52 protein-coding genes and 1 pseudogene are annotated in these 53,354 nt (G+C 58.0%); 14 read left to right on the forward strand and 39 right to left on the reverse strand.

Going from position 1 to position 53,354, the window contains the following annotated elements:
* Positions 1-112 precede the first annotated feature (112 nt).
* Positions 113-565, reverse strand: a complete 453-nt coding sequence (locus AB6803_RS31475; protein WP_371112533.1) for a 4-oxalocrotonate tautomerase family protein — start codon at positions 563-565, stop codon at positions 113-115.
* 123 nt (positions 566-688) lie between these two features.
* Between AB6803_RS31475 and AB6803_RS31480 the strand changes: the two genes are divergently transcribed.
* Complete coding sequence (locus tag AB6803_RS31480; RefSeq protein ID WP_371112534.1) at positions 689-1,294, forward strand: TetR/AcrR family transcriptional regulator; 606 nt, start codon at positions 689-691, stop codon at positions 1,292-1,294.
* Positions 1,295-1,364: 70 nt separating this feature from the next.
* On the opposite strand, the gene AB6803_RS31485 is transcribed toward AB6803_RS31480, so the two are convergent.
* The 5 genes from AB6803_RS31485 to AB6803_RS31505 form a co-directional block, all read right to left on the reverse strand.
* Positions 1,365-2,369, reverse strand: coding sequence for an ABC transporter ATP-binding protein (locus AB6803_RS31485; RefSeq protein WP_371112535.1), 1,005 nt, complete (start codon positions 2,367-2,369; stop codon positions 1,365-1,367).
* Positions 2,370-2,381: 12 nt separating this feature from the next.
* Positions 2,382-3,446, reverse strand: a complete 1,065-nt coding sequence (locus tag AB6803_RS31490; RefSeq protein ID WP_371112536.1) for a Gfo/Idh/MocA family protein — start codon at positions 3,444-3,446, stop codon at positions 2,382-2,384.
* Positions 3,443-4,282 carry a carbohydrate ABC transporter permease gene (locus AB6803_RS31495; protein ID WP_371112537.1) on the reverse strand — a complete coding sequence of 280 codons (840 nt, stop codon included), beginning with the start codon at positions 4,280-4,282 and terminating at the stop codon, positions 3,443-3,445. The genes AB6803_RS31490 and AB6803_RS31495 overlap by 4 nt, the downstream gene beginning before the upstream one ends.
* A gap of 12 nt (positions 4,283-4,294) precedes the next feature.
* On the reverse strand, positions 4,295-5,248 hold the full coding sequence (locus tag AB6803_RS31500; RefSeq protein ID WP_371112538.1) for a carbohydrate ABC transporter permease: 954 nt from the start codon (positions 5,246-5,248) through the stop codon (positions 4,295-4,297).
* A 216-nt stretch (positions 5,249-5,464) separates the two neighbouring features.
* Positions 5,465-6,724, reverse strand: coding sequence for an ABC transporter substrate-binding protein (locus tag AB6803_RS31505; protein WP_371112539.1), 1,260 nt, complete (start codon positions 6,722-6,724; stop codon positions 5,465-5,467).
* A 544-nt stretch (positions 6,725-7,268) separates the two neighbouring features.
* Here AB6803_RS31505 and AB6803_RS31510 point away from each other — a divergent pair.
* Complete coding sequence (locus AB6803_RS31510) at positions 7,269-8,153, forward strand: BadF/BadG/BcrA/BcrD ATPase family protein (protein WP_371112540.1); 885 nt, start codon at positions 7,269-7,271, stop codon at positions 8,151-8,153.
* On the forward strand, positions 8,150-8,914 hold the full coding sequence (locus AB6803_RS31515) for a GntR family transcriptional regulator (RefSeq protein ID WP_371112541.1): 765 nt from the start codon (positions 8,150-8,152) through the stop codon (positions 8,912-8,914). Before AB6803_RS31510 ends, AB6803_RS31515 begins: the two co-directional genes overlap by 4 nt.
* A gap of 113 nt (positions 8,915-9,027) precedes the next feature.
* On the opposite strand, the gene metH is transcribed toward AB6803_RS31515, so the two are convergent.
* The gene (metH, locus tag AB6803_RS31520) at positions 9,028-12,804 is read right to left on the reverse strand and encodes a methionine synthase (protein WP_371112542.1); all 3,777 of its coding nucleotides are present in this window, start codon (positions 12,802-12,804) and stop codon (positions 9,028-9,030) included.
* A 268-nt stretch (positions 12,805-13,072) separates the two neighbouring features.
* Here metH and AB6803_RS31525 point away from each other — a divergent pair, with 268 nt between their 5' ends.
* Complete coding sequence (locus AB6803_RS31525; protein ID WP_371112543.1) at positions 13,073-14,329, forward strand: AGE family epimerase/isomerase; 1,257 nt, start codon at positions 13,073-13,075, stop codon at positions 14,327-14,329.
* Positions 14,330-14,374: 45 nt separating this feature from the next.
* On the opposite strand, the gene AB6803_RS31530 is transcribed toward AB6803_RS31525, so the two are convergent.
* Together AB6803_RS31530 and AB6803_RS31535 are read right to left on the reverse strand one after the other, a co-directional pair.
* A complete protein-coding gene (locus AB6803_RS31530; RefSeq protein WP_371112544.1) occupies positions 14,375-14,863 on the reverse strand; it encodes a heme-degrading domain-containing protein in 489 nt (162 codons plus the stop codon).
* A 60-nt stretch (positions 14,864-14,923) separates the two neighbouring features.
* Positions 14,924-15,862, reverse strand: a complete 939-nt coding sequence (locus tag AB6803_RS31535; protein ID WP_371112545.1) for an ATP-grasp fold amidoligase family protein — start codon at positions 15,860-15,862, stop codon at positions 14,924-14,926.
* Positions 15,863-15,955: 93 nt separating this feature from the next.
* On the opposite strand from AB6803_RS31535, the gene AB6803_RS31540 reads away from it, so the two are divergent.
* A complete protein-coding gene (locus AB6803_RS31540) occupies positions 15,956-17,464 on the forward strand; it encodes a lipopolysaccharide biosynthesis protein (RefSeq protein ID WP_371112546.1) in 1,509 nt (502 codons plus the stop codon).
* A 5-nt stretch (positions 17,465-17,469) separates the two neighbouring features.
* On the opposite strand, the gene AB6803_RS31545 is transcribed toward AB6803_RS31540, so the two are convergent.
* Positions 17,470-18,633 carry a polysaccharide biosynthesis protein GumK gene (locus AB6803_RS31545; RefSeq protein WP_371112547.1) on the reverse strand — a complete coding sequence of 388 codons (1,164 nt, stop codon included), beginning with the start codon at positions 18,631-18,633 and terminating at the stop codon, positions 17,470-17,472.
* Positions 18,634-18,963: 330 nt separating this feature from the next.
* Between AB6803_RS31545 and AB6803_RS31550 the strand changes: the two genes are divergently transcribed.
* The 3 genes from AB6803_RS31550 (at position 18,964) to AB6803_RS31560 (ending at position 20,872) form a co-directional block, all read left to right on the forward strand.
* Positions 18,964-19,935 (forward strand): polysaccharide lyase, encoded by a 972-nt coding sequence (locus AB6803_RS31550; RefSeq protein WP_371112548.1) that lies wholly within the window; start codon positions 18,964-18,966, stop codon positions 19,933-19,935.
* Positions 19,936-20,067: 132 nt separating this feature from the next.
* Positions 20,068-20,364, forward strand: a complete 297-nt coding sequence (locus tag AB6803_RS31555; protein WP_007701755.1) for a hypothetical protein — start codon at positions 20,068-20,070, stop codon at positions 20,362-20,364.
* Positions 20,365-20,665: 301 nt separating this feature from the next.
* Positions 20,666-20,872: a hypothetical protein gene (locus AB6803_RS31560; protein ID WP_371112549.1), complete on the forward strand. Its 207-nt coding sequence runs from the start codon at positions 20,666-20,668 to the stop codon at positions 20,870-20,872.
* Between the two features lie 79 nt (positions 20,873-20,951).
* On the opposite strand, the gene AB6803_RS31565 is transcribed toward AB6803_RS31560, so the two are convergent.
* From AB6803_RS31565 to AB6803_RS31625, 13 genes are all read right to left on the reverse strand, one after another.
* On the reverse strand, positions 20,952-21,812 hold the full coding sequence (locus AB6803_RS31565; protein ID WP_371112550.1) for a sugar phosphate isomerase/epimerase family protein: 861 nt from the start codon (positions 21,810-21,812) through the stop codon (positions 20,952-20,954).
* Between the two features lie 51 nt (positions 21,813-21,863).
* A complete protein-coding gene (locus AB6803_RS31570; RefSeq protein WP_371112551.1) occupies positions 21,864-22,949 on the reverse strand; it encodes an NAD(P)H-dependent flavin oxidoreductase in 1,086 nt (361 codons plus the stop codon).
* 262 nt (positions 22,950-23,211) lie between these two features.
* Positions 23,212-23,541, reverse strand: coding sequence for a hypothetical protein (locus tag AB6803_RS31575; RefSeq protein ID WP_371112552.1), 330 nt, complete (start codon positions 23,539-23,541; stop codon positions 23,212-23,214).
* A 78-nt stretch (positions 23,542-23,619) separates the two neighbouring features.
* Positions 23,620-23,871, reverse strand: coding sequence for a hypothetical protein (locus tag AB6803_RS31580; protein WP_371112553.1), 252 nt, complete (start codon positions 23,869-23,871; stop codon positions 23,620-23,622).
* Positions 23,872-24,083: 212 nt separating this feature from the next.
* Positions 24,084-24,719, reverse strand: a complete 636-nt coding sequence (locus tag AB6803_RS31585) for a hypothetical protein (protein ID WP_371112554.1) — start codon at positions 24,717-24,719, stop codon at positions 24,084-24,086.
* Between the two features lie 122 nt (positions 24,720-24,841).
* The gene (locus tag AB6803_RS31590; protein WP_371112555.1) at positions 24,842-25,780 is read right to left on the reverse strand and encodes a class I SAM-dependent methyltransferase; all 939 of its coding nucleotides are present in this window, start codon (positions 25,778-25,780) and stop codon (positions 24,842-24,844) included.
* 172 nt (positions 25,781-25,952) lie between these two features.
* Positions 25,953-26,150 carry a hypothetical protein gene (locus AB6803_RS31595; protein WP_371112556.1) on the reverse strand — a complete coding sequence of 66 codons (198 nt, stop codon included), beginning with the start codon at positions 26,148-26,150 and terminating at the stop codon, positions 25,953-25,955.
* A 12-nt stretch (positions 26,151-26,162) separates the two neighbouring features.
* Positions 26,163-26,816 carry a DUF4376 domain-containing protein gene (locus AB6803_RS31600; RefSeq protein ID WP_371112557.1) on the reverse strand — a complete coding sequence of 218 codons (654 nt, stop codon included), beginning with the start codon at positions 26,814-26,816 and terminating at the stop codon, positions 26,163-26,165.
* A 92-nt stretch (positions 26,817-26,908) separates the two neighbouring features.
* Positions 26,909-32,248, reverse strand: a complete 5,340-nt coding sequence (locus AB6803_RS31605) for a carbohydrate binding domain-containing protein (protein ID WP_371112558.1) — start codon at positions 32,246-32,248, stop codon at positions 26,909-26,911.
* Positions 32,249-32,353: 105 nt separating this feature from the next.
* Positions 32,354-32,779, reverse strand: a complete 426-nt coding sequence (locus AB6803_RS31610) for a hypothetical protein (RefSeq protein ID WP_371112559.1) — start codon at positions 32,777-32,779, stop codon at positions 32,354-32,356.
* Positions 32,779-33,399, reverse strand: a complete 621-nt coding sequence (locus AB6803_RS31615) for a hypothetical protein (protein WP_371112560.1) — start codon at positions 33,397-33,399, stop codon at positions 32,779-32,781. The genes AB6803_RS31610 and AB6803_RS31615 overlap by 1 nt, the downstream gene beginning before the upstream one ends.
* 3 nt (positions 33,400-33,402) lie before the next feature.
* Entirely contained in the window at positions 33,403-34,047 is a 645-nt protein-coding gene (locus tag AB6803_RS31620; RefSeq protein WP_371112561.1) for a hypothetical protein, read from the reverse strand.
* Entirely contained in the window at positions 34,047-36,443 is a 2,397-nt protein-coding gene (locus AB6803_RS31625) for a phage tail tape-measure protein (protein ID WP_371112562.1), read from the reverse strand. Before AB6803_RS31625 ends, AB6803_RS31620 begins: the two co-directional genes overlap by 1 nt.
* A 63-nt stretch (positions 36,444-36,506) precedes the next feature.
* Between AB6803_RS31625 and AB6803_RS31630 the strand changes: the two genes are divergently transcribed.
* The 4 genes and pseudogenes from AB6803_RS31630 (at position 36,507) to AB6803_RS31645 (ending at position 38,207) form a co-directional block, all read left to right on the forward strand.
* Positions 36,507-36,917, forward strand: coding sequence for a hypothetical protein (locus AB6803_RS31630; RefSeq protein ID WP_183870743.1), 411 nt, complete (start codon positions 36,507-36,509; stop codon positions 36,915-36,917).
* A 105-nt stretch (positions 36,918-37,022) separates the two neighbouring features.
* Positions 37,023-37,463 carry a hypothetical protein gene (locus tag AB6803_RS31635; protein WP_371112563.1) on the forward strand — a complete coding sequence of 147 codons (441 nt, stop codon included), beginning with the start codon at positions 37,023-37,025 and terminating at the stop codon, positions 37,461-37,463.
* Between the two features lie 162 nt (positions 37,464-37,625).
* Positions 37,626-37,874, forward strand: a pseudogene (locus AB6803_RS31640) (transposase); the annotation flags it as partial.
* A 171-nt stretch (positions 37,875-38,045) separates the two neighbouring features.
* Positions 38,046-38,207: a hypothetical protein gene (locus tag AB6803_RS31645; protein WP_371112564.1), complete on the forward strand. Its 162-nt coding sequence runs from the start codon at positions 38,046-38,048 to the stop codon at positions 38,205-38,207.
* On the opposite strand, the gene AB6803_RS31650 is transcribed toward AB6803_RS31645, so the two are convergent.
* Positions 38,199-38,381 (reverse strand): hypothetical protein, encoded by a 183-nt coding sequence (locus AB6803_RS31650; RefSeq protein WP_371112565.1) that lies wholly within the window; start codon positions 38,379-38,381, stop codon positions 38,199-38,201. The two genes, AB6803_RS31645 and AB6803_RS31650, sit on opposite strands and share 9 nt — an antisense overlap.
* Positions 38,382-38,418: 37 nt before the next feature.
* Between AB6803_RS31650 and AB6803_RS31655 the strand changes: the two genes are divergently transcribed.
* Entirely contained in the window at positions 38,419-39,009 is a 591-nt protein-coding gene (locus AB6803_RS31655) for a hypothetical protein (protein WP_371112566.1), read from the forward strand.
* A 1,331-nt stretch (positions 39,010-40,340) separates the two neighbouring features.
* Here the strand turns inward: AB6803_RS31655 and AB6803_RS31660 are convergent.
* From AB6803_RS31660 to AB6803_RS31730, 15 genes are all read right to left on the reverse strand, one after another.
* On the reverse strand, positions 40,341-40,646 hold the full coding sequence (locus AB6803_RS31660; protein ID WP_371112567.1) for a hypothetical protein: 306 nt from the start codon (positions 40,644-40,646) through the stop codon (positions 40,341-40,343).
* Between the two features lie 23 nt (positions 40,647-40,669).
* Entirely contained in the window at positions 40,670-41,071 is a 402-nt protein-coding gene (locus tag AB6803_RS31665; RefSeq protein WP_371112568.1) for a hypothetical protein, read from the reverse strand.
* A gap of 83 nt (positions 41,072-41,154) precedes the next feature.
* Positions 41,155-41,640: a hypothetical protein gene (locus AB6803_RS31670; protein ID WP_371112569.1), complete on the reverse strand. Its 486-nt coding sequence runs from the start codon at positions 41,638-41,640 to the stop codon at positions 41,155-41,157.
* Positions 41,641-41,643: 3 nt separating this feature from the next.
* Positions 41,644-42,075 (reverse strand): phage tail terminator-like protein, encoded by a 432-nt coding sequence (locus AB6803_RS31675; protein WP_007701720.1) that lies wholly within the window; start codon positions 42,073-42,075, stop codon positions 41,644-41,646.
* Between the two features lie 38 nt (positions 42,076-42,113).
* Positions 42,114-42,524 carry an HK97 gp10 family phage protein gene (locus AB6803_RS31680; RefSeq protein WP_371112570.1) on the reverse strand — a complete coding sequence of 137 codons (411 nt, stop codon included), beginning with the start codon at positions 42,522-42,524 and terminating at the stop codon, positions 42,114-42,116.
* A gap of 252 nt (positions 42,525-42,776) precedes the next feature.
* Positions 42,777-45,059, reverse strand: coding sequence for a hypothetical protein (locus tag AB6803_RS31685; RefSeq protein ID WP_371112571.1), 2,283 nt, complete (start codon positions 45,057-45,059; stop codon positions 42,777-42,779).
* 51 nt (positions 45,060-45,110) lie between these two features.
* The gene (locus tag AB6803_RS31690; RefSeq protein ID WP_371112572.1) at positions 45,111-45,335 is read right to left on the reverse strand and encodes a hypothetical protein; all 225 of its coding nucleotides are present in this window, start codon (positions 45,333-45,335) and stop codon (positions 45,111-45,113) included.
* Entirely contained in the window at positions 45,332-45,688 is a 357-nt protein-coding gene (locus AB6803_RS31695; protein WP_371112573.1) for a hypothetical protein, read from the reverse strand. The genes AB6803_RS31690 and AB6803_RS31695 overlap by 4 nt, the downstream gene beginning before the upstream one ends.
* Positions 45,688-46,185 carry a DnaT-like ssDNA-binding protein gene (locus AB6803_RS31700; protein WP_371112574.1) on the reverse strand — a complete coding sequence of 166 codons (498 nt, stop codon included), beginning with the start codon at positions 46,183-46,185 and terminating at the stop codon, positions 45,688-45,690. The genes AB6803_RS31695 and AB6803_RS31700 overlap by 1 nt, the downstream gene beginning before the upstream one ends.
* A gap of 71 nt (positions 46,186-46,256) precedes the next feature.
* Positions 46,257-47,228, reverse strand: coding sequence for a DUF2184 domain-containing protein (locus AB6803_RS31705; RefSeq protein WP_371112575.1), 972 nt, complete (start codon positions 47,226-47,228; stop codon positions 46,257-46,259).
* A 3-nt stretch (positions 47,229-47,231) separates the two neighbouring features.
* A complete protein-coding gene (locus AB6803_RS31710; protein ID WP_371112576.1) occupies positions 47,232-47,702 on the reverse strand; it encodes a hypothetical protein in 471 nt (156 codons plus the stop codon).
* A gap of 28 nt (positions 47,703-47,730) precedes the next feature.
* Positions 47,731-48,867 (reverse strand): DUF2213 domain-containing protein, encoded by a 1,137-nt coding sequence (locus AB6803_RS31715; protein WP_371112577.1) that lies wholly within the window; start codon positions 48,865-48,867, stop codon positions 47,731-47,733.
* Positions 48,868-48,920: 53 nt separating this feature from the next.
* A complete protein-coding gene (locus tag AB6803_RS31720; protein WP_371112578.1) occupies positions 48,921-50,321 on the reverse strand; it encodes a DUF1073 domain-containing protein in 1,401 nt (466 codons plus the stop codon).
* Between the two features lie 47 nt (positions 50,322-50,368).
* Positions 50,369-51,853 (reverse strand): phage terminase large subunit, encoded by a 1,485-nt coding sequence (gene terL, locus AB6803_RS31725; RefSeq protein ID WP_371112579.1) that lies wholly within the window; start codon positions 51,851-51,853, stop codon positions 50,369-50,371.
* Complete coding sequence (locus tag AB6803_RS31730; protein ID WP_371112580.1) at positions 51,810-52,157, reverse strand: hypothetical protein; 348 nt, start codon at positions 52,155-52,157, stop codon at positions 51,810-51,812. The genes terL and AB6803_RS31730 overlap by 44 nt, the downstream gene beginning before the upstream one ends.
* A gap of 290 nt (positions 52,158-52,447) precedes the next feature.
* On the opposite strand from AB6803_RS31730, the gene AB6803_RS31735 reads away from it, so the two are divergent.
* Positions 52,448-53,251 (forward strand): methyltransferase, encoded by an 804-nt coding sequence (locus tag AB6803_RS31735; RefSeq protein WP_371112581.1) that lies wholly within the window; start codon positions 52,448-52,450, stop codon positions 53,249-53,251.
* The last annotated feature ends 103 nt before the right edge of the window (positions 53,252-53,354 follow it).

Consider the following 53,354-nt stretch of genomic DNA (forward strand, 5'->3'; position numbering starts at 1 on the left):
GGACAACTACCTTGCCGGCCTCAAACTCGCCGCAACGAGGATATGGATCGCTTCAGCTAATGAGTCCGCGTCCTAGTACACGTCGGTCCGACACTTCGGTGATTCCGCCGCTTCAGGCGGTTAAGAGACCCTGGCTTACTTGGGCAGCCGCAGCCTCTTGAATGGCGCCGATCAGATCGGCATTACTGTAGCTGCGCCCCGCAATGCCCCAAGCTCCTTCCGGCGCATAGACTATATTCGACCAGATGTATTCACGCTTGATCCGCCCTTCGGCCGCCTGTTCGACGACATCGGTCGCTTTTTCGATGAACGCGCGCTTGGCCTCTGCGGTCGCAAGCGCGATCTCAGGCAGCTTTAGTTCGATGAGGGCCGCCGCAACGGGCTTTCCTGCAGCCAGAATATGCCCGGCCGGAAGCACGTTGATCGTGCCGATGACGTTGGCCGTCATGAAGGCATTACCGGTCAAACCGGCAACATCGAGAACCGCATCCGTCAATCCTGCAAAGGCCTGCGCTTGCGCTTCAGGCGAGAGCAGCCCTTCGGGTACGGTGAGCGTAATAGGCATGGGATATCTCCTTATTGGACCTGTGGCGGCAATTGATATATACCGATCACTCTTTATGAATACATGCCGATCGTTTTTTATGCAACCCATAAAGAGCGCTCACTCTTTATGGAGACATAAAAAATGCGCTATAGCGTCGAACACAAGCAGGAAACCCGGACACGGGTCGTCGCAGCTGCGGGGCAGGTATTTCGAAGGGAAGGTTATGGCGGGGCGGGCATCGATGCCCTGACGAAAGCGGCAGGCGTCACGAACGGCGCTTTCTATGGACACTTCAAATCCAAGGGCGAAGCGTTTCGCACGGCTGTCGTGGAAGGATTGGAGGAATTGCGCCAAGGAATCTCAGCACTTAAGGAAAGTCAGCCAAAAGACTGGCTGAAGGCCTTTGCCAGCTATTATCTCGGCTACAAGCGAACCTGCGATCTCGGCGACAGTTGCGCTCTGCCGAGCCTCTCTCCCGATGTCATGCGTGCGGACGATGAAACGCGCGATGTCTATACGGCGGAGTTGAGAAAACTTATCGCTGATGTTGCCGCTGGCCTGCCGGAGAGCGCAAACTCAGCCGAAACAACCGCGGAGGATCGTGCGATCTTTCTCCTGGCAACACTCAGTGGCGGTGTGACGCTTGCTCGCGCCATCTCCGATCCCGCCCTTTCCGAGCGCATCGCCGAAATCATCGAGCGAGCCGCCCTGGCAATAGGCGCTCCCTCAAATTCGCAAAGCAAATGACGGAGCACAATATCCATGCCAAGGTGGGCGAGCGAGACGAAGACTGTCACTTCGCCTCGGTCAGTCTGGTTTACGGGCGGATCGCTTTGTCGCTCTTATCGAAGCGATGCATATGTCCCGTGTCCGGCGTCGCATAGACCGTCTCGTCCGGCTCATATTGGTGCTCACCGAACAGGCGCACGGTCAAAAGGCCGGTGTGGTCGGATTCGAGATAGATGATGGTGTCGGCGCCGAGATGTTCGACATGGACGACCTTGGCGGCCCAGGTACCCTGCTCGCGCGACAACGTGATATGCTCGGGACGGATGCCGATGGTCTTGGCGCCGCCCTGTTCGAGCTTTTCCGCCGGGATGAGATTCATCTGCGGCGAGCCGATGAAGCCGGCGACGAAGACATTGGCCGGGCGATTGTAGAGCTCCATCGGCGAGCCGATTTGCTCGATAGCGCCGGCATTCATCACGACGATCTTGTCAGCCAGCGTCATGGCCTCGACCTGATCATGGGTGACATAGATCATCGTCGCCTTCAGGCTGCGGTGCAGCCGGGCGATTTCAAGACGGGTCTGGACACGGAGCGCCGCGTCGAGGTTCGACAGCGGTTCGTCGAACAAGAACAGTTCCGGTTCGCGCACGATGGCGCGGCCGATGGCGACGCGCTGACGCTGGCCGCCGGAAAGTTCGGCCGGACGGCGGGCGAGATAAGGCTCCAAGGAGAGCATGCCCGACGCCTTCGCGACCCGGTTCTCGATCTCGTCCTTCGCTGTGCCCGCCTGCTTCAGCCCGAGGCCCATATTGTCCTTCACCGTCAGGTGCGGATAGAGCGCGTAGGACTGGAACACCATGGAAATGCCGCGCTTGGCTGGCGGCGTCACGGTCACGTCCTTGCCGTTGATCAGCACAGTGCCCGAGGTCACGTCTTCAAGGCCGGCAATGCTGCGCAGCAGGGTCGACTTGCCGCAACCGGACGGGCCGACGAAGATGACGAACTCGCCGTCCTTCACCTCGAGGTCGATGCCCTTGAGCACATCATGCGTGCCATAGGCCTTGCGGATGGATTTCAGTTGAAGCGATCCCACAGTCTTTTATCCTTACAAATAAACGGGCTTGCCGGTGCGTACGCTCTCATCGGCGGCAAGGCAGATGCGCAGCGATTGAACGGCGTCGGTCATGTGGCGGCCAAGGTCGATATCCTCGCGGATTGCCTTGAGAATGAAGGCCTGCTCGAGATCGCACAGCTCCTGATGACCTGGCTCGCCGTCCATGTGAAGGTCCCGATCCGGCCGGATGAATTGGCCGCCCGGCCCGGTCTCGGCGCTATGCAGCCGGATGACGGAGGTCTTGGTGTGCGCATCGATATCGTCTGACTTGACGTTCGGGTCCATGACGATGGACACGGCACCATTCGGCGACATTACATCCTTCACGAAGAAGGCGGTCTCGGACATCATCGGGCCCCAGCCGGCCTCGTACCAGCCGACCGAACCATCCTCGTAGATCACCTGCAGATGGCCGTAATTATACATATCCGGCGCGATCTCGTTTGACAGGCGCAGGCCCATGCCGCGCACCTCGACCGGCTTGGCGTCGGTGATCTGGCACATGACATCGACATAATGCACGCCGCAATCGACGATCGGCGACGTCGTCCGCATCAGCGCTTTATGCGTCTCCCAGGTCGGTCCGCTCGACTGCTGGTTCAGGTTCATGCGGAAGACATAGGGGCCGCCGAGCTTGCGGGCCTCGGCAATCAGCCGCGTCCATGAAGGGTGATGACGCAGGATATAGCCGATCACCAGCTTTTTCCCCGCCTTCTTGGCGGCAGCCACGACACGCTCGGCATCCTCGACCGTCGTTGCCAACGGCTTTTCAACAAAAACATCGCAGCCCGCCTCGAAGGCCATGACGGCATAGTCGGCATGGCTGTCGGAATAGGTGTTGATCGAGCAGAGATCGGGCTTCAATTCCTTCAGCGCGGTCTCGAAATCCGGATGGATCGCGTAGCCCTGCAGCTCCTCCGCAAGCTTCGGCCTGGAGCGGTTGACGAGGCCGACGATCTCGAAGCCGGGATTGTTGTGATAGGCGAGCGCGTGGCTGCGGCCCATATTGCCAAGGCCGGCGACCAAGACGCGGATCGGCTTTTCTGATGCGCTCACTTGACTGCTCCAGAGGTAATGCCGCGAATGAGTTGGCGGGAGAAGATGACGTAAAGCACCAGGATCGGCAGGATGGCGAGCGTCAACGCCGCCAGCACGGCGTTCCAATTGGTAACGAACTGGCCGATGAAGATCTGCGAGCCCAGCGTCACCGTCTTGGTCGCCTCGCTCGGCGCCAAGATCAGCGGGAACCACAGGTCATTCCAGATCGGGATCATCGTAAAGACGGCAACGGTCGCCATGGCCGGACGGACCAGCGGCAGCACGAGGCGGAAGAAGATCGCATATTCGCTGAGGCCATCGATACGGCCCGCATTCTTCAGGTCATCGGACACGGTTCGCATGAATTCCGACAGGATGAAGACGGCAAGCGGCAGCGCCTGCGCCGTATAGACGAGGATCAGCGCCGTCAGCGTATTGACCAGGCCGGTTGCGACCATGCCCTGCAGGATGGCAACCGTGCCGAGGCGGATGGGGATCATGATGCCGATCGCAAGATAAAGCCCCATCACCGTATTGCCGCGGAAACGATATTCCGACAGCGCGAAAGCGGCCATGGCGCCGAACAACAACGTGAAGACGATCGAAACGATCGTGACGATGAAGCTATTCTCGAAATAGGTGAAGAAGCTCCCCTGCCCGAGCACGGTCTGATAGCCGATCAGGCTGAAGCTGGATGGCGTCGGAATGCTCAAGGGCGCGCGGAAGATCGAAGCGCGATCCTTGAACGAATTGATGATGGTCAGAAACACCGGGAAAACGGCAACGAGCGTATAGGCGATGAGCGCCAGATGCACGAGGCCGGTACGGGCAAGGGACGTGCGTGCCTTGGACATGGTCGCCGCTCCTCAGAACTGGTAGCGACGGATACGTCGCTGGACGATGAAAAGATAAAAGGAAACGCCAGTGAGGATGATCAGGAACATCACCGTCGCGATCGTCGCGCCCATCGAGCGGTCACCAAGCTGCAGCTGGAAGCCGAAGAAGACGCGGTAGAGCAGCGTGCCGAGAATATCGGTGGAACCGTCAGGTCCCGCAAGTGCACCCTGAACGGTATAAACCAGGTCGAAAGCGTTGAAATTGCCGACAAAAGTCAGGATCGAGATGATACCGATCGCCGGCAACACCAGCGGCAGCTTGATCTTCCAAAACTGGCTCCAGCCGGTAATGCCATCACACTCCGCTGCCTCGATGACCTCTTCCGGAATGTTCAGCAGCGCGGCATAGATCAGCATCATCGGAATGCCGACATATTGCCAGACCGAGATCAACGCGACCGTGATCAAGGCTGTCCCCGGCCTACCGAGCCAGGGAGCAAAGAACGACTTGAGACCGACCATGCCCATCAAATCAGGCGCCACACCCCATAGCGGCGACAGGATCAGTTTCCAGATGAAGCCGACGACGACAAAGGAAAGCAGTGTCGGCAGGAAGATAGCGGTGCGATAGAAGGCGACGAAGCGCAGCTTCGGCAGCGACAGGAGAGCCGCGAGCGCGACGCCGATCGGGTTCTGCACACACATATGGATGGCGAAGAAGATCAGGTTGTTGCGCAGCGCATTCCAGAAGTCGTGCGACCAGCGCTCGTCCCCGAACAACACTTTGAAATTGTTGAGACCGACGAAGGTCGTCTGACCATCGACGACGTTGTAAAGCGACAGCCGCAACGTTTCGATCAGAGGCAGGATCATCACGGCCGTGTAGACGATCAAGGCCGGAAGAAGAAAAACGATTATGTGCCAGCGCTTTTGGCGCTTGATCGGAGCCACATCGAATGCGGCGGAAATATCGGCTTCGCTCATGGCTTTCTGCCTGATTTTATTGGCTGCTGATCGGGGCAGCACACATGTTCAAATCCGTTCGCTATCCCGATTTCCCCAGTCAAGCATGGAGAAACGATATCGGGCGCGCACGATACTGATGTCGTGATAGTCGACGGTCCGACGGCCTATCGGCACAGGACATGATGAAGGGTGAGGAGCTATGAGGCCCCTCACCCGGATTGCGTCAAAGCAGGATCACTTCGCCGGCTTGTACCAGCTGTCGAGGCCCTTCTGCAGCTTTGCGGCAGCAGCGTCCGGCGTATCCGTGCCGTTGATGACGTTGGCGGATTCCGTCCAGGTTTCGTTTTCCAGGTTCGGCGTGCCGCGCGACAGGATCTGGTAGGTCGAGCGAACGGTGGACTTGTGGTTGTCACGCCAGGAGACGAACTCCTGAGCGAGCGGATCGCTCATCTTCACCGGATGCGAATTCAGGCTGAAGAAGCCCGGCAACGAGTTGGCATAGATGTTGGCGAACTCGTCGGAAGCGACCCAGCTCAGGAACTTCTTGGCTTCTTCCTGATGCGCGCTCTTGGCGTTCAGGCCGACACCGATGTCCGGATGGTCGGAGATATAGGCGGTGTCGCCGGCCTTGCCGACCGGTGGCGGGAAGGCGCCCATCTTGAACTGAGCCTGCGTGTTAAACAGCGAAATCTCCCACGAACCAGCCGGATAGATGGCGGCCTTGCCGAGCGTGAAGAGGTTCTGGCTGTCCGGGTAGCTCTGGGCTTCGAAACCGTCGCCGAGATAAGGCTTCCATTTGGCGAGTTCCTTATAGGGCTCGACCCACGGAGCATCCGTCAGCTTTTCCTTCCCGGAAATCAGAGCCAGACGGCCATCTTCACCCTTCCAGTAGTTCGGGCCGATATTCTGGTAGCCCATGGTTGCGGCTTCCCAGAGATCCTTCGTGCCCATGGCCATTGGGATGTAGGTGCCGTCAGCCTTGATCTTGTCGAGCACGGCGAAGAACTCGTCGCGCGTCGTCGGCACCTTGAGGCCGAGCTTGTCGAAGGCATCCTTGTTGTAGATGAAGCCATGGATGACGGACGCCATCGGCACGCAGAAGGTCGATTTGCCGTCGTCGGTGCTCCAGGCGGCCTTGGCGACCGGCGAGAAATTTTCGATGCCCGACAGCGACGTCAGGTCCGACAAATGCTTCTTGTTGAAGAGATCGAGCGAAGCGTCGAAGGGGCGGCAGGTGATGATGTCGCCAGCGGAGCCAGCATCGAGCTTTGCGTTCAGCGATGCATTGTATTCGGTCGGAGCCGTCGGCGAAAAGACGATCTTGATGCCGGGATTCTTGGCTTCGAAAGCGGGGATGATCTTTTCCTGCCAAATCTGCAGGTCATCGTTGCGCCAGCTTTCAACCGTCAGCGTTACGTCCGCCGCATGCGCGAAGCTGACCGACGTCAGCAGGCTGGATGCGAGGAGCAAGCCTTTCAGAATATTGTTTTTCATTTCCCTCTCCTGTTTTACGCGCCCGTTAAGGCACTATTCTCGACCTGAAAATTCGCTGGCATCTCCGAGGAAACGACCAACGCTCCACAAGGGTCGCCAATATTGCCGACCCCAAATGCACAAGGGCGATCGAGGCCGTGCGCCCAATCAATCGTGACCTGCCGGATGACTGGACACAGCCACACCGAAAACTCAACACACGGGAAAATCATGACGAACACCGTCGCGCGGACCCTCTTGATCCACGCGGCTCCTGACAACGACAGAGGTCCGCCACCTTCTGCTGGGCCTTCCGGCTATTGTTATTTTGCCGGTTCCGCCGATATCAGTTCGAACTGTTCCCTTGGTAGGAATTAAGTCCAAAAAAATACCAATTGTCCAGCCGAATTTAACTTTTGGACGGGATAAAAACGGACAAAAAAATTTTACCGATATTTTTCAATATGATACAGAAAAACAAAAAGCTGCGCATTGTCCCTTGGTAAATGGTATTTTTTTGGTATTGTAAGAAAAAATGGGGAATGGATGGTATCCGGAGGGTGTAATGGCGGAGTTTTCGATCGGTATCGATGGCGGCGGGACAAGCTGCCGCGCTGCCGTAACGGATAGGACGGGCAAAGTTCTCGGCACCGGCAAGGCGGGCGCCTCCAATATCCTATCCGATCTGGAAAACTCTCGGATCAACGTCGTTGCGTCCGCCCGACAGGCGCTTGTTGACGCCGGCCTCGATCCGGGATTGACGGATAAATTGCCCGCCGTTATCGGCACCGCCGGCGCAAATGTCGGGGACTACGGCAAACGCCTTGAAAAGGCCCTGCCCTTCGCGACTGTGCATGTCGTCACCGATGCGGCGATTGCACTTCAGGGCGCGCTCGGCGATGCCGATGGCATTATCGGCGCTTTCGGCACGGGCTCCGTCTACAACGCCCGCCGCAACGGCAAGAGCTGGGGAATCGGCGGCTGGGGGTTTGTCGTCGGCGACCAGGCCAGTGGCGCGCGCCTCGGGCGCGACCTGCTTGAACACTCGCTTCTGGCGTATGACACGGTCTCACACTCCTCACCGCTTACGGAAGCACTCATGTCAGAATTTGAAGGCGATCCCGAACGTGTCGTCGAATTCGCGCATGCCGCCAAGCCGAAGGATTTCGCGCGCTACGCGCCGATGGTCTTTGAATATGCCGAAAAGAACGATGCCGTCGCTGTCGATATCGTCAAGATGGCGGTGAACGCGATCACCCAAAGCCTCGATGCTCTGCTCTGGCCGGACTGCCCGTCGATCTGCCTCCTCGGAGGCCTTTCGAGAGCATACTACCCCTGGCTCGATACCCGCCATAAGACGCTTCTCACGGAGCCGAAAGGCGATGCATTGAGCGGCGCGACGGAACTGGCGGCCAAGCTCCTGCGGGATGACAAGGGGAGCACGCCATGACTGAGGATCTGAGCCGTATTTTCGCGTCAGGACGCCTGCTTGCCGGTGGCACAGGCCCGCTCTACGTCAAGCTGCGCCGAACGCTTGAGGACGCAGTCAAGCTCGGAACGCTGAAACAGGGTGACGCCCTGCCGGCGGAACGCGACATCGCAGAATATGCCGCCGTCAGCCGGGTGACGGTGCGCAAGGCGATCGACGATCTCGTTGCCGAGGGCATCCTCGTCCGCCGCCACGGCTCTGGCACCTTCGTCACCAAACCGGTCTCCAAGGTCGAGCAGCGCCTGTCGCAGCTGACATCCTTCACCGAGGATATGGCACGGCGCGGTATGACGGCGCGTTCGCAATGGCTGCATAAGGGCGTGCACACACCCTCACCCGACGAGATGATGATCCTTGGCCTTGCCGCCGATACCAAGGTCTCCCGCCTCAGCCGATTGCGCATCGCCGACGATCAGCCGCTCGCCATCGAACATGCCAGCGTCTCCGGCGAGTTCCTGCCCGACCCTTCGATCGTCACGTCCTCGCTCTATGCCGAACTGGAAAAACGTCAGGTCCGGCCGGTGCGGGCGGTACAGCGCATCTCCGCGACCAACATGAAGGAAGCCGATGCCGGTCTGCTCGGCGTACCCGTCGGCGCAGCTGGCCTTTCTATCGAGCGTATCTCTTATCTCGGCTCCGGCCGAGCGGTGGAGTTCACACGCTCGCTGTATAGAGGCGACGCCTATGATTTCGTCGCGGAGCTAACGATCGCGACAACATAAATCACAAATAGAATCAAAAAGATGCGACCGAAAGATGAATCATCCTCCGGCCGCGGCAATAGTCTGAATCAATTTATCAACACAGAGACCCAAGCCACCGAAACGACTCACAATTATGCTGCGTCGTCCACGACGGCATCGCGCTTCTCCGGCACATAGTTGAGCACCGGCCCGAGCCAGCGCTCCACCTCCTCCACCGGCATCCCCTTGCGGGCCGCATAGTCTTCGACCTGATCGCGCTCGACCTTGGCAACACCGAAATAATAGGAGGCGGGGTGGCCGATATAGATGCCGGAGACGGAAGAACCGGGCCACATGGCATAGCTTTCCGTGAGCTTGACGCCGGTCGCAGCTTCAGCATCGAGCAGGCGGAACAAGGTCTCCTTCTCGGTGTGATCGGGCTGGGCGGGATAGCCGGGCGCCGGGCGGATACCGGCATAGGTTTCCGAAAGCAGTTCGTCACTGCTCAGATTCTCATCCGTGGCATAGCCCCAAAATTCGCGCCGCACCCGCTCATGCATGCGCTCGGCAAAAGCTTCGGCGAAGCGATCGGCCAAAGCCTTGACGAGGATAGAGGAATAATCGTCATTGGCGCGCTCGAAACGCTCGGCAATGGCGATTTCCTCGATGCCGGCCGTGACAACGAAGCCACCGACGTACTCCTCGACACCACTGGCAACCGGCGCCACGAAATCCGACAGAGCCACATTCGGCCGGCCGTCCCGCTTCGATAGCTGCTGACGCAGCGTGTAGAAGGTCGCAAGTTCCTCGGAACGAGCTTCATCCGTGAACAGCTTGATATCGTCGCCGACAGCACCCGCCGGCCAGAAACCGATGACCGCACGCGGACGGAACCAGGTTTCCGCGATGATCTTCTCGAGCATCGCCTGCGCGTCGGCGTAAAGCTGCCTTGCCGCCTCGCCCTGCTTCTCGTCTTCAAGGATCGCCGGGAAGCGGCCCTTCAGTTCCCACGTCTGGAAGAACGGCGTCCAGTCAATATATTTGGCAAGCTCAGCCAGATCGTAATTCTCGAACACCTTCGTTCCGAAGAACTGCGGCTTCACCGTCTTATAGTTCGCCCAATCCAGCTTCTCGGCATTCGCGCGTGCCCTTGCGATCGGCAGACGCACCTTCTCGGCTTCGCTGCGGGCATGCGCCGCCGCCACCTTGGTATATTCCGCCTTGATGGTGTCGACATAGCCCTGCTTAGCCTCCGGCGACAACAGCGCCGAGACGACCCCGACAGCACGACTGGCGTCGGTGACGTAGACCGTCTGGCCCTTCTCATAGCGCGGATTGATCTTCACGGCCGTATGCACGCGGCTGGTGGTCGCGCCGCCGATCAGCAATGGAATGTCAAAACCCTGCCGCTCCATTTCCGAAGCGACATGCACCATTTCATCCAGCGAGGGCGTAATCAGGCCGGAGAGACCGATGATATCAACCTTCTCCGCAATCGCGGTTTCGAGAATCTTCGTTGCAGGCACCATGACGCCGAGATCAATAATCTCGTAATTGTTGCAGGCAAGCACGACGCCGACGATGTTCTTGCCGATATCGTGCACGTCGCCCTTGACGGTCGCCATCAGCACCTTGCCGGCGGCCTGACGTTCGCCGCTGCCGCCATTGGCAAGCTTTTCAGCCTCCATGAAGGGCAGCAGCACGGCGACGGCCTGCTTCATGACGCGAGCCGACTTCACCACCTGCGGCAGGAACATCTTGCCCGAACCGAAGAGATCGCCAACGACGTTCATGCCGGCCATCAGCGGCCCTTCGATGACATGCAAGGGCCGCGCTACGGTCTGACGGGCCTCCTCGGTGTCGGCTTCGATGTATTCGGTGATGCCATTGACCAGCGCATGTTCCAGCCGCTTCTCGACCGGCCATTCACGCCAGGCGAGATCCTGTACCTTGGCTTCTCGGGTGCCGGCTCCGCGGAAGCGTTCGGCAACGTCCAGCAGCCGCTCGGTGCCATCGGATCGACGGTTCAGTACCACGTCTTCGCAGGCTTCGCGCAATTCGGGATCGATGTTGTCGTAGACAGCAAGCTGGCCGGCATTGACAATGCCCATGTCCATGCCCGCCTGAATGGCGTGGTAGAGGAACACCGCATGCATCGCCTCGCGCACCGGCTCGTTGCCACGGAAGGAGAAGGAGAGGTTCGATACGCCGCCGGAGATATGGACCAACGGCATGGTCTTGCGGATCGTCCGCGTCGCCTCAATGAAGTCGACGCCGTAGTTATTGTGCTCCTCGATGCCGGTCGCGACCGCAAAGATGTTCGGATCGAAGATGATGTCTTCCGGCGGCAGCCCGGCCTCTTCAGTCAGGATCTTGTAGGCGCGCGCGCAGATCTCGACCTTGCGCTGGTAGCTATCGGCCTGCCCCTGCTCATCGAACGCCATGACCACGACGGCCGCGCCATAATTGCGCAGCAGCCGCGCCTGCTTAAGGAAATTCTCCTCCCCTTCTTTAAGAGAGATGGAGTTGACGATCGGCTTGCCTTGCACGCATTTCAGGCCGGCCTCGATGATCGAGAATTTCGAACTGTCGATCATGACCGGCACGCGGGCGATATCGGGCTCGGCAGCAATCAGGTTGAGGAATTCGACCATCGCCTTCTCGGAATCGATCAGGCCCTCGTCCATGTTGATGTCGATCACCTGCGCGCCGTTCTCGACTTGATCTCGAGCGACGGCAAGAGCCGCCGTGTAGTCGGCATTGGTGATCAGCTTGCGGAACTTCGCCGAGCCGGTGACATTGGTTCGCTCGCCGACGTTGACGAAGGGGATGTCCTTGGTCAGCTCGAAGGGCTCGAGGCCGGAGAGCGACATGAATGGACGGTGCGCCGGGAGCTGGCGAGGCGGATATTTGGAAACGGCTTCAGCGATCGCGGCAATGTGCTCAGGCGTCGAGCCGCAGCAGCCGCCGACGATATTGACCAGCCCATCGCGAGCAAAGCCCTCGACCTGCGCCGCCATCATCTCCGGCGATTCGTCATATTGGCCGAATTCATTCGGTAGGCCGGCATTGGGATAGGCACAGATAAAGGTATCGGCAGCGCCCGAAAGCTCCTGCAGATGCGGGCGCATGGCGTTGGCGCCGAGCGCGCAGTTGAGGCCGATGGTGAAGGGGCTGGCGTGACGCACCGAGTTCCAGAAGGCCGACGGTGTCTGGCCGGAGAGCGTGCGGCCGGAAAGATCAGTGATCGTGCCTGAAATCATCACCGGCAGACGGATGCCCTTGGCTTCGAACCGCTCCTCGCAGGCGAAGATCGCCGCCTTGGCGTTCAGCGTATCGAAGATGGTCTCGATCAGGATGATATCGGCACCGCCGTCGATCAGGCCGTCGATCTGCTCGCCATAGGCCAGGCGCAGATCATCGAAGCTGACGGCACGATAGCCGGGATTGTTGACGTCAGGAGAAATCGAAGCCGTGCGGTTGGTCGGCCCGATGGCACCGGCGACAAAACGGCGCTTGCCGTCCTCGCGCTCGGCACGGAGCGCCGCCCGGCGGACAACGGCGGCGCCCTCCTTGTTCAGGTCGTAGACCGCGCCTTCCATCTGATAATCGGCCTGGGCGATGCGGGTCGAAGAGAACGTATTGGTTTCCAGAATATCCGCGCCGGCCTTGGCATAACGATAATGGATTTCTTCGATGGCATCAGGCTGCGTGAGAATCAGAAGATCGTTGTTGCCCTGCTGATGACAAGCACAGCCAATGAAGCGATCGCCGCGAAAATGATCCTCGTCAAAGCCAAGACCCTGAATCTGCGTGCCCATGGCGCCATCAAGCACAAGAATGCGCTCGCTCGCAGCCTGCCTCAAGGCCGCAAACACCTCGCTGCCGTCGCGTTTCGCCGTTTCCGAACCAAAAAGATTGTCAAACATAAGCGAATTCCCTTGGCCTGATTGCGACTTCGCATCCAGATCACATAAAGATATCTTTATGTCAACATATCTATGCGCTATCGTGCCTTGGCGCAAGAACAATACTGCTATGATTTCCCGCCCTTAGGAAAAGTTGATGCGATCGACTAAAAATTCCGACAGGGGTGGATAATGCAAAGCCGCCGACACAGTTTCATCCCATAAAGCCATGACAGCGCTTTCAGGCGGCGCTATAGGGCTTACGGCAAAAGTGTCTCAGGAGGATAGCATGAGCATACAGCGTGAAACGGCGGCTCTCGGGAATTGGAGTACGCGTGCCTACCACCGGCGCTGGCTGCTTGACCAGGCGAACGGGCTTTTCGATTTCTTCCAGTACCGCAGCGTCAATCCCAAGGGTGGATTCTACGATATGGACGATGCCGGCAAGCCGCTCGATGCGGTCAACCCCGTGCGCGGCATTCACTCGACCGCGCGCATGGTGCATTGCTTCGTAATCGGTTCGCTGCTCGGTCGTCCCGGCTCGGAAGATATCGTCGACCACGGCATCAACTATCTCTGGAAGCATCATCGCGACGCCAAGCATGGCGGCTATGTCTGGTCGCTTAACAATGACGGTCCGGTCGATTCCAGCAAGCAAGGCTATGGCCATGCCTTTGTGCTGCTCGCCGCCTCCTCCGCCAAGATCATCGGCCATCCGCTTGCCGACGGCATGCTCGCCGATGTCACCGAGATACTCAACACGAAATTCTGGGAAGAGAAGCACGGCGCCATCACCGAGGAATTCAACCAGGATTGGTCACCGATCGATGGCGGCAGCTATCGCGGCCAGAATTCCAACATGCACCTGACCGAAGCTTTGATGGCCGCCTTCGAAGCGACCGGCGACAAGGCCTACCTCGACAAGGCTGAAAGCATCGCCGATCTCGTCATCCGCCGCTCCGCCGGTTCCGTCGGCTGGCGCGTTGCCGAGCATTTCAATGCCGATTGGGTGCTCGACAAGAACTATCGCGGCAACGAGATGTTCCGCCCATCCGGCACGACGCCGGGACATTGGCTGGAGTGGGCACGCCTCATTCTGCAGCTCTGGTCGCTCGGTGGCCAGCGTCACGACTGGATGCCGGAGGCTGCAAAGGGCCTGTTCTCCCAATCCATGTCACTGGGTTGGGACAATGATAAGGGCGGCTTCTTCTATACGCTGGATTGGGCCGACGTGCCGGCCAAGCGCAACAAGCTCTGGTGGCCGGCCAGTGAGGGCGCCGGTGCTGCGCACTATCTCAACCAGCATCTGCCGAGCGACTTCCATGAGGCGAGCTACCGCAAGATCTGGGGCGCCATCAGCACTTCCTTCATCGACCACCGGAATGGTGGCTGGCACGAGGAACTGACGGAAAATCTCGTTCCCGCTCACACACTCTTCCCCGGCAAGGGCGACATTTATCACGCCTTGCAGGCGTGCCTCATCCCCCTGTTCCCGGCAACCGGCAGTCTGACGAAAGTCATCGCCGAGGCCGGTGGGAAAATCTGAGATCGAAGGCGGCGCCGGCTTCAAGCGCGGCGCCGCAATCGTCTTTTACGACAGGCTGAGATTGTGCAGTTCGTGGCCAAGTGTCAGCGCCAGGGCCTCGACGACCAGATTATGGTCTTCACGCTGCGGAAGACCCGACACGGTGACGGCACCGATGCAGCCCGTGCCGTTGACGAAGATCGGAAAACTGCCGCCGGATGCGGCGTAGTCGGCGCTGGTAAGCCCATTGTCCTCAATCGTCTTGCCCTGCTTTTCCAGGCGCAGCGTGCTGGCGTAACTGCTGCGGAAATAGCGCAGGACCATATTGCGCTTCCGCCGGATCCAATTGGAATTGTCCGGCGTCGAACCCGGCAGCGCGATATAGAAAACCGGCATGGAATGCAGCGTGATGTCGATCGCGACGCCGAGATTGCGCTCGCTGGCAAGATCGTGCAGCAATTTGCCAAGCACCCAGGCGGTTGAAAGATCGAAAGCGTCGAAACGCAGCGTCTCTTCCTGCAATGCGATACGGCTGAGGTCCTGTTCGATCGTCATGGAAAACCTTCCTCTAAAATTCGGTCGGCCTATGAAACGCGGGCAAAGCGATTTGTCTACCTATCTCTTCGGTATCTCGAAACCGAGCTGCCATTTCTGGCCAAGCACGAGATCGTAGTTTTCAGGCTCAAAAGCCTCGAAGCCGCCACCGGGATAGAAGGTCAGCTCGCCGATATAGACCCAGTCAACGGAGGCATAGAGATCGACGCGGACAAAATCGATATCGCGGGCAATCGTCTCGGCAATATGGATCATCTCTTCAAGCCGCGATGGTCGAGCCACGTCGCCCGGATAGAGGCCGAGATAGTCGGGATCGTAGAACGGCAATTTCTGCCAGTCCGGCGTATAATTGCAGGAATAACCCCGTCCATTTTCACGGATGTCGATCTCGATATGCGACACCTTGCCATTGAACGTGAAAAGCCGGTAGTCCCAGGGAACATGCCCGTCGGCAAGCAACATGGTCTCGATGAGAATGCGGGGTTCAACCCGGCTATAGGCCCATTCCCTGTTGTAGGACGCATGGTCGATCGCCAGCCACTCGGCTGAAGGATCGTTCTTCAGCAGCTGCTCGATATCGTTCTGCCCATAGAGAAAGCGGCCGACGCCGCTCGCATGTGTCGGCTTGACGACGGCGGGCAAAGTTATCGTGGACCAATCGACCTTCGAAAGATCAGCGCCGACCCATTGCGTGGGAATAACATGTCGGCTGCCGACCCGTTCGGCAATCAGCGTTTTGGCGTCGGCCTTGTCGACGAAACGTGGAAACAGCGGATTGCGGTCGTAGAGTTTGCGGGCTTGGATCTTGTCGGTGAAAGTCTGCGGAGACGTCAGGTTGGGGAACTTGCCGCGAATGACGAAATATTTAAGCGCACAATAGGGCTTATCCGGCAGCGGCGACATCAGCCGCCAGAGCAGGTTGCGCGCGCGTTCACCCAATCCCTTCTGCAAATATCCGGGAATGAGGAATGCATCTCGTTCGGCAGTCTTATCCGTCACGGCAGCTGTCTCAAATTTCAACTTGAACGCTAGTTAGAAGTATCAGTCCGCCTTTAACACAAGGTTATGAGAGTACCCTCATGATCAGTAGCCATGAGCGCCTATACGTCCAACCTCTTGAAGAGTTCGCTGATCAGCTTGGCGGCGACGGTGGTTTCGCTTGCAGCGGGTTTCGCCAGCAGCGTCATAGCCGCGCGTCTCCTCGGCCCCGCTGGCTCCGGCAAGGTCGCTTACGCGCTCTGGATCGCGACATCCGCCACGGCCCTGGCCGATATGGGCCTGCCCCAGACGTTGCTGCGCAATGCCGGTGCTCTCTCAGGCGAAGGCCATGCCTGGAAGGCATTGGTGCGCGCGGCATTCCGCAGTTTCATGATATCCGTCGCCATGGTGGGCACCGGCATTCTTTTCTATGCCATGCTCACCTATGCCTATCGCGATGCACGGCATGCCTGGTTCTGGGTCTTGACGGAGCTGCTGTTCCTGAGCTACGCGTTCTACGTCTTTTCAACGGCCATCGCTCGCGGCCGCAATCGGTTCGGACAAACGGCGCGCAGCACCGTCGTCGGCGGCACTCTCCAGATTCCACTCGTTTTCGCAGGCGCCTGGCTGCTCGGCCCGACGGGAGCCCTGATCGGCTATGTCGCCCGCTATCTGCCGCAGGCATTGCACCTGCGCAGTTATATCGACAAGAGCGTTCCCGCTTCCGGTGAGACATTGACGCCCGAAATGCACCGCTACGGCCGCTATATGTGGCTGAGTGATCTTATCGAGATCCTGGTGCTGTCACGCATCGAATTTCTGTTTCTCGGCTTCTTCTTCTCGTCGACCGGCATCGGCTATTTCGCAGCCGGCCTCGGTCTCGCCGGGTTGATCGAGCAAGTCATGTTGCAGATTTCCCCGGCGCTGATCGTCAGCTTTGCAGACGCCCATGCGAAGGGAGATCGGCAGGCGCTGCAGGCGACCTATGGACGCGTCATCCGTATGGTAGCCCTCGTCATGCTGCCCATCAGCTTCGGCGGCGCGATCATCATGCCAGACCTGATGCCGCTTATCTTCGGCAATGCCTTCGAGCCCGCCATTCCGGCTGCGGCGACATTGCTTGCTTTCGTCTGGCTTGCCGGCCTTTCGGTCATTCCCTGGGGCATGATCAGCGCGTCCGGACGCAGCGATCTGCTATTGCGCGTACAGATTATCTGCGGTTTGCTGACAATGCTGCTGCTTGCAGCCATGGTGCCGCTGGCTGGCCTCGAAGGCGCGGCCATCGCCCGCGCGACGATCACCACACTGACCTTTACCCTGCTCGCCTGGACCGCATGGACGAGCGTCCATACCTCCGTCCCATTTGGGGCTCTTGCAAGAACAATCTTCGCAGCAGCCATTTGCGCCGCGTCGGCCGGTGTCGCCGTCTATTATCTCGATGGGTTGGCGGCAATCGCAACTGCCATTCCCGTTGGCGGGGTCGCTTACCTGCTTGCCGTTCGCATCCTGCGTCTACTGGAGGCGAACGATAGCCGATTGCTGATGGATACGATTGGCGGCAAGCTGCCCGGGCCAGCCCGTCCGCTGGTCAACAATTTGCTGACTTTCCTTGCACCAGGCTAAGGCGTTTATTTCGTCTCGAAGGCCGCGTCGAGCGTTTGCCGGGCAACATCATCCCAGGTCAAAATTCCCTCACGAAAAGCCGGCGAACGCTGCATAGCCAGCGCCATGTCGATCTTCTCGCGCCAAGCGGTTTCGCCATCCAATCGATAGGCGACAGCATTAGCACGGGTAAAAGGGATCAGGTCAGGCAAGAGGATAGGCAAGCCACAATAGCTATATTGCGCGAGCTTCAGGCTCGACTCCGCCAGATAGACCTCGTCCCTCGTCAAACGATAGGGTGCGATGCCAAAATCCGCGTGCTGCAAAAACGGCACGATGCTTTCGAACGCCCGCTCACCATAGACTGTGACATTTGACGGCGCAGAACCCCGCCAATGCGCCCCGAAGATGTGGAAATTTATGTCAGGCGCCGCAGCAGCCATAGCCGCGACGGTGACCTCGTCGAACAGCATATTGCCGATGGAGACGGCGTTGCGGCTGCCGGGGGCATAGGGGGAAGGTTGTTCGCGATCGAACAGCGCCGCATCGACGCCCTGTGGAATAACCCTGACGCACCCACCGGCTGGTAGCAGCGCGCCGAGCCGTTCCGAGGGCACGCAGACCGTATCGAAACGTCCGATCGCGGCCGCCTGCATATCCTGCAACACGGGTGCGGCACCGACACTCCGGAGCAGATCGCGACAGAAATAGAGGGCTCTCGCCTTGCGATTAAGCCTCTTCGCATAATCGAAGAAGGCAAGCGCTGAACCGCTTTCGATCACCACCAGATCAGCCGCGGCAAGAGCACTGCGAGCAAAGCGAGGCAGGTAATTGCCGTACAACCGGAAAAGCATTCCATTTGCCGCGTTCAGAATGCGATTGCCGGAACTGAAGGCATGCAATGGCGGCAGGTAGGCACCCGCCCGGAGATTCGGTGCTACCGTCTCGAACCGGTTTGCCTGCCGCTCCGATAGCGCCCGAAAGCGCAGACGATCCTTCAGCAGCGTCAGCCAACTGTGGCCAATCGTCAGGAAATGGACGTCGTGCCCCTGCTCCGCCCAGCGGGATGCCACGAAATGGACCGATGCCTTGCGGTAGCCGCTCAGAAAGACATGCGACGTCAAAATGACGATCTTTCGTCGTGGCCCGACGCTGTCTGCCGTCGCCGCTCCTTTTTCCAGGTCTGTCACGGGCAACCCCAACTGCGATTCTCCGTCGGCTTCGCTCATGCCCGACATTCAAATCGTTGATTCAAGCTGCGGCGACGAACCTTCATGTCCGGGGCGCTGATATCCGCAGGCAAAGCCCAATATGCATTGATATGAACCGGAAAGCGTCTAACAGGCGGTTAAAGTGGAATTATTAAATCAGATAATCGGCATGTGAAGCTCCGCCGGAGCCGCCAGATATCAGACCGGCTGTACTGGGTCACAATATCGCGAAGCGCCCTCCTCTTGCTCACGAGAGATGAACAGGTCATTGATAGCACTCGAAGATCGCCCGCCGAAGGAGTCCCCGTAATGAACGCAAAATATGCGCTGCCCGCTCTTTTGGCCTGCACTTGCACCAGCGCCATGACCCCGGCCTTGGCCAAGGATCCCGCCCAATTGGTTCTTCGCGACGGTTTCGACGGCACCGATTTCGATCCGGCAGGCCATCTTTACTACCGCGACAATTCCGAACAGAAGGCCGGCACGGTCGAATTCCAATCGGAGGTCAAGCGCAGCGGCATCGGCGCGCTAAAACTCAGTGTCAAACCACTCTGCGCACCAGGTAAGGCAAACTGCAGCGAGAGAGCGGAAATCTGGGAGCGTACAAAATATCGCGTCCCTTATGATCAAGGAGTTTGGTACGGTTTTGCGGTCAAATTCGCCGATCCCATTCCGTCAGGTGATCATCGCTATCTCATTGCGCAATGGAAGCGGGAGATAGGGCCGACGGCAAAGGGTGATTTCAGTCCCTTCCTGGCGCTGCGGCTGAACAACGGCAAGCTCTTTGCGACGGTCGAAACCAACTATGTCGCCCCGCCAAAGACCTATTCTCACGATGGGGCAAAGGCCTGCGATAGCAACCAGACGCCTGTCTGGTTCCGCTCAGACACCAACCAGATGCGAGCGCTGGTCGCGACCGACAGCAATTGGGGCAAGGACGATGGTCAGGAGTTCACCGGCTGCACGAACGCCATCACCGTGACCGACCACGGCAACAAATTGCCGACGCCGGATTCCGGCTGGATCGACTTCGCCATCTATACCAAGCCGGGCCCCGATGGCACCGGCCATATCGAACTATTCGCCAACAATAAATGGATTGTCACCATCAAGGGACATATAGGCCATGCCGACAAGGGACTGGGCAAGAACCAGTATTTCAAGTTCGGCCCCTATCGTGCCGCCGATACGACGGAATGGACGCTTTACTACGACGATTTCCGCCGCTCCCCCAGCTGCGCCGATGTGTTGTCGGATCCGAGTCTCTGCCCGATGAAATGAGGATTCCCGTCCGTTTTACCGCAAGCGGGATTATCGCGAAGACATTGCCAGGGCTAATTCAGATTTTCCTTGGATTCGGCTGAACCTTTTTGCCTCTCGTCGGTTATGCCTAATTCAGAGGAGACTAATGAGATGCTCACCACTCATCGCGATTGCAAACATCACGTCAAGAAAAACGCTATTCCTTCCCTTGGCGAAATCGAAGGACGTGTCGCAGTCCTCGAAGTTGTCGCCCAGTCCGCCCTGACGCATGTTTTTTACGAAGGTCATGTCGATCTGGACGCCACCTTGTTGGTGGAAATTCGCAGGGCCATGCATCACAAGTGCCGGGAACTGAAACTCGATGGCGAAGACACCGCTTCCGCGCTCTCCTATGCGGAGGAATTAATCGAGGCAGCAGTGGAGGCATCGCATCCGGTCCATCAATGATGCCTTCGCGGCCGCAATTTATACTTTTGATCATGGTGGCGCTGGCCGTCGCGCTCGGCGTTATGCTGTTTGTTGTGCCCCATAACGGCAAGGACGGATTCGAAAATCCGGCACCGCACGCGCCAGACCAGAAACCACAATAACCCTTTTCGCAATCACCTGTGCCAATACGAAACTTGGCCCGTCTCATATCAGGCTGACGTTAACGCCGACACATGAAGTCGATTGCAAACTTCCGAAATCAAAGCAGTCTCCGCACCGCCCCCGCTCAAGTCTGAGCTTCCAACATACGGTGTAGCGAATGTCTATGATGGTCAACTCGCCCCTTTATCCCGACGATGTCGACATCCTCGCCAGCGCACTCTACGCGTGGTGTGCGGAACGCAGCATCAAGCTGCAAAGCCAACAAGGCTTATCTGCCGCCAATGTAGCGATCAGCCTGTATGAGGCCGGCTATCAGACGCAAGACCAGTTGCTCGGCGCTCTGCATGAATACGAGTTTCATTGAAATTCGTAGCACCGATTCAACCGGTCTTGATGCCACAAGAACGGATCCAAGCCGCTAGCGGCACCATTATTCAGAGCCATCACGCTGCGGCGGAAGCCCTCCGCAACACGCTGGCGATGCAATTCCGCTCTTCCAGAATGCCGGACCATTCATTCTCGTGGAATGAGGAATCGTAGATCAACGTGAACGGGCCTTTATAGCCGGCAGCATTGGAGAGCTCGACGCAACGACTATAGTCCTCGGCATCGAGACCCGTTTCCGAATAATGTGCCTTGGCATGACAGAGCTCCGCGCGACCCATGATCTTTGCCAGATCGACATACTTCCCCGGGCCGTGCCAATTGCCAAAATCGCCGTTGAGACCGAGCTTGCCGTCCAGAGCATCAATCACTCGATTGACCTCGACAGGCCCCGGCAGCAGCGAAAACCAATTTTCAATGACGAGGCGGACGCCGGTGCCTGCCAGTTGATCTGCCAGCCGACGGAGGTGCGTCTCAGCGCGACTCAGTGTCTCGTCATTCGGCTGCTCCTTGCCGGCGATTACGCGCATATTCTCAGCTCCGAGCGCAACGGCAATCTCGATCCAGCCCGCCATCCAGTCGGCATCACGCTCGGCCGTCTCGGGATTGCTGAGATCCCCGTCTTCGATCAACAGCGTCTGTATCTTCACGCCTGCGGCCTCAAAGGCCTGCCGCAGGTCGGCGATGTAAGCGCCCAAGCGGGTCGGCAAATGAAAAGAGCATATTTCGATGCGAAAGATGCCATGTTCCGCAAATTGTTTCGGAAGATCGATCAACTCCACCGAGCCTTCGCCATAGGTTGGCTGGCGCGCAGGCGCTTTGGCACCACCTGGCTTGTAAGGATAAATTCCGCCAAGGGCACGGTGCAGCGACCATGTGGAAACGGCAAAACGATCCGTCAAATCTGTCGTAAAGGTCATATGTCTCTCCTCCTCTTTCTCTCCCCCAGTATCAGGTAGGCAACCGATACATCAACGCTCGGCCAATCGCTTGATGAGCGTCATCGCCTCGTTCGCCAGACCGATAGTGAGTTCGGACGACGGAAGCGGCCGTGCCAACCTCGCGGCCTGGCCGGACCAGAGATTGGTAAAGTCGCCTGAACCCATCGCCTCCGCCTTCGCGCGTAGCGGTGCCAGAGCACCGCCGGCCGTCGGAAATGCTGGCGCAATATCCGTGAGCGGCCCAACTTCGCGCATAATGCGGTTCATGACACCCCTCGCCGGCCGGCCGGTGAAGACATTGGTCAAAGCGGTACTATCATCACCAGCATGCTCCAAGGCCGCCCGATGAACCGCAGGAATCTTTGCCTCGGGCGTGAACAGATAGCTGGTACCGATCTGCACCGCGCAAGCACCCAGCGCGAAAGCGGCCACTATCCCGCGTCCGTCCCCGATGCCGCCTGCAGCGATAACGGGAATTTTGACGGCATCAACAATCTGCGGCACCAGTGCCATCGTGCCCACCTGTGTCGCCATGTCCTTAGTCAGGAAATTACCGCGATGGCCACCCGCCTCGAAGCCCATGGCAATAACCGCATCGACACAGCGATCGGCAAGCCAACGCGCCTCCGCCACGGTGGTTGCCGAGGAGATGATCTTCGCTCCCGTGGCCTTTACCCGTCGAACCAGCTCCATATCCGGCAACCCGAAATGAAAGCTGACGACCTCAGGCCGATAGGCCTCAACGACGTCACAGAAAAAGCTGTCGAATGGTGCCCGGCCGCCGGCAGGAACCGGCGCGGTCGGGTCGAGACCAGCCTCAATGTAGTAAGGCGCAAGCCGCGCTCGCCACTCTGTTTGCCGCCCAAGATCAATCTCCGGCATGGTATGTGCGAAGAAATTCACATTGATCGGCTTTTTCGTGGCCGATCGTATCGTATCGAGCGCTACGCGTAACTGTTCGACATTGTATTGCGCACTCGGCAGAGATCCGAGCCCACCCGCCTCGCTGACCGCAACCACCATCTCCGGCGACGTCGCTCCAGCCATCGGCGCCTGGATGATGGGAAGGCTGATGCCAAATAGATCAAGGATTCGAGTGTCGGGCCATTGGCTCATCGCGCGCGCCTTTCATCGACAATTTCTGCCAGCCAGCTTTATCAGCCCAGCGGCAACGGCGACAATGATTAGTTCAAATCAAAGACATCACGCGCGTGAATATGAACCAAGGTCGCCCCACAGACCGACTGGCGTATGCCGAAAAGCACGGCGTGGAGCCATTACAAAAGCCACAAACGCAAAAAACGCCCCCTCCCGTTAAGGAGAGGGCGAAATAGAGAAATTGTAGGCTCGCGACAACCCGCCATATAGCAGCATTGGATCAGGGTACCGCTTTCCCACCTCTGACCCAGCGTGAGATGCTATCGAAGATCAGGTCGGCGATCCACATGGCACAGACACCGACCACGAAGGCCGTGGCATTCATGGCAGCCAAATCCTTTTGCGGCAAAGGCCAATTGACGGCTCTCAGATAGTAAAGTGCAGGCTCCGTCAGGTAAGCTGCTGCAAGCGCGCCACAAATGGGGGACGCAATGATTTCGCGGGCCGTATATCGGCGCCGCGACAGACCACGCAAAATGCCGCCAGAAAGGCCCGCGATGACGACCCCGACCTTGATGCCTAAAGCATCGAGAAATTCGTTTATCGCCATAACCCGCCTCTGCAAATGTTCATTGTCTATTGAAATCAGACCCCTGCCCCTGCCCCAAAATAGCTGAGACAAGCGGCTTCATTTAATGACTGGCGGCTGTGGCTTCACCAAACCGGAAAGCCCGTCGCGGATGATATTGACGATGATCTTGAGGGTACCGAGACCGGCGACAGCAAAGGCTGTGAAGCTTGGACCGATAAAGGATTGCGAGCATTCCAACGTGCCATCGGTAAGCTGCGTGCAGCCGGTAGCCAACAGAATGGCGACCAACAACGCCGAGAGGGTGATCATGATATTCAAAACATTGTGGAGAGCATTGGTATTGAACATAAGGCTTCCTTTAGAGCTATGAGGTTGATTGAGCTTGCCGAGTGACACTGGGCGCGACGCCATGTCACCAAAGCCCGAGTACCGATGCCAGGATACCTGCCGCCAAGGCGGCAATGCAGAGACGCGTAAAAAATCACACCAACGTAAGCCACGCGGATTGGGATGACTTTTCGATAGGAGAAGAGATCTGCGCTTGCACGGCTCTGCAGCGGTTACGACCGTGCGGCTTCGAGCGCCGCAGCGAATGTTTTGGCGTAGCCGGCAACATCTGCAGCCCGATCGACGCCGTTGATGATTTTGCGCGCGCTAACCCAGTCAGTCACGGTCGCGCTAAAATAGTCGGCAAGCCTCTTACCGGTGAAACGACCGTTGATCATTCCGTCGAACAGAATTTCGACAGCCTTCGCCGGATCAAGCGCCTTGTCGGGATCATCCGCTATGCCAAATTTCAGATAATTATCGCGACCGGTAATCTGCACCAGACCACGCCCGCGATAACGCCAGCCGTCGCCAGTGACCTCATTGCCATTGCCCATCCGGCTCGCATAGGCCCGATTGGCGATGCACCTTGGTCGCCGGGCATAGGCAGTTGCTTGTGCGGCAGTAAAGTATTTCGGAAAAGTGACGAGCAAGCCGGCCGCTGAATAGCTCAGATTTTCAGAGATGGCGCACATGGTATTATCCGTCTCGTGATAGGTCGTCGCTAGCATATAGGCCAGCCAACGGGCATCGAAGGGCTTGGCTTCCCATGCCGCAAGGATGGCCGTTACGCCATTGACCTGATTTGACGACAGCCGATCTTCAAACAGCGAAGGGCGCACCGCCGCGAAGAATTTCGCGTGGTTCATAATAAATCATCCTTTTGGTCAGCTATGCGCCCCTACTGCGGGCAACAAAAAAGCGCCGAGAGACTCTAGGTGCTTCGATCCGATTTGAGATAGCGGTCTATTTCGCTGGCATGAATGCCGGCTCAGCCGGCAGCACGCTTCTTTAGCCTTTTGATGAATTCCCTCACTGGAGAGGGATCAGCGGCCTTGATATGCCTGAAGCCGTCCAATTGCTCTCTCGCGGAGAGGGTTAGCAGTTGAAGGCGATCGTGATGCGTTATCGGTGCCCGCTTGGAAAGTTTTAGGTGGGCGATAAATTCATCACCTCTCACGGAAGACACATAATCAAGCGTGAGTGGCGCGATTCCGATCGCCTGGCATTCCTGCATGATTAATGCGAACGCGGCTGGAGTTAGCACCGACGCGTGGCAGTCTTCATATGACTGAGATTTTTCCTCTCGCTCGAAGAATCTGGCATAAGCCCGATCGACACTCATGTTGAGGAAAGTGAGATCTGTCGTGGCGTGCTTCACGTCTGTCCAACTAATCTGCGCCTGACGAGCCACAGCAAGCGTTGCGTGATCGAACAAGGACGAGTCGGTGTGCAATGAGCGCCCGTCTCGATACGCATCCAGCCAGTCGCTGGTGGTGGTCACAGGCCTGAAGAGATCGAAACAAAAGCGCTTATCTGGAAGCGCTAATGTCACGTAGCCGCCCGGTCTCAAGAGCGTTGCGCAACTCTCGAGAAACGCCAGTGGGTTCGGAAGGTGCTCCAGAACGTGGCTCAGAATGATGACTTCGAACGTCCCATGATGATCGAGCGGAACCGCATCGCGGAGATCGCCATCTTTCCAAATGAAGTCGACTTCCTCAATACTGTCCGGATCATATCCAGCATGCGCATAGTGACGGATGAGACCGTCTCTATCCAGGTGATCGACATAGTAGCAATTGAATCCCGCACGCTTCGGCGCCACGGGGCGGGCAAGTGGCCCAACCTCTAGAACCTTGGTGGACAATTCCACATGCTGCCGCATCAGGTGATGCCGCTTCACTTTGCGTGGATTGACTATGGTGGGCACCACAAGATCCGACGAAAGATCTAAATATGTAGTGCCCAACGCCCCACGTTTGCGAGTCGGTGCCCAAACCGACCCTGTGAGGCTAACAAGCCGCTGCAACATGTATCACGTATCCCCTGATACCATCCATAGACGTGATATCATTTCTATTTGCCGTTGAGTAGATGGCCGTTCAATTAACCTTGCTCGGCGAGATGATTTCGGGTTCGTCAGTCTCGGATTCATCGCCTAGCGGCGGCCGGAGGGCATTTAACTCCCTCTGCGCTTGCGCGAGCTGTTCGGCGAGGCGGTCGACCGCATCGGCATAGACTTCGACCTCGGCTTGGAGGAGTTCGTTCTGCTTCCTAAGTGAGTTTACGTGGGTAGACACTCAGAGGTCTCCTTAGGCGTTAGAGGGCCATGCGAAGGCGTCGATCTCCGCCGTCGTCGTGATGGTGCCGGCGATGATCTCCTGATCGACCTCGCCTTCGGCGGCAAAGCATGCCTGCACATGCGCACCGACCGCATTGGCAATCAACGTCATCTGGGCGGCCGTCAACGCCACAAAGCTGCCGCCACTCGTCTTGAACTTCACGGACACATCCGGGTTCGCCTGCACATAGTTGTAAGCTCCGGTGATCAGGGACTGACTGCCACGATCGGTCATGACGGACATGCCGTTAATGACGATACCGCCCGTTTCGACGGCGTAGCGCTTCGTCGCGGCATAGGCGTAGAGATCGACCGGGATCGGCTCCGGAGACCAGCCGGCAACGATGGCAAGCAGGGTTTCCGGTGTCTCGGGCCAATCGTCGGCCGCGCCGATCAAAGCGGCTTCCTTGTTGCTCAGTTGATCAAGGATGGCCTCCTTGTCATCGGCCGGCAAACCCGACGTGATCTTGGCAGCGAGCCCCAACCAGTAATCTGCCACGTTATAAATCTGCTGCCGCCCGAGCCAGAAGGCGGCGCTGGCCATCCAGCGATTGGCCTTGTTCTCCGAGCGAGCCGCAAGCAGCGCCTCGACCATCGGTTCATACATCGTGTCTATGCGATACATGGAATACTCCTGTTAATGTCTCAACTTCCACGGATGAGACGTTTGGTTGAACTAACGGCGAGGTGAAAAATGGCTTTCCCAAATGCCATCTCTCAACGAAAAAGGATCGTCCCCTGAATTGACCTGTTTGCAGCGACCACATCCTGTCCGGCGCGCTGGTTAAGCTGTATGTCAAAGCGGAAGGTGGTCTGCGTCGCGCTTGCCTGGGGCGTAAACTTGTAGCTGTGGGAGAAGTGGGTAGCGTCCTGAAAAGTCAGCGGAAACGAGGCCGTGTAAGCATTGTTGGCGCTGTCCCACACGAAAACGGTAACCTTTGTGAACGTTCCAGGCGTCGCCGGGCTAACGTTAAAAATGCTGAAAGAAGTGCTGACGATTACAGATGGAGAGCCGGCATCATGAGTAACGGTGAGACCGGTCACCGCCACATAGCCACCACCATTGTCGAGAGCGGCGTTGCCCGAAGGGTTCGCGGTTTGAACGCTGGTAACCGCGCCTGCTGAGATGTTACTGCGCCCGACCTGCAATGAGCCTATGACGGCAGAGCTGATATTGACCGCGCCGAGGTTGGCCGTGATCGCATCCAGACTATTGACGGAGATCTTGTTCGCCGTGATGGCCCCATCGACAATCAGTTCGGCGCTGACCGCACGGCGCATGACAGGCTTCGACCAGTAGCAGGAACTGCCGGTCCCGGCCGTCTTGTTGACCTGCAACAGCATTGCAAGCTTGGTATAGCCGCTCGGGATTGCGTATCTGCCCTGCAGCCGAATCCATCCGTTCTTCGTTGTCGTGCTGACGACAACCGGGAAGGCGTTGGCACCGGACGGCGTCGTAATCATGGCTACGATGCTGGCCGTGTTCGGATCGGTATTATAGACCCAAACATCGAAGGCATAGGTCTCGCCGGGGGTGACGGTAATGGCGTTCGATCGTGCACAGTCGCGGCCGAGAGATTGCAGCACATAGCCAGCAGCAGAGCCTGCGTTGCTATCAACATAGAACGCTTGCTGATTCTGAATGGCCCAACCGTCGAGCGTGCCAGTCTGCCAGCCATTATCGACCATGTTGCTGAAATCGGTGAGCACGAGTTGCTTGGCCGTGATTGCGTTGGCCGCGATCTGATCCGCGCCGATCGTGTTGGCAGCCAGTTTGTCACCGGTGATCGTGCTGGCAGCGATGGTGGCGGCGGTGATGGCTCCGGCGGCAATTGTACCGGCCGTCACGGCGTTAGCTGCTATCTTGCCGGCCGTGATCGCGTTGGCTGCGATCTTATCGGCCGTCACCGCGCTGGCGACGATACCGCCATTGGTGATCAAGACGATATCACCGCTGCTCCAGGCCGTTGGTTCCGTTGCGCCTGCCGGGATACGGCAAAGCATCGGTTTATTGACGAACATATAGCTGTCCGTTTGGCCGGCATTGGTGTCGCGCTTGCGCATATGGATAGCAGCACAAACGGCACCAGCCGGAGCAGCGCCCAGCGTGCGCAGACGCGGCCAATTGTCTGGATTGGCCGAATCCGATGAATTCGCCGAGTTGGACGAGACAGTGGTATAGCTGATCACTGTGCCATCGGCGGCCCGCCATTCGATCCTGAGATCCGCTATGCAGCGGTGGGCAGAAACATAAGCGGTGGCCTCCAGCCACTCACCTGCCGTGCAGGACACGCCCCACTTGAGCGCATCGACCGCGAGCGTGTCAGCATCCGGGCGAAGCCAGCGGACATCGGTGTAATAGCCGCCAGAAGTGGGGCCACTTCCTTGATAGACCATCAAAGTGGGGTTGTTCTTCCCCGCGTAGGTCTCCGAGGTGGCTCGAATTCTAACGGACAGGCCGGGGACAGCTCCGCTTGATCCATAGGCCCAGCAATCCATGCCGGCCGCGAAATTTGCATTCTGCAAGAGGTTCTTGCCGGAACCGACAGCGAGCGCATCCGTGGTGACCGAGTTGGATGCGAGCTTGTCCGAGGTGATCGCGTTGGCGGCAATCTGCGTGGCCGAGACAGCGCCGGCCGCGATCGTGCCTGCCGTCACCGCGTTAGCGGCGATCTTGCCGGCAGTGACCGCATTGGCGGAAAGCTCGTTCGCCGTCACCGCGCCGGCCGCAATCGTGCTGGTCGTGATCGCACCGGCTGCGATCTTGGCCGTCGTTATAGATCCTGCATTAATAGCTACGGCAGTCACTGCGTTAGCCGCGATAGCATCGGCCGTCACCGCGCCGGTGGCGATCGTGGTGGCGGTCACCGCATCGGCGGCGATCTTTGCAGCAACGACGGAGCCATCCACCAGAAGATTCGCTGTCGCGCGTCGCAGCCAACTAAAGCCACCGAACGAGATATTGCCATCGGTGAGATCGCGTTGGACGTAAATCTGCACACGAGCGCCGAAAGCGGCGGAAGGCGGCGTGATCGTCGCCGAGAAGGTCTGAACGCCAGCAACCGCATTCGCGGCCCCGGTGGCGGCGCCGATCGTGGCATAGATGTCGGGGCTGAGCAGCGCGCCATTGGCGTCGAGCCAATGGACCCGGACCCAGAAGCCCATTTGAGTGCCGGAGGTTCGCGCGACCTGCACGGAGGCAAAATACTGCTGGCCAGAGACAACGGCGAAGGGTGACCCAACAACGATCGTCAGATAGCCGGCACCTGCGGCATAGGTGTAGTCAATCGACCCCTTGCTGGTGAATGCCTGTGTCGTCGCTGGATTGATGACGCAGCTTGCAAGGGTTGGCCATGCCGCCGACGCCTGCATCTGATTGTCGGGAATGAGGTTTTCCCAATCCTGAAGGACAAGGCTACGAGCCGTGACGGCTTGGGCGGCAATGTTTACAGCCACGACACTGTTTGCCTGAAGCTTTGGCGTCGAGATCGCGTTGTCCGCAATCTTCGTCGTCGTGATGGCGTTGTCTGCGAGCTTGGCGGCATCCACAGCAAGCGCGGCAAGCTTGGTATTGGTGATGGCAGCATCGGCGATCTGCGAGGAGACCAGCGTACCGGTGACCTTAGCGGCGGCCACGGCGGCAATCTGCGCGTCGGTCATCTGGCCGGTGACCTTGGCGGCGGCAATGCTCTGGATCTGGGCATCGGCAAGGATGCCATTAATATCAGTCGCTGCGACAGCCGCCGTCCAGGCATTGTTGTGGTAGCGATAAAGCTTACCATCTGTCGTGAGATATACCTGCCGTCCTTCGACATTGCCGGATGCCGGCAAGGCCGAGACGATTTCGACGGGCTTGATGCTGGACGCGAATTTCGTGGCATCAATGGCGGCGGCGGCAAGCTTTGCAGCCGTTACCGCGCCATCGGCCAGCTTCGAGGAGATCACCGCGCTATTCGCAAGCACCTCCGCCGTCACCGCCGCAACCTGCAACTTCGCCGTCGATACGGCCGCATCGGCAAGCTTCAGGTTTGTGACCGCTTCGTCCATGATCTTCGACGCGATCACGGCTGCATCGGCGATCTTGGCGGCGATGATGGCGTTATCCAGCACGTCACCGGACTGAATGAGAATATTCGGGGTGGTGACCGAGAGCCAAGAAGACCAGGTAGTCGCACGGTTCGACTTCGGGATGTATCGGCCCCGCGCCTCATAGTCCGTATTCGGCAAGGTCCATTGACCCGAGATCAGCCATGAATACGGCGACTCGTAGCGCGTACTGTCGCTGTCGAAGACGACGGCACCGCTTTCCTTCAGTCGGACTTGCACCCACACCCGCTCGACATCGTCCATGTCAGGTGCGCAACTGATCTTGATCGCGGGGCGTCGGTCAATGCCGCCCGTATCCTTGATCGTTGCAGGCTCGACGGTCCAACCCGTCATCGGTTGCGATGGTGGCGTGATCGGACCAATCCAGCCGGTGGCGATCGGCAATTGAAGGCCGCTGTGCCAATCGTAATCAGCGGGATCGACTTCCTTCAGCGTGACGACCGTCAGGAAGTTGGGTTGCGGCTCGACCTTGACGACCAGGAATTTCTTTTCCGCATAGCCATTGCGCTCCGAGGTCCAGGAGACAACATCGTTCGGCTCTAGCGGATAGGCATCCGGCGGCAGCGATATCTGATGCACGCGGAAGCGCCTGTAGTCCTGGATCATCGCCAGGCCGACGCGCTGCACCTGGTTGGCGAACGGCACGGCCGGAAGCTGTATCTGCGCCGGCAGGCGGCGGTCGCCGTCCAGAACCTCCAGATCAGTATTGTAGCGGCCCGGCGCATCCTTCGTCGCCCATTTTTCGCTGGGCTCCGGATAGGTTGCCTCGATGGCGTTATAGGTCTCGGAGAGCGACGGAAAAGGCTGGAAATCCTGTTCCTCTGTCACGACGATATCATCATCGGAGAAGGAATAGACGGCGCCGCCGGGCGTACTGATCAGCATCTTGAAGACGCCGCCCACTTCGGCCATGCGGCCGTTGCAACCCTTCAGAAGTTCGGAAATGACGTCGAGCGGCTGTTGGTCGCACTGGATCTCGTAGCCGGCGCGGAAAGCCGGCTCGTGACTGCCATCGTCGAGCGTTACCGCTGCGTCACAGGCATTTGCGGCCGCCATCCAGTTTGCGGCCGGCAAGGAGAAGGCGGCGATGTTCTGGCCGCCATAGACCCATTCCGAACCGTAATAGACGCCGCGCGCGAGATTGTAGATCATGGTTGCCGGATTGCTGGTAGGCTCCCAGGTGGCGGGATTGTCCCAGCGATGCGCGCCATTGCCGCCGGCCGACGAGTCCTTGCGGATGTCGTAGAGCGGGACAGGATGCGGTTGATAGAGGCCGGAGGGAATTCCGGAGAAAAGGTCGGTGTTGTAGCGGGCGGTGAGGATGACGACCTGGCAGCCGAGGCCGATCATGGTCGACTTCCAAGGGCGATCCGGATCGGTGCCGAATTTCGCCGTCAAGAAGGCATCGGGGCCAGATTGCGCTCCATCAAGGAACTTGATCCAGAGATAGTCCTTGCTGCCCACGCGATATTGCTGCACCGGATAGCCGCGTCCGTCGGGATGCGGCTCCTCCCAGAGCACGCCGACTTCCTGATCGTCGATCCAGACGCTGGTGAGGCCGCGCTCGCCGGCATAGTTGGGCAGGCTGCCGATCTCGATGACATCGGTGAAATAGGCGTTCGGCGTCTTGCCGTCATCGCCCCAGGAGCCGGCATATTTGCGCTGGCCGGCGGTGGCATAGCTGCCCATGACGAAGGACATGGGGTGGTCGTCGCCCATGCTGATCTCGAGCTTGGCGCCCGCTTGTCGCGGCTGCTCCTTCTTGGTCAATGCCTTTTCGATCAACGACAGGCCGACATTCAGGGCAACCGTCAGGATCAGCTTGCCGATACTGACCGAGCCGAAGAACCCCGAAATTGCACTAACCGCCAGGCTGATTGGGTCGGCATGGGCGGCGTCCGCGATCAGCCAGAAGCCGAGGACGTTCAGAATCAGGATGAGAATTTTCATGGACCGGGCGACCTCGAATGGCGCATGGAAAAGGGTGCGCCGCCGGGAGGCCGGCGGCGACATGTCACCAATGGGTGATGAGAAGATTGCAGCGCCTGTGCCGGCTCAGCCGACCTTGAACGCCCTGGTGGCGTCGAGCAGGTCGACGGTGCCGAGGCCGGTTTCGCGCAGCACGAAGACACGCTCGCCATTGACGACGCCGAGCGCATAGCCGAAGGGGCCTTCGTGAGGGATGGCGGCGATATCGCCGATACAGGCCTCGCTCGGATGGATCTCCGGCAGCATGGTGGCGACGAGATCGCCGAGATTGTCGAAGCCCGCCGCCTTCATGGTCTTCAGCGCGCCGGCGGCCGTCGAATATTCGCCGCGAAACTGCGCGGCACAATCGACGCCGGTGATCGCCATGACCAGATTGCCCGCCAGCCCCGGCCCGCAGTCATGGCTGCCCCAGGAAAAGGGCGTGCGTTTCAGCCGGTCGATCTCGGCGACGAAACAGGCGCGCCAATTCTTGACCCTGACAAGATCGCTCATCACTTCTGCCCCCATGGGATCTGCCAATTGGCGACGGTGCTGGAATAGAGGCCGAACTCGTCGCCGCTGCGGCGTTTCTGGCCCTCATAGGAGGATTTAGCGGGATTAGTGCGCTCCAGCATGGCGATGGCGGCGGAGATCGCGGAGATCTCGACATTGCCGTCCTGCCCGACCGCCGGCGTCTTGATCGGCGCGCCGTCGGTAATGCCGAGAAAGGCGATTTCCGGGGCGGCGCTCGGCTGGCGGGTGACAGTATCGAAGGCCATGTCGTGGATTTCCACCGGCGCCAGGCGCAGATCGTAGCCACGGACGAGCTGCTGCGCCACGGCGGCGATCTGGCCGATGGTGATCGTTACCGTCTGGATCGTCAGATCGGCGGTGCGCGCGATCGGGCTCACCTGCAGATTGAGGCCGCCATAATAGGTTCGCACCTCCGGCAATCCAGTGATGCCGGAGACGACGGTAATGTTAATATCGTCGTCGCCGGTCCAAAGGCCGATGGGGTTGGTTACGCCGGTATCGAAGCTCTTGCCCTTGATCCAGACGAAACGACGGGGCACGAGCCCTCGGTCGCGCGCGCCAGTCAGCGCCGCGAAGAAAGCGGAGGTGATGTTTTTCATTGGCTATTTCTTCTGAACGATCTTGAAGGTGGCGCCCGAGGTGATCGGGCCGCTCGCGGTGCCGGGATTGTGGCTGCCCGGCATGATCAGGCATTTGCAGGCCGGCAGCAAAAGGGTCGCGCCGAGACCGGCGGCAAAGCCGGCCGGCAGATGCGGGAAGACGCCGAAGACGGGCGTGATCCCCTGCCCGTCGGCGCCAACCGTTTCCGAGATTTCGAGAAAGGCGTAGCGGCCGCCATAGCCGACCTGCATCTTGTCACCAACGGTCAGCCGATAGCCCGCCGGCAAGCCCTTGAGGCTGAGCGAGGCATTATCGTCACCCAGCGCCGCGATGCTGACGCTCGCGGCCCCGAGCTTCGTCCCGTCAGGATCGGTCTGCGGATATTTTGACAGCGGATCATAAAGAAAAAGCGCCTCCTGGGCGCCGTGTAGTTTGCGGATGCGGGCGGCGATCTGTTTCGCCTCCGCATTGTACATGTCGGAGAGCGTCACCGTGCCAGTCCAGAGCGGCGGCGCCAGCTCCGCCTGCCAGACCCGGCCATCGCCGGAGCCGGAAAGCTCGTCATTGCGCTGAATGTCCCAAACGATGCTGGAGATCTTCAGAAGATCGGCAAAGGCCGGCAAGCTGTAGGGATAGGAAACGGCCATCAGCGCCTCCGGGGATTGCGGTTGATCTGCGCGACGCGATCGGGAAGCTGCTGATTGAAATCACTCAGCCCCTGCCGCGTCGAACTCTGCGCTTCAGATTGCGCGACATTCTTCACATAGGCCTTCAGATTGCCATCCTCATCGACGGAAACGCCGACGGTGACATGTACGCCGGAAGCGGAACCGGAGGCATCGTTCTGGTTATCGGCTCGGAGGCGACGGACGGGAACGGGGGCATCCGGCTGCGCCCGCACCAATTGCGGCCCGCCCTCGCCGACCACACCGCCATCGGCATAGCCACGCCGGCCAAGCCGCATCGCCTCGACGATGCCGACGCCGCCCGCCCGGGCAATATCCTTCTGGCTCCAGACGACCTCGCCGGCATGAACGATGCCGGCCGGCTCATTCTTGCCGCCGGGACCGGTATAGCCGCCGTTTGCAAATGTGGGACGTGGGATCGGGATCGGGGCATTCGCACCCGTCGCCAGATCAAACTTGCCACCGCTGCCACCCCCAAAGCCGAGGATACCAAGAAGGCCACTAAGGAAACCTCCCCCTCCACCGCCGCTAGCCGCACTGTTGACCTTGAACAGGCTGTCCAGAACATCATTGAGAAGCTTATCTGCAATCTTGTTCAGCGCGTTCACAGCAGCCGTGCTGAAAGACTTCCAGAAGGATTCGCCATTCTTCAAGCCGCTTTTGAGATCCGAGATGAAGCCCTTCGTGAGATCCTTGGCAAAATCCATCGCCTCTCGCGCGCTCTTTGTTGCCGCCTCGACGGAAGCCATCTCTGCCGCCAGACCACCGAGTTCCGTCTTCTGCTCAGGTGTGAGCGCGATGTTTTTCTCCTGAGCCTTGTTCAACAACTCGGTTTCATAGCGCATTTTTGCTGCGGCCTGTTCCGTCATGCCAAGCGCTGCTTGCTCCTCTTGGAGCGAGGCAATGCGCTTGTTAGCGTCGGCTACAATACTACCATACGAATCTGAAGTAGGAGCGCTAGTTACCGGCCTGGAGACGACTTGCCCTGCACCGCTTACTGCTCCCATCGCCTTCCTGTCTGATTTTGTGAAGCCATCAGCGATCTCCTTGAACTTGTTGCCCACAGTCGAGGTAGCTTGACCAATGTTTGTCACGATATTTCCTATATGGTCAGCGTTGAGATCCTTTTGGATCTGCTCATTACGATCATCAAGCACTTTGCGTAGACGATCTGCTGCACCACCGTCGCTTATCGGCCCCATTCCTTTGAATGGATCGAGTTCCTTCAGTGTGCCACTAAAGCCAAAGTATTGGGCTGCTTTGTCTGCACCAACGAAACTCATAATCTGCTGTAAGCCTCTAATAAGCGCATTTATGCCGTCAATACCCGATTGAATGATACTGTTCGTCGCCCCAATTGCCGCATTTGCGGCACCTGTAGCCGCAGCAACAATAATGTCCGGGAAATTGCTCCAGAGGATTTCGATGTCATGATAGGCGGCAACAAAGCTGCCTATGATAAAGTTCACACCAGTCTTGGCTGCTCCGACAATATCGACACCGAGATATTTCGTAAGCTCATCTCTGAAGATAACCGCCGCCGCAACAATTGCGACAAATCCGGCGACCAGAAGCACCGGCAAGCCAACTGTTGCATAGATTGCCATTGCTAGGCTCCAGAGTGCTGAAGTTATCGTTAGAATCGCACTCGGAACGGCCGCCAAGCCAGCAAGAATTGCTGGTGCGTAGACCAGGGCTAGTCCAGCCGCGGCAAGCAAGGCGTAGGGAGCAATCGCCTGCAAAATGCGGGCAAGTCCCTTGAGGGCTGTTTCTGCGAGTTTAGGCCAATCGACCATTTGAACGCCTATGGCGATTAACCCGGTCACAGCTGCCGCCAATAGGCTGGTTGGGGAAATGACTGACAAAAAGGCCGCCCCAAGCTTCTTCAGCCCACCGGCAGCCCCTTCAGATCCCAGAGATTTTGCAATCCCTGGCCCTTTGTCAGCTAAAATTTTCAAAACGCTATCGCCATTCCCGGCTGCCTTTGCAACGTCTATAAGGCTCGAGGCGAGTTCGGTAGCTTCTTTGGATGCATCTGAAGCGCTTTTCTTACTTTTTTCCAAGCTATCGGCGTAGTTCTCAACTTGTTTGGAAGCTGGTGAACCGTTCGCATTTTGGCTTATGGCGCTTAGATAAACTTGAACTTGCGTAGAGGCTTTGAGGGCCGCCTTTCCTTGTTTTTCGTAGGCCGCGGCTGCGGCAGAAGCAGCACCAGCCGCGCGTCGCGATGCGCCCTCTAGTCCCGCCACGGTTCCCTGCGCTCGTTTCGAGGCTCCGGACAGATTGTCAACTTCGACAATCGCTTGGGAAACGCTAGAAATAGCAACCACAAGACTTAACGTAGCAACGTCCGTCATAGGCTTTCCTTTTGTTTGAATTGTACGCTATCGTCTTATGGTTGATTCAACCGGGGGTATTTTATGCGCGTGTTTTTATTTATAGCGGCATTCATGGTCGCGAGTAGTGTCTATGCGGAGGACGCTGACCGAACAGCAGCAAGCAAAGCAGCTGAGGAGGTTGGTACGCAGGGCATAATTTACTTGGGTGTTGCGTATATTTGCCAAGACGCCATCGGCGCCTCTTTTTATGATCTTGCGCGGGAAAGAACAGTACAAGCATTTTCCTCTCTAGGCCCGATGGATAGTCCTCAAGCTATTCGCAATTCACGAGATAGAGCGGCGAATATTGTCGACGAACAAATGAAGACTTTTCGTCGTGAGCAGAAGAAGCTTCCCGCAAGAGCGGCAGAGCGTTGCCTCCAAGAGTTGCAAGCGGCCCAAAGACAGTTAGATCTGTCAATATCAAAATTCCGAATAGCCGCTCGTCGTTAAGTGACAGTTTGCGACCGGTTCGGTAATCAATATCGCAACATCTGCCACTGGTATCCCTTTCAAAACCATGCGAAATACAACCCTGCGCTTTGAATGGGGGATTTCGTGGAAAGATTGTGGAGATTGGCCGGCGCGGCTTTTTTGATATCGTTGTTGAGTAGCTGTGATCTTTTCGACGCCAAAATCGTCACAGTGTGCGAAAGCGCCCTCAAGGATAGGCTTCGGTCACCGTCCGAATACAAGCGGATCGAAATCACGCGGTCGGAGGAAGCCATTGGCCGCGCAGAATACAAAGACCTCTTCGGCAGCACAGGTTCTCCTACGCTTCAGGCGGTAACGATGGCCGATTTTGACAGCGGCGCGGTAAAGCCGGTGCGTTATACTCTTCGGATAAGTTACGACGCGCCAAACGCCTACGGTACACCAATTCGTGGCGTCTCCAGATGCGAATACGCAAGCGCATTTGGGGGCGATTCGACGGCTAGTGAGTTCACCGTCCGCATCGATGGCGACACCGACATGGAATGGCGGAAAAAGCAGCATTAACATGCAATTACGGTGACAGTACACTCTATAAGATTAGATCTGACTAAGGCACCCAATGGCCCGTCTCGCTCGTATCGTCGTTCCTGATACCCCAATCACGTCACCCAACGCGGCAACGGGCGGGCACAAACCTTCTTTTGCGATGATGACTATGCGCTCTATCGCGATCTCCTGGCTCATCATTGTCGCACCGCCGGCGTAGAGGTCTCGGGCTGGGTGTTGATGCCCAACCATGTTCACCTCATCCTCGTTCCGGCGGATGCCGATGGTATTCGCCGCGCGCTATCTCGCGTTCATCGCACCTATACCGGCCATATCCATGCAAGGCTGCGCCGGACCGGCCATTTCTGGCAGGGCCGTTTCGGTTGTGTCGCCATGGATGAAGAGCATCTGGCGGCAGCGCTCCGCTAGGTCGCTCTTAATCCGGTGCGCGCTCGCCTTGTCGAACGGGCTGCCGATTGGCGATGGTCGAGTGTCGCGGCCCAACTTGGACTAATTGAGGATGACGGCGTCACGACCACAACACAGGTTCGCACTCGCTTTCCCGATTTCGCCGCCCTCCTCACTGCCGGAGAAGAAGAGATGGCGTTTGCTGCGCTTCGCCGAGCAGAAAGCATCGGCCGCCCCATCGGCAACACCGACTTTTTAGACCGGCTCGAAGACCTCACCGACGCCACCCTCAAGCCGGCTCCTCGCGGCCGCAAAGCCAAGGTCGTCGTTGGAATTAGTGCACTGTCACCGTAATTCTTCATTGCTCATCGTTTTTAGTGCGCGACCAGTCACGCCGGATACTTTTTCTGCCTGGCCCACCATAACAACAAAATCCCTTACATCGTTACTTGCCGTTTTGATGTCGCCGCTATCAACCTTAATCCCTAGAGTTGCAATATCTGTCACTGGACCACCTTTTGATTTCATGCGAGAGAATACTGCAAGACTAGCTGCAGGAGTTTTGATGAAGCTGATTTCTGGTCTGATCACAGCGCTTGTCGCAGTGCTGCTACTGAATAATTATGGCTTCTTCGATCCGCCGATCGTAAAAGCTTGCGAGGAACGCATGATGGGCTACTTCATTGCGCCATCGAGCTACAAGCGTCTCGGATACATCTTGTCGGAAAGGCCATTTTCGAAGTCTGAAATCGAGAAGAGATATTTGATGGATGACGCAACATTGGAAACCTTAGGCGCCGAAGCGGCTGCCCGAATGAAGGTTTACCAGAATTTGATACGAACAGAGGGTCTAGGCTTTTTTAAAGAAGGTGGCCTGAATCCTACAGTTCACTCAGGTATAATAGAGTTCAGAATAAAGAATAAAGACAATGAGTTTGTAAATGTGCTTACTGATTGTAAATACTACTCAGACGACGGAAGTATCTCCGGAATGAGAATATACGACGTACATCCAATGGATGTCGGCAATTCGAACCTGCTTCAGGTGATTCAAGATCGGACTGAACTATCAACTGAAGAGCAGCAAAGATATGCCGAACCAATAGCCCCATATCGAGGTTGGCTCCACGACATATGGAGGCGGCTCGTTAATTGAAGTGTCTCCGGAAGAACTTTAACACCTACCCCGCCTCCCGCACGCCCTGATCGCCGCGGGCTCCTCCACCGCCCGGCAACAGCGCCCATCCATCGCCTTTCAGTACGATGATGTCCTCGCGGAATTACGGTGACACTACACTCAAATAAGAACGCATGTCCTATCTGGCCCACCGATACGCTTGCCATTTTATCGCCAAGAACATTTAGAGAACAATCTTATTGACATGCATGATATAGGATGCAACGTTCACCGAAGTTGCAATTGTTAAAAATACTACCTAGCGGAACTATAATGCACCTTCACCGAACGAAGCCTATAGCGAGCATCATGTGCCTAGTGGCTAGCGCATTGCTCTTAAACAGCTGCGACTTGTTTCATTCGAAACTTGTCACGGCCTGCGAGACAGTTCTCAAACAGCGCCTGCTCTCGTCGGCGGAATATAAACGCATCAAAGTTTCCGAACTCGACGAATTACAGCTGGATAGAAAATTGCTCGAAAGCTATCTCGTCACGAGACAACAGCGATCCAAAGCGTCGGGCTAGCCATAGACGATGCGTGGATTCAAACCGAACTGAAGGCGTTTGATAATGGCATCTCAAGACCTTCTTTTTTCAGTGCATCGATAGTTTATGAGACGCTCAATGATCTTCAAGAGCCGGTGAGGCACCTTGCGAAGTGTGTATATGTCGGCAACAAAAGCGACTCGTCTCTCAAGTGGGAAGTTGACACCACCCTGGATGGGCTGACCGGCATAGAGTGGCGCTTCAGCAATTAGAAGTCATATTAGATCTGCTGCCTGACCAAACCAAGGCCATCACTGAGAAATAGCGCACGTCACTGTAATTCAAATTCGCGCAGTACTTGTATTTCTTCCCACATCCCGTTAGCATCGATTTAGGTTGAAATTGTGGTGGACAATGCGCGGAATTGTTGCAATTATATGCCTATGCCTTCTAGGCGGCAGCGCTTTTGCCGGCAGCACCAAAACTAGCGATGCTAGCGCGGACGTGCTGATCAAAGCCCTCCATGACAATTTAAGCGCCACCTATCTATGCCGAAACGTTGCGGGCGTAGACATATACTTGAAAGCGCGTAGCACAGTCGAAGCTACGATGCTGAAATTTTCAAAGAACGCAGACCTCACTCAAAAAGCTCTGGCAAAATGGGAAGGCGAATTCCAAAAGAACGCAGGTTATCGAAACCCTAACATTTCAGTTGATGAATGTAAGGTTTTGCTAAAGGGACGACTTGAGAAACTCAAAGCAGCTTTAGATTCCTTTCTGCAGTAACAACGCTCGTTGTTTCGCTTTCATCGTCAGAACTCGTACTACCCCGCCTCCCGCGCCCTGATCGCCTCAGTCTCCTCCTCCACCGCCTGGCAATAGCGCCCGTCCATCGCCTTCAGCACGGCGATGTCCTCGCGGCGCAGGAGGTTGCCGGTCAGTTGCAGCCAGGCCAGCATTTCCTGGTGAGAGAGCGGCGCCGGGCCGGAAAGGCCGGGGGCCTGCGCCGAGCGCAGATCCCAGAACCAGTCCCAGAGCGCATGGCCGGCCTCCGGCACCTCGGCCTCCGGGCTTAAAAGCTCGAAGGCCTCGTTGCGTTCGCGCCGGGTCTCGCCGTTGGCGTCGCGCACGCAATCATAGCGCGCAACGACCCTTACGGCTTCTGAAAGCCCTTCGGCAAGCTCTTCATAAAATTTGCGCGGTCCTCCGAGGCGCCGGCCACCTGATCGTAGATCCAGCCGGCTTCCTCGACGACTTCGCGGGCCTTCTCGAAGGAGAGCACCGGCTGCTCGCCCTTCCACTGCTGCTCGCCCCAGCTCCAGGAGGCGATGGCGGCGGCGGCCTTGTCGAGATATTCGGCCTCGACCTTGCTGGTGGTCAGCTTCTTCTTGCGGCTGGCGAGGAAGCGGTCGCTATGCTGGCGAACGATCTTCTTCACCTCGTTGCTCTCGGCCGAGCGGATCATGAAGGAGATGCCGAGCGGCTCCTCGGTGGCCGGATGCAGGAGCTGCAGCTCGAAGAGATCTTCGGAATTGACGAGATTGGAGATATCCAAGGAAACACCTTATCGGTTGGGACATACGGGAGTAGCCGCGCGCCGCAGGAGAGCGACGCGCGCAAGATTCCGTAAGATGGCGCTTACGGCGTGGTGACGGGATCGACGCGGATCGGCAGTTGGTTGAGGCCGATCTTGAACTTTTCCAGATCGAAATCGTCGGAGCCGCCGCCGGGATAGAGCGGGCCGGAAACGACGCCGCGCGAATAGAACACCGTGTTGGTCTTGCCCTGCGGCGCGTCGTTGCGCTCGACCTTGATCGCCATGTTGTTGACGTTAAGGGGATCACCGAAGGTGCGCAGGATATCCTGGCCGGGATCGTCGGCGATGGAGGCGACTTCGAGTTCCGGATCGCCGGCGTTGGAGACGCCCTTCTGCTTCTGCTGCACCGGCTCATCCAGCGTATTGTAATTGTTGATGGTGGAGTCCGAGCCGAAATCGCCGACCTTGCCGACCTTGCCGACCTGCACCCAGGTCAGCGCGGCATAGGCGGTGGCCGTCAGGTCGGTATTCTGGGCGGTCTCGCATACGTAGACCTTGGAGCCCTTCTTCGTGCTTTTATTCGCCATGGATCATCTCTCCGGTTCAAAGGCGGTGTAGGGAACGGTGACCGGTATTTGCACCCGGTCATCCTCTTGGATCGGGCCTGCGGCCCACGGCTCGCCGCTGATCGTGATCTTCACGCCAGAGGCAAACAGCGTCTTGTTGTTGAAATGGTCGATCACCAGGCCGGCGGCATCGAGTGGCTTGATCAGCCCGCCGCCGGCCTTCCAATAGACAGAAACCTGCAAAAGCCCGCGCTTCTGCTGCGGATCGTCACCCAGCGTCACCTGCCGCGGCTGGCTGGGGATGAAGTTGACAGCCAGATAGTTATCCGGCTTACTTTGCCCTGCGGGCGGAAAGGCAATGCCGGGCTGCGCCACCGGCAGCGGCGGGGTAAAGCTCAGCGCCGCCAGATGGTCCAGCAGCGCCGCCAGAATAATTGCGTCCGTCGCCGTCGCCATGCGTCACCCATATCTATGATGTTGAAAGTCCAAGGTTATCAGGTCGTCTCGCGGACGGCCTGCCCGACGATGTCGCGCCATTCCTGCGCGGCGCGGCGCACCATGCCGTGCCCCGCCTCGCCATCGCGGCCATATTCGACCTCGGCTGCATAGGGCGCGGTAAAGCCCATATAGATCATGCCGCCGAGCGGCACGCTAAGGCTCGCCGGATTGACCGCCTCGGCATCGGAATCACCCGATGCATCGCCGGAGGATGCTCCGGCGTTGACAACCGGCATTGCAGAACCGGAAACCTGAAACGAATTCACCAGCGCGCCGCTGGCATCCGGGGTTCGTTCGATGACAGTTTCGGCCAGCAGCCGGGTAGACGTCTGGACCACATCCTCCATTCGCCGCTTGGTCTTTTCGGCCCAGGCAGCGATAGAGGCGGAGAAATCGGAAGAGGCCATGTCGGATACCCCTATGCAGCGCAGCGTTACGGACGATCTTCGTCCACCACGCAAATACGCTGCTCGAAATTCAGAAGGGTCTGCTCGCCGTAGCGGGCGCGGATTGCCTCTTTCGGCTTTGACGCCAGACCACGGTTTTTCTCAAGTCAGGTGAATACACCAGCTAGGGCGAGAGATTGCTCCATTGGAGTCTGAGCTAAGAGGTAAGTGATCTAAGCAAATCAGACGCAACAGCTAGATCGACTTTGAACATCAGGTAAGACTACCGACATCGTAGACGCCACTAACGACAAACGTCGAGGTGTTTGTGAAACTCGTATCCGTCAATGGCTGGTCACCCGTTGCAGAAACTGCATACAGATTTATCAAAGCCGTGCCTGGAGCAATGATCGCATGGTTTGTTACATAATTTGCCATCGTTATTCCGAACGTATCAGCGACGGCGTATTGAGTAGCATTTGGAGTGGACAGACCACTAATCGTGGCGGCACCAGTTGTGGTACCTTTGCTCGATAGCGTTAACTGAGCAGAGAAGAACACCACATTGCCAACGCGCGTAAACTTGCCAGTCCTAGACGTATAGGTAATACCCGTCGTATTGCCACCGAATTGCAGAGTTGGCGTCCACGTACCTGCCATATTGGAAGTAGCTGCGCCTACAGCTGTAACACCGATGCCAGCCCGAGCAGCTGCCTGAGTCGTACCACCTGTGCCGCCAGATGAAATAGCCAAGGGGGTACCTAATATTTCACCAGTTGGACCCATTGTCCTAAAGAGCTGGAACGTAATCGGGCTGCCAGCTGTGCCAGTCGCACTAAGGTATTCAAGCAGCTGACCCGTGCCAGGGTTGAATTGATATAAGGCTGCATATCCGTTATTGGCATAAATCCAGTTAGCGCCATTATAGTAACAGTTGAAACTGAGACCTTGAACATTATTAGATGTAAATCCAACCCCGACACCAGCGGGAACCTGTAAAAGTGCACGAGACGCAGTATTAACAGCACCTCCGAAAGAATGCTTACTACCCGTACTAGAGTAATGAGTTACGTTACCTTTGTCGTCAGTATAGTCGATGTGTTCGCTACCATTCGAGAAGAATGGTGCAACAGTCGCACCGCGATCGATCAGAGTGACTCTACCCTGAATTGTACCTGATGCGTTGTTATTTGCATAGTAACCCTGACCATGAGTCGAACCCCATGTCGTTAGATTCACGTCGAGAAAGACATTCTCCGCATTACTTGCAACCGCGACGTTGAAAGCAGGTAGTCCATTAGTCAAGAGAGACGATGCAGCGATGTGGAAACGACCGGAACACCAGCCACTGCCGCCGAGGAATACACCCTGCTGACCTGATGCAAAGCAAAAGGCTGCCCCCATAGTGAGTGCCCAAGATTGATTATAACAGACGATATCGATACCGGCATTGTTCGAGCCGTAATATGCACCGACAGTCAAGAGACCGCCGTTGTAGATACCCATGCCAGAACCACCGGGCAACCGGGAATCCTGCTTAGTACCGCGCGCAATAATTGTGCCTACTGAGGCAGATGCCTGAGAAGCAAAATCACAGATGAAACCAGCCCAGCATTCATCTGCAATGACAGCTACACCATTGACACAAGACGAGGTCAAGATATCGACAGCAGAACCCTGCTTGAACGTGCCATTGACAGTAACGTGTTCACCACAGCCGCAGTTCTTGCCGTAAACCGTGCCAAAGGAACAAGCAATGGGATAGGCGTTACGCTGATTGAAGACGTCATAGGGTTTTTCAGGAGAACCGTCACCTGTGAAATCGAATGAAGCAAAAGCCAGGCCGACGTCGAAGCTATTATAGAATCGACCACCACCATGGCTGAAATTAGATTGGATAAGAAACGCTACACCCATGGCGAGAGCTAGATCAGTTACACGTGAGCATCCCGGAACATTTTCGGCATCATGATCCCACGAGATTGTATCTGCTGTCCAAAAGTTTTCAGCAGATGGAAGAACAATGACCATAGGCTTACACCAGAGGCCGTGACGATCCATCTTGACAAGAGACGAACCGTACCAAGTAATGTTGGGCTTAGATACGGTAATTGTATCGTTGATCAACCAAGTGTATTCAGCGCCAAGCCAATCGACAACAGTATAATCTGAGTCGACCATCTGCTGGATGGCATAGGTATCATCGTGTACACCATCACCCTTTGCGCCGAACTGAAGTGGATTGACTTTGTGAACGTCTACGAGGTCGCCGTTTTCGAGCGAAGAAATTCGTGTAGACAATGCAGTATCAGCCGCAGCGCGAAGAGAAGCTTCATCTGCAATTCTCTGGATAACCGACTCACTATTGATGATAACATCATCCGCACTCAAATGACTTACATTGATGATGTCGTGATGATTCATATCTATATTTGAGTTCATCTGGTTTGGGCTAGACCCATCCCGAGAAATAGTATTGTCAAATGCCGCCTCAATCAAGCCGTTATTCTGGTTGATTGTAGTTGCGACTACGTCTGAAAGACTTAATTTGCTCATTGTTTCCTCGCGTTGTTTTAGGTTAATACTTTGTTTCGGCGCTAATAGAATTTACGAAAGCCTCAATTTGAACTCCCGGAGATATTCCAGAAGCACTAAGAGCTGTATGGCAATAGCCTGAGTTTTTCTTCTCGTAGTAATCTCAACAAAATCAGCAGTTTGAGCCTCCTGATCCTCGGCAACTTCAGAGGATGGCGAAAGCCAGTTGAGCAAGAAGATTGAGCGAACCAGCAGCCACAGAGTCAGAACCGCCCTGAAGCGAGCCAGCGCCGTCATCGCCTCACCCGCAGCTGCCAAAGTACCGTGGTTCCACCCGGAGCCAACGGCTGGATATCGACGATCGCATACTCGACACCACCGATCAGCAATCTGTCGGAAAGTACCGGCACGATCGAGAGCCCAGCGGTCGAGAGATAGACCATCCGGTCGCCGCGCTGGATCAGCGTGTCACCGACATGCGCTTGGGCGTAATCGAGATCGACCAGCATGCAGGCGAAGTCCTCGCTCGTCTGCACGGGGTCGTAGTCCGGGCCGGAAGATGCAATGCGCCGGAGTTGGCCCTGCTGGCCGAACCTGGCAATCAGCCTCTCCGCCGTCGCGCGGGTTTTCTCGTAGTCAAAACCAGCCATCACACCACCAGAATGCCCGGCAGAACCGGACGCAGGAAGGGATAAAGCAGGCCGTCGAGCATGGTCAGTATCGGTCTTGCGGCGGCGATGTTGTCGTCGAGAGAGCCGGCAGCGGCATACTCCGTCTCCAGCGGCCCGACCTTCTCGCGCTTGACGGTCTGTGCCGCCCTGACAACGGGGGTCAGGCTGCCGGGATCGGTGAGTTCGACCACGGCAACCTCATAGGCGGCATAGGTCACCGGCAGCGGCACGGCATCGTCGGGGATCGCCTCGTCATTTGCCGTCACAGCCGCCCTGCGCGGCCAGGACAGTGGCTGTTCATAGCTCCCGGTACGAAGACCGGGGAAGCGCGGCTCGTAGAGGCCATCCACGACCTGCGACCCGCGCACCAGCGCAGCCATGCGATCGTTTTCACCAGCCGCAGCCCAGGCCACATTGCCTCGATCGGCAAAATAGAGATCGGCAGCGTCGAGCGTGCCGTAGAAAGCTGCGGGCATGAGAGCTCCAGTCTATCAATGAAGAAAGCGGACGCTCCTCCCTCCGCCGAAACGGAAGGAGGACGCTAAGCTCACGCCGCCGCCGAGATCTCATCGCCATAGGCCATGGCGGCCGGCAGGCGCACTTCCGTGCCGCCAGTGCGGGCGATGATGCCGGTCTCGAAGCTCATGATCGACTTCTGGCGCGGCTGCAGCACGCGACGCGGCATCGGCAGATGGAAGCGCAGCACCTCCGGATCGCGGCGATAGACCACCATGCGGCCACCGCCGTCCTGCGACGCGGTCGCAAGCTCGCGCAGCGGCTGGATATCCAGCGGCAGGCCAGTTTCGGCGGTATAGACGTTGCCCCGGCGCAGGAATTCCAGAACGCTGATGTAGCCATCGGTATCGGCAAGTCGCTTTGTGGCGATCAACCGAAATGCTTCCGGCGGCAGGCGCAAGCTGTCCACCCACTCCACTTCGCCGGTGCTCAAGCGCACGCCGCCGATCAGGTCGTTGACATCGCGCAGGATCTGATCCGCCGTCTTGGCCGACCAGAAGGTCGAGGAACTCGCGCCATCTGCGGCGACATCGACCCGCGACACGTTCGGATCGTTGACGAAACCGGTCCAACCCTTTTCCGCCGAACCGACCATGGCGACGGAGTTCAGCAGCCGTTCGATCTTGTCGGCGGCAAAGATCGCGTTGGAGGCGTTAAGGTCGAGATTGTAGAGCGCGGCCTGATTGACCTCCTCCAGGTTCCATTCCCAGCCGGAGCCGATCATCGCGAAGTCATGGCTGGCGCTGTCACGCGTCGACTGGTTGAAGGGCATGTCCGTGCCGGCGCCGGAAAGGAATTTCGCCTCGCCCGCGCTGTCGACGGTAAAGAACGTCGTGCCGGCCGCCCATTCATTGCCCTCGGTGACAACGGGCACATGAAGTCCGTAATTAAAGGTCGGATAGCGGCGCTGATAGATCCGCGTCTCGATGTTGCGGCCTTGCGCGATGACGAAGGAATAGGCCGCCTGCGCGTCGGCGAAATGCTGTCGAACGAACTGGTTCATGGATTAGGCGCTCCTGTGCTTCAGCGAGATTTCGACGATGTCGCCGTTCCCACCGCTCGTGTCGAAGAAACAATCGGGAATGGGGCCGACGATGCCGGTGCCGGCCGCGTTGACGTAGGCGTTGGTGGTCGGGCTGTAGTAGACGGCATCGCCGTCAGCGACCGTACCGCCCGCCCGCACATACATCTGGCCGGATGTCAGGAAGGCGCCGGTGACGAACTGCGCATAGCCGTCCACCTGCGTCGCGCCGGGCAAAACGGTTGGCGTCAGCACGGCAATGCCGAGGAACTTGCCGCCGGCGGCAAAGGGCGCCACGCCGTGATCGGCGAGACCGCGCTGCACCGGCTGGCCAAACTTGATGCCGGCGGCATTTTCCACCGTGCGGCTGATCTTGTTGGATTTTTCCTCGGAAGCGATCTGCCCGTGCAGGCCCTTCTGAGGAGCGTTTCCATAGGTGGTCTGATAAGTCGCCATTGAAGCGTCTCCTTTTTCGTTGATCTGGTTAAACGGGATTGGCCGGCTGATGCGCGGACTGCAGGTCGCGCACCATGGCTGCATAGGCGCTAAAGGCCGCGGACATCGACGTCTGCGGCGTCGTGATGCCGTCCCTGACCGCGGCAACGAAGAGATCCGGCGTTTCACGGATCGCGTCGGCGAGCATGTCGAAGCGCGCATCGATATAGGCCTCAGATCTGCCTTCGACCGCACCTTCGCCGATCTTGGCGACGACGACCGCCTTGCGGATCGCCGCATCCGAAAGGCCTGTGGTCTTAACATCACCGACGATTGCCCTTGCGAGCCCGATGAGATCGGCGCGAGCCTCGGCTCGCCGTTCGATCTCGACATCGCCCACAAGGCTCGCCTTGACGGCGTCAAGCTCGGCATCACGGACAGCAATTGCCTTCTGATAGGCGGCATCGGTCGCCGTGATCTGGGCCTTGGCATCGGCAAGCTGTCGCTGGAGTTCCGCGACAAGCTCCGAGACCTGATCACCGATTTCGATCCCAATACCATCGACGATATTTGTCCCCGTGGGCATCATCCCTTCCTTGTTTTCGTGCTGATCGGAAATGGGGCGTGGGGCTGCGAGAGGAGCGCAGCCCCACGGTGCGGCGACATCGCCGATGCGGACTTTCGATCCCGCTCGGCCACGGCGCACAATGGCGATATGATTGATACGAATATTCTTCTGGACGGCGTCATAGGCCTCACCGGCGGACGTCACGCCCGCGGTGAAATCGAGATCGCAGACATAGCCGGCAGAAAGCTCCTGCTTGCCGCTCTCGATGTCCTGGATCGCCGCCTCGTCGCTGACCATCAGCGGCACGCGAATAAAGATGCCCTCGCCGGCGATCTCATCGCCGGTCTGCCCTACGGAGTACTTCTTCCAGTTCTCCGAGGTGACCATTTCCGGCGGGTGTTCATTTGTCACCGGCCGGTGAGCAGCACTCTTCAGCGTGTCCTCGGAAAACACTTCCGTGCCGGGCCGATAGACGCGCACGATACGCATCTCCGGCCAGCCGATCTCCGCGCCAAGATAGTTTTGAATACCCGTACGGGCGACCCGGGCGTCAGCGACAAGATAGCCGTCCCCGGTCCGTCGCGTTCCCGCGACGGTGACAATGTCTGTGAAGTTCATGATTGAATATTCCTTGGTCGGAGCCGACTTTGGTTGATGGATATGTCTTCAGCCTATGAAGAGGCTGCATCAGGCGCGGATGCCTCAGACGCAGCATTCCCTCGTAGAGTTTCCACCGAGGCTGGCTCTGGCTGATCGGCTTGAACTGATCCTCCGAACGCAGCGATCGCCGCCTCCAGCCCCGGCAGCGATCCGTCCTCGACCAACGTATTCACCAACGCCTCGGACAGCGCCTGGCGCGGAATAATCTCCTGCCCGGTGGATGAGCCGAACAATGCGCGTGCCGCATCGGCCTTGGTCTTGAATATCTCGGCCTTGTCCTTCTCGCTCATCTGCTCCAGCGGTGCCCAGGAGGCGTAGATATCCGGATCGCGGGCGCCAGTGGCGGAGCGGATAAGGCATTCATCAAGGCGCGACATGGCGGGCGTGAAGTCGAGCTCCTGGATCGCCTGAATCCGATCGTGATAGTTCTTCATGTCGGCGTCGCCAGTGGCGTTGAGACCAGCCGGGGATTGGCCGAGCAGACGCGTGACCGGAATATCGGCGGCACCGGAGACGATCTGCAGGAAGGCCATGAGGATATCCGTGAGACCGGAGAGCGGGGCGTTCTTGCTGTCGTATTCCTCCTCGGCATCGAGGATCAGCGTACCGTTGACGCCCTTGATGGTGTTGGCGAGCGAATAGCGGCGCAGCACGGCATCCTCATAGGCCTGGTTGCCGATATTGGCCGAGAACTGCGGCACCTTGATAATGTCAATCTTTGCCTCGAAGACGAGGCTGGCGATATTGGCAGCCGTACTGTCGGCATTCTTGATGGCATCCAGGCTGGCCGTGAGCACGCTCTCGCCCCAGCCATGACTGCCCTGCCCCAGCGCGCCGCCGAAATCCTCGTCCGGCGCCATGGCGCCATTGAAGATCACCAGTCGAGACGGATGGATGGCGACCTGCGCGCCGCTTGAGCCGGTCAGCGTGTAGAACTTCGGCTTGCCATACCATTTCGAAGTGGGATCGCGTTCGATCTCTCCGGCGGCAAGCTGGCGACGCGTCAACACGGTCAGATGCTTCAGGCCATCTTTGCCGACGCGTTCGATATCGAGCGGCCGAGAGGGATCGGCATCGCCGACACCGATAAACAAAGCCGCGCCACCAAAGAGACGCGCCTTCTTGGATGCCTCCAGCACCTTGCCGCGGAGATTCAGCCGGCGCTCTTCAGCCTCGATCGAGCCGATCTGGCCGCTCTCGGCCTGCCAGTTGCGCCATTTGCGGCAGCTATCCAGCGCCGGGATATCGACGATCTTCCGAGGCAGCCAAGACCCACGATAGGCGGCGATGATCTGCTCATCGGTGAGCAGCGGCTGGGTATAGAAGACCGATGCCGCCTTGTCGCGCTCCGTCCCCATGCGAGACGCAAGGCTCACCAGCCCATCGCGAACCATCGAGAGTACGTGTCCCATGGATTATCCTTTGGCATGTCTGTGAAAGAGAGGTCTGCGATACGGGCCTAGAAATTCTTGAAGCTGAAGGAGGAGCCCAGCGCCAACTCGTTCAGCGCGTCAGCAAAGGCATCCACCTGATCGTCGAACTGCGCATTCGGAAAGGCGCAGATCTCATCGAGAAATGCCTCGTTCCACTCGCCGCGCAGCAATTTGACATTCCCAGCCTCCGCCTGTGCAGACGCCGGCTTGGCGCGTGTCGCCTTGTCACCGGTGATGGACAAGACCTTGATGGGAAAGCCGGCAAGCAGCTTGATCTTCGTCTCGGCATCGGCCTTACCGGCAGCACCCGGATCCTGCGGCATGCGGATCATCACCGTCGGCCCGTCCTGCGTCGCCATGTTCTTCAGATTGCGCTCGACCTCTGCCGGCGACCAACGGCCGCGAGCTATGGTTTCGACATAGAAGATGCCATCGGCTTCAGCCATGCGCAGGCCGACCGTCCAGTCCGGCTGACGGCCCGGACGTGCTTTAGACGCTGCGAAATCCCAGGCACGGCAGCATTTCGCTCCCGCTGGCACAGCATCGACGATCTCGAAATCACCACGCTGGAACAATCCGCCCGAACGCGGCGATGGCCGCTGCTGAAACTGGCCGGCGACGGCATAGGAGCCGAGCGGCACCTTGTCTCGCTCCACGACAGCACGCGGAAATCGCTCGGGAAAGAGCAACTCGCCCTCTTCCGTTCGTGGATCTGTAAATCCGATCGATGTCCGGCAACAACGTTCAGGCTCGAACTCCATCGGTAGCATCAGATGCTCATAGCCAAGCCCAAGCGCCAGGATCGTGCCGGAAACATCAGCTTCGTGCAGCCGCTGCATGACGACGACGATCGCCGAACGCTGCGGATCATTCAGCCGCGTCGGCACGGACTCGCGAAAGGTACGGATGGTCGACAGACGCTCCGCTTCGGATTCAGCACCGTCGACCGAATGCGGGTCGTCGATGATCACCCGATCGCCGCGTCCGCCCGTCAGCCTTGAAAACGGCACGCCCTGACGAAAGCCGGTGCGTTTATTGGCAAAGGCCATTTCGCCCGATCGCGTCAGCCTCACCCGGTCACCCCAGAGTGTCTGATACCATTCAGAGGCAACAAGATCGCGCATGCGCCTGGAGTCACGCTTGGCATAGTGCTCCGAATAGGAGGAGCCGAGATAACGCAGCTCCGGCCTGTTCTTTGGACCCCATTCCCAGGCCGGCCAGAAGACGCCGCAGAGAAGCGACTTCATCGTTCCCGGCGGCACATTGATCAGCAGCCGCGTGATCTCGCCTGACGTCACCGCCTCGAGATGTCGGCAGATGGCATCGATGTGCCAGCCATGAACATAATCGACAGAAGGCTCGACCACATGCCAGGCCTCGCGGACGAAACCGGCAAGCGGCTGACATCGCTCCCGAATCCTCTCGGCATCCGCTGCAATCTGCCGGGCAAGCTCAACCCGCTCGGCATCAGCCTTCCGCTTCGCTTTCTCCTCGCGGATCGCCGCCATCATCGCCGCCGGGCCTGGCAAGCGGACCGAAGAGGGATTCGAGTGTCGCAAGCTGCTCATCCGTGGCGTTGGTTAAGTCGATCGTAAAACTTTGTCCGCCTTTGGCTCCATTGCCCGGGCGTTCACTCGGCTTCTGGTGAACATAGGATGCGGCGATCTTCGCCATTTCATCCCGTCGTTTCTGATCCGCCTCATCGTCGCGCATGACTTTCAGCATATAGTCGAGCGGCGTATCGCCGGCGGACACGGTTTTGCGTCGTCGGGCACGCGGCTTGCGCGGCGCGACGGGCCTGTCGGCTGTAGACATGCTGTATGATTTCCGATGGAACGTTGAAAGGAACAAGCGGCTGAAAGTGATCTGCTTGCGGTCAACAGTGCGTCGCTGCAACTGTTCTCATCATGCCTAAATCAATACCCCAATTCGGCGCTGTTGGCGACACCCTTGATCGAGAAGACGGCTGCAAGGATTGGGAAGTCTTTGATCCACAGACAGATAATTATTTGAAATTACATTGGAATATTGCATTCTCTCGTCCGACGATCAAAGCAAGAATACTCTCCTTTTCCGTTGAAACGGCGTTAGCATCAGACAAACGAATGACCAAGAAACAGGATGGACCTCAACCCGATCAGGATCTCTCCCATATCCGCACGATACCGTTGCGCAAAGGGGAGCCTATCGACAGCGGTCACAAACCGGAGGAAGCGGCGCAAGCCGTAGCCACGATCGACGCAGCGCGGACTTTCATTGCCGCCCATCTTCCCGTTCTGCCGGTTCCATCGATTCCTGAGATCCGCCTGCACAAGGCCGGACCTCAAAGCGGCTTACGGTTACTCGCCGAGCGGGACGATGCATTCGGCTCACCCTATTGGGCACATTACTGGGGTGGAGGGCTGGTGCTGGCGCGGTATCTTCTCGACCGACCTGATATCGTTGCCGGCCGCCGCGTGCTCGATCTTGGCGCCGGATCCGGCATTGTCAGCATCGCCGCCGCAAAGGCAGGGGCAGCCAAGGTGATTGCGGCCGACGTCGATCCTTATGCTATCGCTGCCATGGAGTTGAACGCCGCTCTCAACGGAGTGACGATTCTCCCTGTCCTTTCCGATCTGACGACCGGCGAGCCACCCGCCACGGATATCGTCTGTGTCGGCGATCTCTTCTATGAAGCGGTACTTGCCGAGCGCGTAACGATCTTTCTCGACCGTTGCCTGGAACGAGGCATCGACATTCTGATCGGAGATCCATGGCGCGCTCACCTACCGCGTTCGCGGCTGCGCTTGCTAGCGGAATATGCCGTGACGGACTTTGGTGACGCAGCGGGAAGCACGAGGTCGAGCGGAGTGTTTGCCTTTGAAGGAACCCCATCGCGGCAACCTCGGCACGTTGGGGCGGCATCCTAGCACTACTTTGGCAGAATTGATTTTGGAGCCATTGGGAGCCGGAAGCGAATTCGGCAGTGCGGACATCGCTCAGGGGCTGGCGCAGGTGATAGTGCCTTGATGA

This window comes from Rhizobium sp. RCC_161_2 (assembly GCF_041355235.1).
GTDB lineage: Bacteria > Pseudomonadota > Alphaproteobacteria > Rhizobiales > Rhizobiaceae > Rhizobium.

Coding starts and splice junctions, on each gene's coding strand:
- AB6803_RS31625 (WP_371112562.1), bottom strand. CDS start 36,443: ATGACGGACGTTGCTACGTTAAGTCTTGTGGTTGCTATTTCTAGCGTT.
- AB6803_RS31615 (WP_371112560.1), bottom strand. CDS start 33,399: ATGAAAAACATCACCTCCGCTTTCTTCGCGGCGCTGACTGGCGCGCGC.
- AB6803_RS31695 (WP_371112573.1), bottom strand. CDS start 45,688: ATGGCTGGTTTTGACTACGAGAAAACCCGCGCGACGGCGGAGAGGCTG.
- AB6803_RS31525 (WP_371112543.1), top strand. CDS start 13,073: ATGAGCATACAGCGTGAAACGGCGGCTCTCGGGAATTGGAGTACGCGT.
- AB6803_RS31510 (WP_371112540.1), top strand. CDS start 7,269: ATGGCGGAGTTTTCGATCGGTATCGATGGCGGCGGGACAAGCTGCCGC.
- AB6803_RS31515 (WP_371112541.1), top strand. CDS start 8,150: ATGACTGAGGATCTGAGCCGTATTTTCGCGTCAGGACGCCTGCTTGCC.
- AB6803_RS31680 (WP_371112570.1), bottom strand. CDS start 42,524: ATGGCCTCTTCCGATTTCTCCGCCTCTATCGCTGCCTGGGCCGAAAAG.
- AB6803_RS31620 (WP_371112561.1), bottom strand. CDS start 34,047: ATGGCCGTTTCCTATCCCTACAGCTTGCCGGCCTTTGCCGATCTTCTG.
- AB6803_RS31650 (WP_371112565.1), bottom strand. CDS start 38,381: ATGAAATCAAAAGGTGGTCCAGTGACAGATATTGCAACTCTAGGGATT.
- AB6803_RS31505 (WP_371112539.1), bottom strand. CDS start 6,724: ATGAAAAACAATATTCTGAAAGGCTTGCTCCTCGCATCCAGCCTGCTG.
- AB6803_RS31605 (WP_371112558.1), bottom strand. CDS start 32,248: ATGAAAATTCTCATCCTGATTCTGAACGTCCTCGGCTTCTGGCTGATC.
- AB6803_RS31480 (WP_371112534.1), top strand. CDS start 689: ATGCGCTATAGCGTCGAACACAAGCAGGAAACCCGGACACGGGTCGTC.
- AB6803_RS31495 (WP_371112537.1), bottom strand. CDS start 4,282: ATGTCCAAGGCACGCACGTCCCTTGCCCGTACCGGCCTCGTGCATCTG.
- AB6803_RS31500 (WP_371112538.1), bottom strand. CDS start 5,248: ATGAGCGAAGCCGATATTTCCGCCGCATTCGATGTGGCTCCGATCAAG.
- AB6803_RS31700 (WP_371112574.1), bottom strand. CDS start 46,185: ATGCCCGCAGCTTTCTACGGCACGCTCGACGCTGCCGATCTCTATTTT.
- metH (WP_371112542.1), bottom strand. CDS start 12,804: ATGTTTGACAATCTTTTTGGTTCGGAAACGGCGAAACGCGACGGCAGC.
- AB6803_RS31735 (WP_371112581.1), top strand. CDS start 52,448: ATGACCAAGAAACAGGATGGACCTCAACCCGATCAGGATCTCTCCCAT.
- AB6803_RS31600 (WP_371112557.1), bottom strand. CDS start 26,816: ATGTATCGCATAGACACGATGTATGAACCGATGGTCGAGGCGCTGCTT.
- AB6803_RS31730 (WP_371112580.1), bottom strand. CDS start 52,157: ATGTCTACAGCCGACAGGCCCGTCGCGCCGCGCAAGCCGCGTGCCCGA.
- AB6803_RS31560 (WP_371112549.1), top strand. CDS start 20,666: ATGTCTATGATGGTCAACTCGCCCCTTTATCCCGACGATGTCGACATC.
- AB6803_RS31655 (WP_371112566.1), top strand. CDS start 38,419: ATGAAGCTGATTTCTGGTCTGATCACAGCGCTTGTCGCAGTGCTGCTA.
- AB6803_RS31565 (WP_371112550.1), bottom strand. CDS start 21,812: ATGACCTTTACGACAGATTTGACGGATCGTTTTGCCGTTTCCACATGG.
- AB6803_RS31685 (WP_371112571.1), bottom strand. CDS start 45,059: ATGAGCAAATTAAGTCTTTCAGACGTAGTCGCAACTACAATCAACCAG.
- AB6803_RS31670 (WP_371112569.1), bottom strand. CDS start 41,640: ATGGCGAATAAAAGCACGAAGAAGGGCTCCAAGGTCTACGTATGCGAG.
- AB6803_RS31715 (WP_371112577.1), bottom strand. CDS start 48,867: ATGAACTTCACAGACATTGTCACCGTCGCGGGAACGCGACGGACCGGG.
- AB6803_RS31720 (WP_371112578.1), bottom strand. CDS start 50,321: ATGGGACACGTACTCTCGATGGTTCGCGATGGGCTGGTGAGCCTTGCG.
- AB6803_RS31610 (WP_371112559.1), bottom strand. CDS start 32,779: ATGAGCGATCTTGTCAGGGTCAAGAATTGGCGCGCCTGTTTCGTCGCC.
- terL (WP_371112579.1), bottom strand. CDS start 51,853: ATGATGGCGGCGATCCGCGAGGAGAAAGCGAAGCGGAAGGCTGATGCC.
- AB6803_RS31585 (WP_371112554.1), bottom strand. CDS start 24,719: ATGAACCACGCGAAATTCTTCGCGGCGGTGCGCCCTTCGCTGTTTGAA.
- AB6803_RS31705 (WP_371112575.1), bottom strand. CDS start 47,228: ATGAACCAGTTCGTTCGACAGCATTTCGCCGACGCGCAGGCGGCCTAT.
- AB6803_RS31710 (WP_371112576.1), bottom strand. CDS start 47,702: ATGGCGACTTATCAGACCACCTATGGAAACGCTCCTCAGAAGGGCCTG.
- AB6803_RS31570 (WP_371112551.1), bottom strand. CDS start 22,949: ATGAGCCAATGGCCCGACACTCGAATCCTTGATCTATTTGGCATCAGC.
- AB6803_RS31550 (WP_371112548.1), top strand. CDS start 18,964: ATGAACGCAAAATATGCGCTGCCCGCTCTTTTGGCCTGCACTTGCACC.
- AB6803_RS31675 (WP_007701720.1), bottom strand. CDS start 42,075: ATGGCGACGGCGACGGACGCAATTATTCTGGCGGCGCTGCTGGACCAT.
- AB6803_RS31530 (WP_371112544.1), bottom strand. CDS start 14,863: ATGACGATCGAACAGGACCTCAGCCGTATCGCATTGCAGGAAGAGACG.
- AB6803_RS31540 (WP_371112546.1), top strand. CDS start 15,956: ATGAGCGCCTATACGTCCAACCTCTTGAAGAGTTCGCTGATCAGCTTG.
- AB6803_RS31630 (WP_183870743.1), top strand. CDS start 36,507: ATGCGCGTGTTTTTATTTATAGCGGCATTCATGGTCGCGAGTAGTGTC.
- AB6803_RS31475 (WP_371112533.1), bottom strand. CDS start 565: ATGCCTATTACGCTCACCGTACCCGAAGGGCTGCTCTCGCCTGAAGCG.
- AB6803_RS31690 (WP_371112572.1), bottom strand. CDS start 45,335: ATGACGGCGCTGGCTCGCTTCAGGGCGGTTCTGACTCTGTGGCTGCTG.
- AB6803_RS31575 (WP_371112552.1), bottom strand. CDS start 23,541: ATGGCGATAAACGAATTTCTCGATGCTTTAGGCATCAAGGTCGGGGTC.
- AB6803_RS31555 (WP_007701755.1), top strand. CDS start 20,068: ATGCTCACCACTCATCGCGATTGCAAACATCACGTCAAGAAAAACGCT.
- AB6803_RS31580 (WP_371112553.1), bottom strand. CDS start 23,871: ATGTTCAATACCAATGCTCTCCACAATGTTTTGAATATCATGATCACC.
- AB6803_RS31645 (WP_371112564.1), top strand. CDS start 38,046: ATGGCGTTTGCTGCGCTTCGCCGAGCAGAAAGCATCGGCCGCCCCATC.